The organism is Streptomyces sp. AC602_WCS936, from assembly GCF_019049125.1.
Taxonomy (GTDB): Bacteria; Actinomycetota; Actinomycetes; order Streptomycetales; family Streptomycetaceae; genus Streptomyces.
In genome coordinates this window covers 1-54,458 of the sequence record NZ_JAGMUF010000137.1, presented here as the reverse complement: position 1 = coordinate 54,458, position 54,458 = coordinate 1, and the positions used below count along the sequence as shown (strand labels likewise).

Here is a 54,458-nt window from a genome sequence, read left to right as displayed (position 1 = left end):
CCGGACGGCTCCGACCACGGCATCGGACACCGACCCTGCGGGCAGATTGTCCCATCGGGGCGCGGGGCGGTGTACCGGGTACCGGGTGCCGGCCCTACCGGTCGGCTTCCGCGCGCGGTGCGGGCGGGGCCGCCGCGGACACCGCCGGTCCACCCGCCTCCGCTTCCTCACCGGAGCGTTCGCCGTGCGGCGCGGCCGTCGTCCGCGCCCCGGGGAGCAGCCGGCCGGCGGACCGCAGCCAGCCGGCGAGCACATGGGCCCGTCCCGCGACGATGGGGCCGAGTACGGCGAGGACGAGGACGTATCCGGCGATGAAGGGGGCGAGCCGCCCGTCGAGTCCGGCACCCGCGGCCATGGCTGCCAGGATCAGCGCGAACTCCCCCCGGGCGACCAGGGTGGTGGCGATCTCCGCGGCGGGCTGGGAACCGTAGTCGTACACGCGGGCGACGCACAGCCCGGCGACGACGTTCATGAGGACGGTCAGTGCGGCCGCCGCGGCGACCGGCCCGGCGACGGAGGCGATGTCGCCGGGGTCGATGGCGAGTCCGAAGGCGAAGAAGAAGATGGCGGCGAAGGCGTCGCGCAAGGGGTGCACCAGTTCCCGGATGCGCGGCCCCGACGGGGTGCCGGCGAGGATGAGGCCGACCATGAAGGCGCCGATGGCGTCGGCGACGCCGAGGACTTCGGAGACACCGGCGACGAGCACCGCGGCGCCGAGGAAGCTGATGACGAGCAGTTCGTTGTCGCGGGTCGCGATCAGGCGGCCCACCAGCCGGGTGCCGTAGCGGGCGGCGGCGGCCAGCACCAGCAGGAAGCCGAAGGCCTTGCCCGCCTGGAGGGCCGTGTCCGCGACGCCGTGCGCGCCCGCGATGACCGGTTGCAGGGCTGCCAGGTACAGCGCGAGGAAGATGTCCTCGACCACGATGACGCCCAGGATCAGCCGGGTCTCGGGGCGTCCGATCCGGCCGAGGTCGATGAGGATCTTGGTGACGATCGCGGACGAGGATATGCCGAGCACACCGGCGAGCACCAGCGCCTCGCGCACGCCCCAGCCCAGGACGAACCCGAAGCCGAGCCCGGCACCGACGTTCAGCAGCAGATAGATGCCGCCCGCGGTCAGCAGCCGTTTGCCGCCGCTCTTGAGGTCGTCGAGGTGGAACTCCAGGCCCAGGTAGAAGAGCAGCAGCACCAGTCCGAGCGCGGAGAGCATCTCGAAGTCGTGCGCGTCCTCGACCAGGACGAAACCCGGTGTGTGGGGGCCGAGCAGGATGCCGGCGAGCATGAACAGGGGAATCGTCGGGAGTCCGATCCGGCCGCCGAGGCGGGCGAGGAACGCGGCGGCCAGGAAGGCACCGCCCATGGCGAGCAGGGTGTCAGCGTGTCCCACGGGTCACCGCCTGCGACCGTGCGGGAGTTCGGCAGGGCTTCACTTGACGGGAATGGATGCGGGTTCTCCTTCATCTGGTGACGCGTCGTCTGTCGTACCGCCGGACGTCGTCGGCCGGCACCGTGACACCACTCCCGGGCCGCACGGGGCGCCGGCCGGGCCGCGACGCGTGCGGGCGGGCGCCCGGACCCGGTCCGTGCCCCACGGCCGTACGCACCTATGACCACCGGCCGCGCCGGCACTCGGGGTGCGGACGGCACAACCCGGAACGGACCACGCGGCAACGCCCGCGAACGACGGGCGAGATGGGACTTCCTTCCCCGATGGGGCTTCCTTCCCCCGCACCCCTCCCCGGCCCCCGGACGAAGTCCCCGGGGCGCGGCATCGCTCAACGGTCGCACGCCTGGCCGGCGGGCGGCCATCGGGGACGGCACCCATAACCCACCGTGGCCGACACCCATCGTGGGCGGCGGGACGCACTGCCCTGCGGCGCGGGAGGGCGTGCCGCGGCCGACTCGGGGATCCCGGCCGCGGCACACCCTGCGGCCCCGGCGCGGGAGGACTGCGCGCCCGGGCACGACGTGCGACTGCCCCGGACGGAAACCTCGACACTGCACCAAGCGAGTGATCATCACGACCGTCAACCGCGACGAGGCCCGGAACCCTTTCGACTGACAGCCATCGCCCGGCGGGCTGTCACGTCACCATTCCTTCGGCCGGTTCTCCATGATCGTGGGCGAATCCCCGTCTCTCGTCCGGAAGGTTTGTCCTGCCATGACCTCTCCCGCCACCCGCGTGTCCGGCGTGGAATTGCCGCCCGTCTTCTGCCCTTTCGAGTCCGCCATTCATCCCCGGGTCCGGCAGGTCGAGAAACGGGCCGTGAAATGGATCGGCGACAGCGGAATGTGCGCCTCGGAGCGGGAGCGGGCCTGGGCGGTCGCGACGCACAGCGCCGACTTCTTCGCGCGGTTCGCGCCGGTCGCCGAGGAGGAGCGGCTGCTGGCGGCGGCCCTGTGGGTGTACTGGGGTTTCGCCTTCGACGACGCGCGGTGCGACAGCGGTCCGCTCAGCAGCCGTCCGGCCCAGTTCAACGCGCTGGCCGGCCAGGTGCAGCGGGCCTGCGAGACGGATTCGGCCGTGGGCGCGGACCGGTTCGTCGGCGCCCTGCAGGACATCATGCGCCGCTTCCGCGGTTTCGCCCCGCCCACGCAGGTCAGCAGGTTCGCGCACGCCCACCGCGCCTGGCTGTCGGGGGTGGCCTGGCAGATCGGCAACCAGGCGGCCGGCCGCATGCCGGGCCTGGACGACTTCCTGACGATGCGGCTGCTGTCGTCGGGCGGCGAGCCCACCTTCGCCCTGCTGGAGCTGGCGACCGGGGCGCAGGTTCCGGACCGTGAGCTGCACCGCCCGGCCGTCCGCGCGCTCACCGAGATGGCCATCCTCGTGGCCGCCCTGGACAACGACGGGCACTCCTTGCGCAAGGAGCTCGGCGGCGGGGAGGCCGACCAGAACGTCTACACGGTGCTGATGCAGGAACTGTCCTGCCCGCTCGAGGACGCCGTGCGGGCGGGCACCGGCCTGCGGGACCGCGTCCTGCTGCGCTTCATGGAGCTGCACGACCGGGTCCGGCCGACCGCCGGAGAGGACCTGCGCACGTATCTGGGCGGGCTCATGTACGGCATCCGCGGCAACAACGAGTGGGGGCTGCGGGTGCCGCGGTACATCCGCAGCGGGTACTGGCCGGACGAAATGGACGACACGCTGCTGACCTGGGCCGACGAGCCGTCCGACACCCGCCCGGGACCGGTGGAGGGCGCCCCGGCCATCGCCTGGTGGTGGGACGCGGACCTCTCCTGACGCCCGGACGGGTGCGGTCGGGTCAGCGCGCCGAGGCCAGGTCGAGCGTCCACCAGGGTCCGCCGGAGCCCTTCGCCCGGCCGACGCCGGCATGGGTGTAGCGGCAGGTGAGGAGGATGTCGCGGTGCGGGGCACTGCGCATCCAGACGGTCACGGCGGCCTCGGCGGTGTCCGACCCGGCGGCGACGTTCTCGCCGGCCGAGCCGACCCGGTATCCGGCGGCCCGCATCCGGTCGGCGGGGCTGCTGCCGTCGGTTCCCATGTGGGTCAGCCGACGGGTGCGGGCCATGGCACTGCTGTGCTTCTGCGCGGCCCGGTCGAGCGCCCCGTGCAGCCGCACCGGGGAGCAGCCGGCCTGCTTCCGCTGCCGGTTGACGGCGTCGACCATGCGCTCGTCCGCCGCGCCGGAACCACCCGCCTGCGGTCGGGAGGCGGACGATTCCGAGGCGGGCCGGCCGGGCGCGGGCTGCCACCGGCCCGGCTCGGGCACCGGCCACAGCGGCGCCCGGTAGGGGGTGGGCGGCGTCGGTGGGGGCGGTGGTCCGGCCCAGGCGGGTCCCTGGACGACGTGCAGTGCGGTGAGGACCGCGCAGAGGGCGAGCGCCGGCCGCCGCATCCGGGTCATATTCTTTATCGCCTTTCTTTTTCCAGTCATCTGCTGGTGTATCCGGCAACTTCATTCGAGGGAACACGGCCTTTTACGGCACCATGGCGAGACGGGATTGGCTAGCATTGCAATCGTTCACACCCCCTCTCCATTTTTGATTCCTTTCGGAGGTATTTCATGTCGTTGAAGCTGCGCCGCGCCGCCGTGGTGTCGCTGGCCGCGCTGGCCCTGACGGCGGGCGGGGCCGTGTCGGCCGCCGGTGCCGCCGAGGCGTCGGCTCCGGCCGTCGCCTCGCTCGGCCCCGACGGCGGCGGCCACGGGTCCCGGGGCGGCCACGAGCCGCCGCTGCACTTCGGCCCGTTCGAGATCCCGAAGTTCGGCAGCGTCTCCGGCGGCTTCTCCTGGGGTCTGGCGCGCTAGCCGGGCCGGGCAGCGGCAACACTCGCATGAGGGCCGTCGGTCGACGGCCCTCATCGTCGTTTCAGCGTGGCGGCGCTGGCCACGAGCACCAGCACCACGCACACGAGGATCAGCACCGCGTCGCGGACGAACAGTCCGGTGACGCCCGTGTGCGTGGCGGCCTCGCCCGCGGCCTGCACGGCGTACGTCATCGGCATCGCCCGGGCCACGGCCGCCAGCGCGCCGTGCATCTCGTCGCGCGGCACGAACAGTCCGCAGACCAGGAACTGGGGCAGGACACCGGCCGGCAGGAACTGCACCGCCTGGAACTCGTTGCGGGCGAAGGCGCTCACCAGCAGTCCGAGGGCGAGGCCCAGCAGGGCACCGAGCATCGCGATGACCATCAGCAGATAGGCGGGCCCCTTGATGTCCAGCCCCAGCGGGCCCACCGAGAGCAGCGTGGAGAGCACTGCCTGGAGCAGCGCCAGGAACGCGAACGCGAGGCTGTAGCCGAGGACGATGTCCAGCCGCCGGACCGGCATCGTCAGCAGGCGCTCCGCGGTGCCCGAGGTGCGTTCCCTGAGCGTCGACACGGAGGCCACCAGGTACATCACGATGACCGGGAAGATGCCGAAGACCTGGGGTCCGACGCGTTCGAAGGTCTCCTCGGAGTCGTGGAACATCAGCTTGAGCAGCACCATGAGCATGCAGGGGATGCCCAGCAGCAGGGCGGTGCTGCCGCGGTCGCGGGAGATCTGCTGGAGCACCCGCACCGCGGTCGCGGTGGTGATGCCGGGTGAGAACGGCAGCCGGTCGGTCAGGTGAGTGGCAGTCATGTGAGGGTGTCCGCAGCGAAGAAGGTGCGTTCGGCGTCGGGCGCGCCGGGCTGGTCGAGCAGATGGGGCGACAGGCCGTCGACGGCGTCGTGCTGCCGGGCCGCCCGCGCCTCGGCCGCCGCCGCGGCCCGTACGAGGTGCAGGAACGCCTCCTCCACGTCGGCACAGCCGGTGTGCTTCAGCACGCTGTCCCGGTCGGCGCTGGCGAGGAGCCGGCCGGAGCGCATCAGGAGCAGCCGGTCGCAGCGGTCGGCCTCGTCCATCACATGGCTGGACACCAGGAGTGTGGTGCCCTCCTCGGCCAGCCGCTGGAAGACCCGCCACAACTCCCGGCGCACCATCGGGTCGAGGCCGACGGTGGGCTCGTCCATCACGAGCAGGTCGGGCCGGTTCAGCAGGGCCACCGCGAGGGAGACCCGCGAGTACTGGCCGCCCGACAGCCGGGCGACCGGCTGGTCCGCGTACGCCACCAGGTCCACCTCCTTCACGACGCGGACCACGGCGTCCTCCCGGCGCCAGCCGCGCATGCCGAGGGCGGCGGCGAAGTACCGAAGGTTCTCCAGCACCGTGAGGTCGGCGTACACGGACGGTGCCTGGGTGACGTAGCCGACGCGGGTGCGCAGCGGCCAGGCGCCCGCCGAGTGGCCGAGCACCTGGACGTGGCCGGCGTTCGGCTGCTGTACGCCGACCACGCAGCGCAGGAGGGTGGTCTTGCCGCATCCGCTCGGGCCGAGCAGGCCGACGATGCGGCCGCGGGGAATGGTGAAACTGACGTTGCGCAGCACCGGCCGGGTGCCCCGGGCCACGGTCAGCCCGTAGGCGGCCACGGCCGGGAGGTCGCCCGGGGGCGCTGCGCTGTGCTCGGTGGTCTGCACGGCTCCACTGTGTTTCGTCGGATCGGGGCCGCGGCGGACGGCCACGGCGCGGCCGGGGCGAGGGAACGGAGCGGTCATCGCCAGGACAACGGCCCGTCCGGCCCGAGGTCACGCGCCGGTGACGTCCTCGCTCCGGCCGGTTGGGCTGATTGGGGGGAGGGTGGGCGAGTGCGGGCGTCGGTGTGCGTGTCAGGACTCGCGGCGGGTCATCGACCGGGCGATGTCGTGCAGTTGGCGGTATGCGTCCGCGGTGGGACTCGCCAGTGAGAGGGATCGCAGCGCGGCCGCCGTCTGGCGGCGGGCCTCCTCCTCGGCCGCCTGCCGTCCGCCGGCCTCCTCCACCAGGTGACGCGCCATCTCGACGTCGCCCTCCGTCAGCGGGTGCGGTGCGCGGTACAGCTCGCGCAGCCGCTCGGCCGCGGCCCCCGGGGCGGCCAGGGCCGCGACCACGGGCAGCGACTTCTTGCGTGCGGCCAGGTCCGCGCCGACCGGTTTGCCGCTGCGCGCGGTGCGGCCCCAGATGCCGAGGATGTCGTCCGCGCACTGGAAGGCCACGCCGAGGTGCCGGCCGAAGTCCCGCAGCCCGCCCACCCGGACGCCGTCCGCTCCCGCCAACACCCCGCCGAGGGCGCAGGCGCAGCCGATCAGGGCGCCGGTCTTGCCGGCGGCCATGGTCAGGTAGTCGGCCACCGTCACGTCGTGCGTCTTCTCGAAGGCGACGTCGTGGCTCTGCCCCTCCACCAGCTCCAGCAGGGCGCCCACGAGTTCCTGCACGGCCGCTCCGGCGCGGGCCGGCGGGGCCTGGGCCAGGGAGCGCATCGCGGCGACCAGCAGCGCGTCCCCGGTGAGCACGGCCGCGGGCGTGCCGAACAGGGACCAGGCGGCCGGCCGGTGCCGGCGCAGCGCGTCGCCGTCGATGACGTCGTCGTGCAACAGGGTGAAGTCGTGCACCAGCTCCACCGCCACGGCGCCGGGCACGGCGTCCGACGGGCTGCCGCCGACGGCCACGGCCGACAGCAGGGTGAGCGCCGGGCGCACCACCTTGCCACCGCCGGACGCGGACGTACGGGGCTCGCCGTCGGCCTCGCACCACCCCCGGTGGTATCTGGCCACCAGGCTCTCGGCGGCGGGCAGCGACTCGACCGCGGCCCGCAGGGCCGGCGACAGCACGTCGTCGACCCAGTCCAGCCGGGGGAAGGTACCTGCCGGGGCCGAGTCGGTGATCTGCGACACGAACTACTCCTCGCGATGGGGACGTCAGGGGCGGTGAGCGGGAACCGGCGGCGCCTCGCACCGCGCCGGCCGCACGGCCAGTCAATCGGCTGCCGCACCGTGCGGGCGGAGTTCCGGCGCACCACCCGGGGAAAGATCACCGAAGCAGCCCAGCTCCATGACCATGCACCCAGCCGACAATCACGCCGTCCGCCCCGCCGCGGAGCGCGACGGGGCGGACGGTTTGCGGACGGTCCGTCAGCACGGCGTGGTCGCCATGAGCTTCTCGAAGGAAGCCATGCAGTCCGGGCAGTGACGCGCCCGTTCGCCGTCGGATGCTTCGATACGTTCGCGGAGCTGCTCTCCGCACAGAGTGGCCGCTGCCCTTTTGGCCATCACGTGCCACACCAACGCTCCGCCCGCCTTCTCCGGGCCCACGCACATTTCGTACATGATCGGCCTCCCAGCCTGGACGCCGCTGACACACTCCAGGAGACACCGGATCGGCCGCCACCAGTAGCGAGCGGGGGCCATTCGGGTGACGGCCGCTGCGTCCCTTCGGGGCGGCGACACACCCGGACGGATAGAAACGATCAGCCAACCGGCCCTACCTGGGTGGGTGCGTGACGTGGCGTCGACGCATGCGGCCGGGGGTCGGCTGCTGTGGTCGGATGGCGACACAGACCGAACCGATCGCTCCGGTCCCGGCGGCGCGACGCCGCCACAGGGGGCGGGTGGTCATCTCCTGGCTCACCACGACCGACCACAAGCGCATCGGCCACCTCTACCTCATCACGTCCTTCGCGTTCTTCCTGATCGCGGGAGTGCTGGCGATGCTCGTCCGGGCGGAGCTGGCCCGCCCCGGTCTGCAACTGCTCTCCAACGAGCAGTACAACCAGTCCTTCACGATGCACGGCACGATCATGCTCCTGCTGTTCGCCACCCCGACCTTCGCGGGATTCGCCAACGCGGTCATGCCGTTGCAGATCGGCTCCCCGGACGTGGCGTTCCCCAGGCTGAACATGCTGTCGTACTGGCTGTTCCTCTTCGGTGGCCTGATCGTTCTCGCGAGCTTCCTCACCCCGCAGGGCGCCGCGGACTTCGGCTGGACCGCCTACACACCGCTCAGCGGGCCCCTGCATGCGCCCTACCTCGGCGGGGACCTGTGGATCATGGGGCTGGCGCTGTCCGGTTTCGGCACCATCCTGGGAGCGGTCAACTTCATCACCACCATCATCTGCATGCGCGCTCCCGGGCTGACCGTCTTCCGCATGCCGATCTTCGTGTGGAACGTGCTGCTGACTTCCGTCCTGGTGCTGCTGGCCTTCCCGGTGCTGGCGGCGGCGCTGCTGGTGCTGGAGGCCGACCGGCACTTCGGCGCGCACGTGTTCGACGCCGAGAACGGCGGGGCGATCCTGTGGCAGCACCTGTTCTGGTTCTTCGGCCATCCCGAGGTGTACATCCTCGCGCTGCCGTTCTTCGGGGTGGTCACCGAGATCATCCCCGTCTTCGCCCGCAAGCCGGTCTTCGGTTACATGGGGCTGGTCGGTGCGACGATCGCCATCGCGGGGCTGTCGGCCACCGTCTGGGCGCACCACATGTTCGCCACCGGTGCCGTGCTGCTGCCGTTCTTCTCCTTCCTGACGTATCTCATCGCCGTCCCCACGGGCGTGAAGTTCTTCAACTGGATCGGCACGATGTGGCGGGGGTCGCTGTCCTTCGAGCCGCCGATGCTGTGGGCGGCCGGGTTCCTGGTGACGTTCCTTTTCGGCGGACTGACCGGGGTGATCCTCGGCTCCCCGCCCCTGGACTGGCACGTCACCGACTCCTACTTCGTCGTCGCGCACTTCCACTACGTCCTGTTCGGCACCATCGTGTTCGCGATGTTCGGCGGCTTCAGCTTCTGGTGGCCGAAGATGACGGGCCGCATGCTCGACCACCGGCTGGAGAAGGTGCACTTCTGGACGCTGTTCGTCGGTTTCCACACCACGTTCCTGGTGCAGCACTGGCTCGGGATGGAGGGCATGCCGCGCCGGTACGCGGACTACCTGGCCGCCGACGGCTTCACGGCCCTGAACACCGTCTCCTCCGTCGGCGCCTTCCTGCTGGGGCTGTCGACGCTGCCGTTCCTCTACAACGTCTGGAAGACCGCCAGGTACGGGCGGCCGGTCGAGGTCGACGACCCCTGGGGGTACGGGCGTTCACTGGAGTGGGCCACGTCCTGTCCCCCGCCGCGCCACAACTTCCACGCGCTGCCCCGGGTGCGTTCCGAATCGCCGGCCTTCGACCTGAACCATCCCGAGCTCGTCCGGCTCGACCAGGCCGAGCAGACGGGGCGGCGCGACGCGGTGGAGCCGGGCGAAGGGCACAAGGGCGCCCGCTCGTGACGGGCCGCGTCAGGACGCCCGTACGCCGGTGACGGCGAAGCCGCTGCGCGGGCGGGTCGGGATGCGGCGCAGCGGGATGCGCAGGTCCTGCTCGGGGACCGTGTACTCCAGACGGGCCAGCCGCACCGCCAGCGCCTCCAGCAGACCCACGGTGAGGCGCTCGCCGGGACAGCGGTGACCGGTGGCCGGATCGGCGCCGCCCTGCGGGATCAGTTCGTCGCGCTCGGGGGGCCGGTCGAGGAACCGCTCGGGCCGGAAGGCGTACGGGTCGCCCCACAGCTCCTCGTCGTGGTGCTGGCCGTAGACGTCCAGCAGCAGGATGCCGCCGGCCGGGACGGACTCGCCGTGCCAGGTGAGGTCGGTGACGGTCCGGCCGCCGAGGAACGGGGCGAACGGGTAGAAGCGGCGGACCTCGTGCGCGAACGCCGTGGCGAACGCGCCGTCCCCGGCACGCAGCCGCTCCCGGTGGGCCGGCCAACGGTGCAGTGCGTGCGCGGAGAAGGCCACGAACCAGCTGACGGCGGCCGTGGGCCGCAGCACGTTCAGCAGTTCCACCGCGGCGGTCCGGGCGTCCAGCGGGCCGTCGGGGCCGTCGCGGTGCCGGGCGACCCGTTCGAGCACCGAACCGGCCGGGGCGATGAGAGTCCCGGACCGTACGTCCTCGATCAGCCCAGCCGTCCGGGCCTCCTGCCGGGACCGGGCCCGGCGGGCCCGCAGATGGCGCGGTCCCGGGGTGGCGAAGCCGTCGACCATCGCGATCAGGTCCCGCGCGAGGGGCTCCGCGTCGACGGCTTCGTCGGGGAGCCCGGCCCAGCGGCAGACGCCGCGGGTGAGCACCACGCCCGCCTCGTCGAACAGGACGACGCGGGCGCGCTCGCTCCAGGCGTGCACGGCCTCGTCCCAGGCCTCGGTGACGTGCCCGGTGAGGCCGGCGACCCGGTCGGGGTCCAGCAGCGGCAGGAACAGTTCCTTGCGGGCACGGTGGGCGTCGCCGTCGAGGGTGTGCACCGCGCCCTGCCCGAACAGGGTGTCCAGCACGGGCGCGGGAATGGCGCCGTGACGGTGGACGTGTGCCTCGTCGTAGAAGAAGCGCACGGCGTCCGGGCCGCGCACGGCCAGCGCGGGCTTGCCGAGCAGCCGGGTGCGCACCACGGAGTCGGCGCTTTCGCGCATCCGGTCGGGCAGCCAGGCGTACCCCTCGGTGAGCACGGCCAGGGTGCGGTCCATGAGCGGGCGGCGGTGTGCGTCCATGGCCGGTGGGTGCCCCGGGCCGCGACGGGGACACCTGGCGGTGCGGGCGGTCGGGTGAGGGTCCGCGGTCGGGGTACTCCGTTCTTCCACGGGGCCCCGGTGCCGGGCGGCCCGGGCCCCGGCCTCGGCCCCGTACTCCCGGACAGGATCGGACCACCCTCATGTCCCCGTCCACGCCTCCGTCCCCGGCCCAGACCCCGGACGACTCCCTGCGGATCCACTTCGTCGGCAACGCGACGGTGCTCCTCCGCTACCGCGAGCTGAGCCTGCTCACCGACCCGAACTTCCTCCACCGCGGCGAGCGCGCGCACCTCGGGTACGGGCTGGTGAGCCGCCGCCTGACCGAGCCCGCGCTGGACCCCGGCGAGTTGCCGGAGCTCGACGCCGTGGTGCTGTCGCACCTGCACGGCGACCACTGGGACCGCAGGGCCCGGCGGTCGCTGTCGCGGTCGCTGCCGATCGTCACCACCCCGCACGCCTCCCGCCGATTGCAGGGTGTGCACGGATTCCACCGTGCCGTGGGGCTGCGCACCTGGCAGGAGGAGACCGTGCTGCACGCGGACGCGCGGGTACGCATCACCTCGCTGCCCGGCCGGCACGCCGGGCACCCGGTGCTGCGGCGCCTGCTGCCGCCGGTGATGGGCAGCCTGCTGGAGTTCGGCCCGGCCGCAGGCCCTGCGCGGCACCGGCTCTACGTCTCCGGCGACACCCTGCTCTTCGACGGCCTGGACGAGATCGCCCGGCGCTTCCCGCGCCTGGACCTGGCGGTGCTGCACCTGGGCGGGACGACGCTGCCGGGCGGCTTCGTGGTGACCATGGACGGGCGCCAGGGCGCGGAACTCGCCCGCCGTCTCGACCCGCGCCTGATCCTGCCGGTGCACTACGACGACTACTCCGTCTTCCGCTCACCGCTCGACGCCTTCCTCGCCGAGGCCGACCGCAACGGGCTCGCCGACCGGCTCGTGCACTGCCGGCGCGGTCAGCGGGCCGTCCTGCGCCCGGACGGCGGCCCGCCCGTCGTGACGTGACGGGCGGGCCGCGGCGGCCGCTCGGCGCAGCCTGTCGACGGCCGTGACCGTGGTGGCCCGGAGGCCGGCCAGGTCCGCGCGGAGCAGGGCGGCGAACTCCTCGGCCCGCCGCGTGCCGCACCTGGAGGTCGGCAGCGGGTCCGACTGCCCGGCGTCGACCGGAGGCCGGTGTCGCGGCGGTCGCCGGGACCGCGGCCACGGCGAGGGCGTTCGGCCCGGCATGTCCGCCACGGGCGCCCTCGTCAGCCGGCCGCGTTGTCGGTGCGCATCCGCACCTGCTCCTCCAGGCGCCGCAGGCTGCCTTCCAGAGCCTCGGCCACCGCGGGCTGTCCCGGGTCGTGGTCCTCGTCGAAGAACGACAGGTGTACCGTCACCTCGCTGGCCCCGCTGTCCAGTCCGGCGACCTGCAGCCAGCCGGCGTAGCTGCCTTGCTCGCGGGTGCCCCATTCGAGCCGCATCTGCTCGGGCCGGGCACTCAGCAGCGCGGAGGTGTCCTGGTCGGTGCGGTCCTCGTGCACGGTGACGGCGGGCGGCTCCTCCGGCTCGACGTGCAGGTCCCGGGGCAGCCAGGTGTCGAGCTGCCCGACGTTCGCGGCCTGGTCGAAGACCTGTTCCGGCTGGGCCGGCATGGTGCGGGAACGCTCGTACTCGGTCATGTGGCACCACTCCTCGGCGTTCGGGGGCCTACGACGAGACGCGTGCCCCCTCTGCCCGGACCGAAGCGCTCCGCGAGTGACCGGCCCGGCGGGCGGGGTGGGGTGCGCGGTGCCAGACTGCTGGCAAGGTGCCCCGTCCCGGCGGGTCTGTCGACGAGGGGAGACGAGGTGTCGACGTCAGAGGCGAGCGAGGTGCTCCTGCAGGAGTTCCTCGCCGATCCGGCCCATCTGACTCTGGACCTGGCCACCGCCGTGACCCGTTGCACCAAGGCACTGGACCTGCAACACGCCGTGGTCTACCTCGTCGACCTCCAGCAGCGGCACCTCGTGCCGCAGACCGACGTGGCGCCCCCCATCCCCGTCGACGGCTCACTCGCCGGCTGGGCCTACCGGACGCAGGCGCTGCGCGTGGAGGAGTCCGACACCGGCGGCGTCACGGCGTGGCTGCCCCTGCTCGACGGTGCCGAGCGGCTCGGCGTGCTGGGGGTGCACACGTCCGCGCTCACCACCGCCACGCTGGTGCGGAGCCGGGCGCTGGCCTCGCTGCTGGCCATGATAATCACGTCGAAGAGGGCCTTCGAGGACTCGTTCGTCCGGCACACGCGCACCGAGCCGATGCACCTCACCTCCGAGATGCTCCGGGCCTTCCTGCCGCCCCGCACCATCGGCAACTCGCACGTGGTGTCGACGGCCGTACTGGAGCCCGCGTACGAGCTCGGCGGCGACGCCTTCGACCACTCGCTCACCCAGACGACGCTGCACGTGTCGGTCATCGACGCCATGGGGCACGACCTCGCCTCCGGGCTGACCAGCGCGGTGGCGCTGGCCGCCTGCCGCAACGCCCGGCGCAACGGGGCCGACCTGCCCGCGCTCGTGCGGTGCGTCGACGAGGCGCTGGCGGGGTGGCTGCCGGAGCAGTACTGCACCGCGGTCCTCGCCCAGCTGGAGTTCGAGACGGGGCTGCTGCGGTGGAGCAACTGCGGTCACCCTGCGCCGCTGCTCATCCGCGGTGACCAGTTGATCGTCGACGCCCTGGAGCGGGAGGCCGACCCGCCGATGGGCGCGCCGGCCCAGTTGTCCACCGAGCCGCGCCGGACGCACGAGATGCGGCTGGAGCCCGGCGACCGGGTCCTGCTGTACACCGACGGGATCACCGAGGCGCGCACCCGGGAGGAGAAGCTGTTCGGGCTCGAGCGGTTCGCGGACTACGTCATCCGGGCCACGGCGGGCGGCGAGCTGGCTCCGGAGACCCTGCGGCGGCTGATCCACTCGATCCTGGACTCGCAGTCCGGCGGGCAGCTGCGGGACGACGCGACGATCCTGATGTTCGAATGGCGGCCGCCGGCCCCCTGACGTACCGGCGGCGCGGCGGCCGGGGGTCAGACCGAGTGCCCCCGCGCACGCAGCCAGTCGTGCACGGTGTCCTTGTCGGCCGGGGTGATCCGGACGGGACCTTCGACGTAGGGGCCCTCGTCCTCGGTGAACCCGGTGTCCGTGATCCTCGCCGTGACCCACGTGGCCAGGTCCTGGGCGGCCCGTTCGGACAGAGCGCCCCGTTCCCAGCCCGCGCGAGCCGCACGGGCCGCGGCACGGTCGTGGCGTTCGGTCTCCTCGAGCCACGCCGCCACCAGCCGTTCCACGGTCCGCCGGTCGTCGGACCCAGACCGCCGCTGCGTCTGCTTGTCGTTCATGCCGCCCGGGTGCCCCCGATCGCCCCGCCGCCACCGCCGGGGCGACGGCCGTCGTGTCGGCGGTAGCGCGCAGGGTACCCGCCAAGCCAGAGGACGACCGGTCCGCGACAGGCAGCAGCCCGGAGAGGGGACAGCGATGACGCAGCCCGCCGACGACCACGCTCTCGACCAGCGCGCCGGCGTTTCCGAGCTCCGTCCGACGGTGGGGGATCCCGGACCCGTCCCCCCGCACGACGCCCGCCACGAAGACCTCCCGCTCGACCGCAATCAGGCGATCCTCCAGGCGGCCAAGCAGGTGGGCGCGTACCTGAAGCGCAACGAGCACCCGTTCGCGCTGGCCGGCAGCGTCGCCGTCTACGCTCACGGCGGCACCCAGAACCTCCAGCACGACGTCGACTTCTGCATCCGTCCCGACGACGCGACGGCCGTGGCCGAGACCCTGCGGGAGGCCGGTCTGGCCGTGTACACGCCGCCCGAGGACTGGCTGCTGAAGGCGACGTGTCTGGGCCAGCAGGTCGACCTCATCTTCGAGCTGGCCCACGAGCCCGTGACGACGGAGCTGCTGTCCCGGGCCGAAGACCTGTCGGTCGACTCGGTGCTCATGCCGGTGCTGGCACCGACCGACCTGCTGCGCGGTCTGCTGGCGGCCTTCTCCGAGCACCACTGCGACTTCGGTGCGGTGCTGCCGATCGCCCGTACCCTGCGGGAGAAGATCGACTGGGACGAGTTGCGCCGCGACTGCGGCGACGCCCCGATGCCTGCCGCGTTCTTCTTCATCCTCGAACGGCTGGAGATCATCTCCCCGGCCGGTTCCCCGGCCGCCCCCGCGGCCACCGCCCCGAAGGAGGAACAGCGATGAGCGACCCCGTCGGACACCAGGGCCCCGCGGCGAGCGGCCCCGCCTCCGCGGGCGAACCCGCCCGGAACGCCGGGAGTACCGAGAACGTCGAGTACCGCGTGGCCCACCTGCACGACCGGCTCGCCGCCGAGGAACTCGGTGAACTCGGCGTACGGGCCGAGATCCGGGCGGGGGCGATCGCGCTCACCGGCACGGTGCCCTCGGCGCAGTGCCGCGAGAGCGTGCTGCGGATCGCCCGCGAGGAGCTGGCAGGACTCACCGTGCACACCGACATCGTGGTGGCGGAGACCACCCGTCCCGACCATGCGGAGGAGCTGTGATGATCCGCGTCGCCGCCGTCGGAGACATCCACATGGGCCCCGACAGCGAGGGGCTGCTGCGGCCCGCCTTCGAGACCCTGCCCGACTGTGCCGACCTGCTGCTGCTCGCCGGGGACCTCACCCGGCACGGCACCCCCGAGGAGGCCCGGGTGGTGGCGCGGGAGGTGCGCGGCCTGCCGGTGCCGGTGGTGGCCGTCCTCGGCAACCACGACCACCACGACGAACAGCCCGAGAAGGTCACCGACATCCTCCGGGAGGCCGGAGTGACGGTCCTGGAGGGCGAGGGGACCGTCGTGGAGTGCGCCGGGGGCCGGGTGGGGATCGCCGGGGCCAAGGGGTTCGGCGGCGGGTTCGTCGGGCGCAGCGCCGGTGAGTTCGGTGAGCCGGTGATGAAGGAGTTCGTGCGCACCACCCGCCGCTCGGCGGACAGTCTGCACGCCGCGCTGGAGGAACTGGACGAGGAGGGCTGCGCGGCCCGGGTGGCGCTGACCCACTTCTCGCCCGTCGCCGACACGCTCGCCGGGGAGCCGCCGGAGATCCATCCCTTCCTCGGCAGCTATCTGCTGGCCGAGGCGATCGACACGGCCGGCGCCGACCTGGCCGTCCACGGCCACGCCCACCTGGGCACCGAGCACGGGATGACGGCGGGCGGCGTACGGGTGCGCAACGTGGCCCAGCCGGTCATCCGCCGGGCCTTCAACGTCTACCAGCTGGGCTCGGCCTGACCACGTGCCCCGCCCCCGTCACCGCCGTCCTCGTCAGGGCCGTTCCGGGTCCCGCGTCGTACGCCCGAGACAGGTGACGTCGGCGGGGTCGAGTCCGGCCGCCTCGATCACGTGGAAGCCCAGGCGGTCGTAGAAGGCCCTGGCGGGTGTGTTGGCCGTGGCCATGACCAAGTGGACGGCCGGGACTCCGCGTTCGCGCAGCGCCCGCCAGAACGTCCGCATCAGCGCCCGGCCGTGGCCGCGGCCCTGCCACTCGGGCAGCAGGTCGATGTGCAGGTGGGCCGGGTAGGCGGCGAGTTCGGGGACGATCATCCGCTCCGGGTCGTGCAGCAGCCCGGCCATCACCTCGTCCGGTGTGCCGGGCGGGCCCGCGGGCGCCGGGTAGCGGTCCGCGACGCGCGGCAGCCACTTGGCGCGGAACTCCTCGGCGAAGCGCGGGGTGTCCGCCGTGCCGAGGATGTAGCCGACCGCCCGGCCGGTCCCGTCGTCCAGCACGAAGGCCAGGTCAGGGTCCAGGTGGACGTAGGGGGCGGCGAAGATGGCGGGCAGGACGGCGGGGTCGGCGTACACGGGCCGGCTGTCCCGGCCGTTGTGCGCGGTGCGGATGCAGATGTCGTCGAGGGCCGGGGCGTCGGCGGGACGGTACGGGCGTACGGCGGCAGTCGGGTTCACCACGGCATCCTCTCCCTCTGGGAGCGCTCCCACAAGTAGTTCGCTTCGATCCGGGGCGCCCGGGTACCCGGCGGCCGGCAGTGTGGCGGACGTTGGCGGGAGGCCGGCGATGGAGGATGCGACGGACCGGATCGCGCAACCGTGGGGCGGCAGGACGCCGTACCGGCGGGGCGAGACCTGGCCGGCCCGGGTGGACACGTTCCTCGCGGAGGGGATGGAGCCGGGGGCGGTCGAGCGCTGGGTGCAGTCGGCGTCGATCCTGCACTCGGACGGCGACGCCATGGACATCGCGGTGGCCGACGGCCGGATGGTGGGCGTGCGGGGCCGCGACGTGGACCGGGTCAACCGGGGGCGCCTCGGTCCGAAGGACCTGTTCGGTTGGCAGGCGAACGCCTCCCGGGACCGGCTCACCCGGCCACTGGTACGGCGCGACGGACGGCTGGTGGAGACGGACTGGGACACCGCGATGGACCTGGTGGCCGCCCGCTCGCGCGAGCTGCTCGACGAGCGTGGGCCGGGGTCGATCGGCTTCTACACCTCGGGCCAGCTGTTCCTGGAGGAGTACTACACCCTCACGGTCCTCGCCCGGGCCGGCATCGGCACCAACCACCTGGACGGCAACACCCGCCTGTGCACGTCGACGGCGGCGGAGGCGCTGAAGGAGACCTTCGGCTGCGACGGACAGCCCGGCAGCTACGACGACTTCGACCACGCCGACGTGATCGCGCTGTACGGCCACAACATCGCCGAGACCCAGCCCGTGCAGTGGATGCGGCTGCTGGACCGGCTGGAGGGGGCCGACCCGCCGCGCCTGCTGTGCGTCGACCCACGGCCCACGAGGGTCGCCCGGCACGCCACCGTGCACCTCGCGCCCCGCGGCGGCACCAACGTCGCGCTGCTCAACGCCCTGCTGCACGAGACGATCCGGCACGACCGCGTCGACCGGGACTTCGTCGCCGCGCACACCGTCGGCTTCGAGGAGCTGGCCGAGCGGGTCGCCGACTGCACGCCCAAGTGGGCGGCGGACATCTGCGACGTGCCGGCCGCCCGGATCGAGGAGGCGGCCGAACTCGTCGGCACCACCGACGCGTTGGTCTCCACCGTCCTCCAGGGCGTCTACCAGTCCCACCAGGCCACCGCGGCCGCGGTCCAGATCAACAACCTGCACCTGATCCGCGGCATGCTGGGCCGGCCGGGCGCCGGTCTGCTGCAGATGAACGGCCAGCCCACCGCGCAGAACACCCGCGAGTGCGGAGCCAACGGCGACCTGCCGGGCTTCCGCAACTGGCAGAACGACTCCCACGTCGCCGACCTGGCGAAGGTGTGGAACGTCGAGCCGGAGAAGATCCCCCACTACGCGCCGCCCACGCACGCGATGCAGATGTACCGGTACGCCGAGCAGGGCTCGATCCGGATGCTGTGGATCAGCGGCACCAACCCGGCGGTGTCCCTGCCCGAACTCTCCCGCATCCGCTCGATCCTGACGCAGAAACGCCTGTTCACCGTCGTACAGGATCTGTTCCTGACGGAGACGGCGCAGCTGGCCGACGTGGTGCTGCCCGCCGCCACCTGGGGCGAGAAGACCGGCGCCCTGACCAACGCCGACCGCACGGTGCACCTGTCCGAGAAGGCCGTCGAACCGCCCGGTGAGGCCAAACCGGACCTCGACATCTTCCTGGACTACGCCCGGCGGATGGACTTCCGGGACAAGGACGGCGGCCCGCTCATCACCTGGGACGACCCCGAGTCGGCGTTCGAGGCGTGGAAGCGGTGCAGCGCGGGCCGCCCCTGCGACTACACCGGCCTCACGTACGCCAAGCTCCGCGACACCAGCGGCATCCAGTGGCCCTGCGACGAGGACGCGCCCGAGGGCACCGCCCGGCTCTACACCGACGGCATCAGCTGGGCCCACCCGGACCTGTGCGAGAGCTACGGCAAGGACCTGGAGACCGGGGCGTCGCAGGAGGTCGTCGAGTACCGCTCCCTCAACCCGGACGGCAAGGCGATGCTGAAGGCCGCCGCCTACTGGCCGCCGCACGAGGAGCCGGACGAGGAGTACCCGTTCCAGCTCACCACGGGCCGGACGGTCTACCACTTCCACACCCGTACGAAGACCGGACGCGCACCCCAGCTCCGCGACGCCGCCCCGGACGTGTGGGTGGAGATCTCCACCGAGGACGCCGACCGGCTCGGCCTCGCCGAGGGGGACCTGGTCGAGGTCGCCAGCAGGCGGGGCGCGCTGCGCGGCCGGCTGCGGCTGACCGGCATCCGTCCCGGACTGCTCTTCGTGCCGTTCCACTACGGCTACTGGGACACCGCGAACGGATCGGGGCCGGGCCCGGACACCCCCGGACGGGCGGCGAACGAGACGACGATCACCGACTGGGACCCGGCCTCCAAGCAACCGCTGTTCAAGACGTCCACGGCGGCGCTCACGCTCGTCGAGCGCGGCGACGGCACCCCCTCCCCGGCGCCGACCACCACCGCGTCGGCACCCGCCACCGCCGGTGCCGCCCGCCCCACCGAGGGCGGCGAGGCCGCGCACACGACACAGGTCCCGACCCGGTTCCCGCACGGCCGCGAGGAGGGCGCCCAGTGAACGGCATCACCCTGACCCTGCGCACGCTGCACCGCGGCGAGCGGCACCTGGCGCACGACCTGGTGACGGTGGCCGAGCGGCACCGCACCGAGCACGAGGTGCACCACGTCGCCACCGACCTCGCCAACTGGTCCCGCGAGCACGTCCGGCGCCTGTCCGAGGTCGCCGCGCACCACGACGTGAAGCTCGGCGACCCGCCGGACACCTCCCCGGACGGCCTGTTCGCGACGCTGCGCAAGAAGGCCTCGGAGGCGGTGGTGAACCGGCCGGAGCCCGGCCTGCTGCTCCTGCGCGACCTGCGCGAGCTGCATGTGGCCGCCGCGGAGAACTCGCTGCACTGGGAGATGCTCGCGCAGGCCGCGCAGGCCTCCAGGAACAGCGAACTGCTGGGGCTCGCCTCCGCCTGCCACCCCCAGACACTGCGCCAGATGCGCTGGACCAACACCATGATCAAGAACCTGTCGCCGCAGATCCTGAACAGTCTGTGACCTGCACGGACACCAGGTCCCACACCACCGGCGAGCGTCCGCGCCACACCGCCTGCCGAATGGCGCCCACCGGCCCGGTCACCCGATGATCCCAGTAGTCGTCACACCCCTGTCACTGCTCCGGTAACCCCTTTGGAGAGCGAGAGAGCGTCATGAGTCTTCTGCGTATCGCCGGCCGTCCGATGCTCGCCTCGATGTTCGTCGCGGGCGGTCTGCAGTCCCTGCGGCGGCCCGAGGACGTGGCACCGGCCGCCGAGCCGATCGTGCGGCCGCTGACCGACCGCGTGTCGGTGTTGCCGGACCGCACCGAACAACTCGTACGGCTCAACGGCGCCGTCCAGGTCGTCGGCGGGGTCATGCTCGGGCTCGGCCGCTGTCCGCGCCTGGCCGCACTGGCCCTGGCGGCGACGCTGGTCCCCACCACTCTGGCGGCACACCGCTACTGGGACGCGGACGACCCGTCCGACCGCGCCCAGCAGCGCATCCACTTCCTGAAGAACCTGTCCATGATGGGCGGGCTGCTGATCGCGGCCGACGACACCGGCAGCGCCCCCTCGCTGGTGTGGCGCGGCCGGCACGCCGCCCAGGACCTGCGCCACGACGCCCGTCTGGTGCGGCGTTCGGTCCGTGCCGCGGCCCGTCCCGCGACGGCGGCGGGCGGTCTCAGGGCGAAGCTGGGCGCCTGCGCCGGACGTTAGCCCGCCGAACGAGGGGGGACTCGACGCCCGTGGCGGGTCGGACCCGGCACGCCACGAGCCGGCTGGAGGTGAAACATGGGACACGGTGGAAACGTCATCGACGAGCTGACGACCGATCACCGTGAGGTCGAGGAGCTCTTCGGCAAGATCGAGGCGCTGCCGTCCGGTCACAAGGACCGCAAGCTGTACGCGGATCAGGCGACGATCGAGCTGATCCGGCATTCGGTGGCGGAGGAGGCCTACCTCTACCCCGCCGTCCGTGAGCACGTGGCGAACGGGAACGCCCTCGCGGACAAGGAACTCGAGGACCACGCGGGCGCCGAGCAGATCATGAAGGACCTGGAGGGCTGCGCGTCGGACGACGCGGAGTTCGACCGGTTGATCGGCATGCTGATGAGCGAGATCCGCGAGCACGTCGCCGACGAGGAGGGCAACCTCTTCCCCCGGCTTCGCGAGGCGTGCCCCCCGGATGCCCTGAACGAGCTGGGCGACAAGGTCCGGCAGGCCAAGAAGACGGCGCCGACCCGACCGCACCCGTCCGCCCCGGACAAGCCGCCGATGAACAAGCTGCTGGCGCCCGGCGCGGGAATGGTCGACCGGGTGCGGGACGCGATGTCGGGCCGGGGCAAGTCCGGCTGAACCGTCACCATCACCACGAGGGGCCCGTCGCCGTGGCGACGGGCCCCTCGTACACGCGGTCAGTGACCCAGCAGCGCCCGCACGGAGACGACCGGCGTACCGACGGCGGCGGCCAGCCGGGCAGGCCCCTGGGACCCGGTGACGAGCGCGTCGGCGGCACGCAGCACACCCGCGAACGTCCGCGGATCGGTACGTCCACCCAGGTCGACGCCCGTCTCACCGGCGACCCGGTGGGTCAGTGCGGTCTCCTCCGGCCCGCCGGTGACGACGACGCGGTGCCCGGCGTCGGCGAGCCGGGCGACCGCCGCCGCACCGCGTCCGGCCTCCCAGGCACGGCCGGGGTCCCCCGCCCCCGGGTGGACGACGACGTACGGGCCGTTCCCGGTGAGACCGGCGGTGTCCGGCGCCGGCCGCACGCGGAGTCCGCCGTCGTCGCCGCGCCGCAGCCCGAACCCCATCGACGCGGCCGCGTCGAGCGCCGCCTCCTCCTCGGAGAGACCGGTCGGCCCCTCAATGGCACCGATCCGCCGGACGCACGCCGAGCGCAGGACCCCCGTCGCATGCGAGGACCCCCGCGGCCCGGGAGCGAGGACGAGCGCGACGTCGTACGCCTCCGCACGCAGCCGGCTCACCAGGCCGTCGGTGCCGTCGCCGCCCGGCTGGTCCCACACCACGACGTCGTCGACGTGCGGCAGCAGCCGGGCGGCGGGCGCACCACGGGCCCCGCACAACATGGTCAGGCGGGTGGCCCGGGTGGCGACCGCGCGGACCGCCGGGCCGGCCAGGAGGACATCACCGAGTCCGCCGGGACGGGCTACGAGGGCCTTCACGCCCACCACTCCCCCGCGCGCTCGGCCGGCGCCGCCGGGACCGGATCGGGCCGCTCCGCGAGGGAGGCGACGGTGCGTTCCAGGCCCTCCTGCCAGGTCACGCTCGGCAACCAGCCGAAGATCTCGCGGGCGAAGCCGGTGACCGGCCGGGACTCGTCCGGCGCCGTCCCCTCGACGAACACCAGCGGCGAGCCGGATCCGGTCAGTTCGATCACCCGTCGGGCGATCTCCACCACCGTGGGCTCCTCGTCGCCACCGATGTCCACGGGCCGTACCGACCGCCCGGCCGCGACCAGCAGCACACCGTCGACCATGTCGTCGACGTAGCACAGCGGCCGGGTCCGGCTGCCGTCCCCGGTGACGGTGACGGGCCGGCCGGCCAGGGCCTGCGCGATGAAGGCACCGGGCGTGTCCCCGTCGTCCGTCCGCATGCCGGGCCCGTAGCCGGTGAAGAGGCGGACGATCCCGGCGTTCGAGCCGTGGGCGGCCGCGTGCGCGGCGACCAGGGCCTCGGAGAACCGGACGGCCTCGGCACGGGCGGTGTGCGGACCGACCGGGTCGGCACCGTCACCGGCGGACACCGGGGGTGAGGAGGCCAGCAGGAACCGGGCTCCGTCCCGCTCCGCGACGCCCAGCGCGGCCCGGGTCCCGAGGCTGCCGGTGTCGAGGACCTCCACGGACCGCTCGGACCAGGACGCCGGGGAGACCCCCGGCCCCGCCAGGTGCAGAACGAGGTCGTAGGGGCCGGTGAGCAGCTCGGCGCACCCCTCCCGCGAGACGTCACGCTCCAGAAAGCGGAAGCCGGGACGGCCCGCGAGGTGGGCCACCTTCTCGGCCCGCCCGGTGGAGAGGTTGTCGAGGCAGTCGACTTCGACCCCCGAATCGAGCAGGCGGGTGCACAGATGGGACCCGAGGAACCCCGCACCGCCGGTGACCAGGGCCCGGTGCCAGGGCGGCCGGGCCTCCTCCCGCGGGCTGAACGCCGCCGTCGGCATCATGAGGACGACCTTCCTTCCTCCGCGAAGCGCTGACGAGCGCGCCCCGGGTGCCCCACCGAGTAGCTTTCATGCTCTGACGCCTGCCGCGGCCCCTCCCGTACGGCCCGGCCCCTGTGGCCACCGTCACGCCACCGCACCCACCCGGCCGGCAGACGGCGACCCTGTGATCAAGCCCACTCACCCCACCAAGTACCTTCCGGCCAACCGGACTTCGTTCCGCGCCACCCGGTCGCGGAAGGCGCGCCGGCGAGGACTGTCCGGTCCCTTCTGCCACGATGGTCGGCGCCGTATCCGGCTCAGTGGAGTGGCCGCGCAGCGCAGCCGGGCTTCTCACTCCCGTCCCGTACCCCTTCCGGGTCCCCCGGCCGTCTTCGAGTGGCGCACTGTGTCTTCTTCCCCTGCCCCTGCCCCCGCCCCGTCCAGTTCGCCGTGGCGGTCTCTGAGATACCGCAGCATGCGCTGGTGGTCGGTGGCGAACTTCGTCTCGAACGCCGGTACGTGGATGCAGCTCACGGTGCAGAACCTGCTGGTCCTCCAGATCACCGGGTCGGCCGCCGCGACGGGTCTGTCCATGTCCGTCCAGGCTGCGCCGGCACTGCTGATCAGCGTGTTCGGCGGCGCTGCCGTCGACCGCTGGCCGCGGAAGCTGACCGCCGCGGTCAGCCAGGCGCTGCTCGGCGCCATCGCGTTCGTGACGGCGCTCATGGTGGCGCTCGACCGGCTGGACGTGACCACCCTGATGGTGCTGGCCGCCGTCACCGGTGTCATCGCCACCGTCGACGGTCCGGCCTGCTCGCTGCTGGGCAACGACCTGGTCCCGGCCGAGGACGTGCCCTCCGCGATCGGCGTGGGCGCGCTGGTCCACCAGGCGGGCCGCCTCACCGGTGCCGCGCTCGCCGGTGTGACCGTCGGTTTCCTGGGCACGGCCGCCGCCTACGCCGCCAACGGCTTGTCGTTCCTGTTCGTCGCCTCGGTCATACCCTTCCTGCGACCGGCCCGGGGCGCGGTCAAGCACGTGGCGACCACGCGCCGCGACACCATGAGCGTGCGCGAGGGACTGTCCTTCTTCGTCCGCCGTCCCCGCCTGCTGGGACTGGCCGGGGTCACGGGGGTCAGCGCGGTCTTCGGGCGCAACTACCAGCTGACGCTGGCGGTGCTCGTCACCGGGCCCCTGGCGGGCGGCGCGGGATCGTTCGGCACGGTCTCCACGGTGCTGGCGGCCGGTGGCATCGTCGGCGCGGTCCTGGGCGCCCGGCTGCGGCGGCCCTCCGTGCGGGTGGTGGGCGCGCTGGCCGCGGCGGGCGGACTGCTGCAAGTGGTGGCGGGTCTGTCGCCGTCGCTGGCCGTCCTCCTGGTGATGGTGCTGCCCATGGCCGTCGTGGAGTCCGTCTCCGACACCGCCGGCACGGCGGTCCTCCAGACCGACCCGCCCGCGCACATGCGGGGCCGGGTGCTCGGGGTGTGGGGCAGCATCGGCACGGTGTGGAGCCTCGGCGGCCCACCGGCTCTGGGCCTGCTGATGGAACTGGCCGGCGCGCGCGGGGCCCTCATCGCGGGCGGCCTCATCATCGCGGGCACGATCGGGGCGGGGCATGTGCTGCACGCCCGCAGGCCGGCGGGGGCGGTGCCCTTGCGGGGCGGCGACACGGAGGCGCCGGCGCGGGCGGCGCTGGGGACGGCGGCGTGACCCTGCGGGGCTTGGGCGGAGGTCTTTCGTGCCCGGCGTTCCCCTTGGCACCCGGCGTGGGCGTGCAGGGTGGGTGCGCTGCGCGGCGCTGACGGGGTGCCCGGCGTGGCTGCGGCCGTGGGGGTGGGTCGCGCGGCCCGGCGCTGCGGGGTGCCGCTGCGCCCACCCGTGCCGCCCCTGGGGGTACCTCCCAGGCCGTTCAGGCACTGGGGGAGGCACGACTGCCCGCAGCTACGGCGGGTCAGCCGCGTACGGCGGGAAGGGGACGTGTCGGGGGGTGTCCGCCCGCAGCGGTTGGCGCGTCCGCGCCGTTCAGTCCCGTAGCCGACCCATTTCGCGCCGTTCCGAGGACGGACACCCCCGGCGCGGCCCCGACCCACCCACAACGGAACCGCGCTACCCGCACCCCCACCGACCAGCCACAGGCCGCCGCAGGCACCGGTCAGGCGACGAGCGCCTGGCCCGGATCCAGCCGTGCGTCGAGTTCGGCGCGGTGCAGTTCGGCCACGGGTGCGACGAGGTCGGGATGGCGCAGCAACGCCGCCGCCCGCCAATCGCGGTCGTCGGGAGTCAGCAGGCGGCGGAACTCGACCGGCGTACCGCCCTCGGTCAGCGCGGCCACCGCGCGGGCGGCGAGTCCGGGGTCGGTGAGCAGACAGGCCGCCCAGCTCACGACGACCTCGTCCACCCAGGTCCGCCAGGCCTCCTCCTCCGCGTCCACGCCCCCCGTGCCGTCCGCGCCGGTGATCCAGTCGAGGCGGGCGGAACCTCCCGGACCCGACACGCCCATCAGCCCGACGTCCATCGGCGTCGGGTAGCGAAGCCGGGCGGCCACCGTCACCGCCTGCCGTGCCTGCACCTCGGACAGGGCGCAGGCCAGCGCCCCACCCGTCGCCGGGTAGGCGTGGGTGAGCCACTGGGCGGTCGCCGCGATGACGGGAGAGAGGTCTGCGTGCACTGCCGGGCCGTCCGAACTGCTCGTCGAGGGAAACAGGGGGTCCGCGAAAACCGTAGCCCGCGACCCGCCGCACGGAACATGGCCCGGCTCTCGTCGACCGCGTGGCCTCGGCCACACCCCGACTCCGCACAGACGGGTCAGCAGCCGCTCACTGGGTCGCCATGACGATGCAGCGCCGCAGCTCCTCGACCGCCTCGCGGGAGCCCTCGACGACCACTCCTCCGTCCCCTCCCCGGTTCCACAGCCGCCGCAGCACGGCCTCCGGCGAACCGCTCAGCGTCACGTCGGCCCTCCCGCCCCCGTCCCCGCCCCCGTCCGTCACGGTGAACTCCCCCGGACCGGTCCTCACCCGCCACGCCGCGTCACCGGCGCGCACCAGGACCGTGTGCCCGGGCGAACCGGCGAGGATGTCGGTGAAGTACTCGCCCCACTCGGCGACGGCGTACGCGGCGAAGACCTTCAGCAGTTCGTCGATCCCGTCCACGGCGAGGTCCGCCGGGACGGGTGCGACGGGCTGTCCGGTGGCGAGTTCGGCGTCGACGCGGTGGATGACGGTCTCCTGGGCCATCCGCCGCATCCAGAAGCCGACGCTCTGGTCGGGCCCGTACCAGGCGGCGGCCGCGTCCCCGGGAGCGCGGGTGGCGAACTCGGCGCGCAGCGCGGTGTACCCCCGGTCGAGCAGCACCGTCGGCTCCTCGTCGGCGAACTCCTTCGGGGGCCACGGCTCGGGCTCGACACCCTCCCGCATGGCCACGGTCTTGTGCAGGTAGACCTCGCCGACGTGGCGGGTCAGGTCGGCGACGCTCCAGCCGGGACAGGTAGGCACCGGTGCGTCGGCGCCGGTTTCGACGACCGCCCGCAGCCGGTCGTAGTCGGCCGCGAGGCAGTCGAGAAGGCGAGTGAACTCCATGCCGGGATGCATGCCGCAGAGCCAAGCACAGGCTCAGGACCGAAGCACGGTCTTTTCCACCCCGCCCCCGCTCACCAGGCCACGCTGGGAATCGCGGGCCGGCGAACCGCCTCGGCGGCGTCCCGCAGGTGCAGTGCGACGGTGATCAGCGCGCGCAGGGCCGAGGGCCGCAGGCTCTGGGCACTCTCGGCCGCCAGCACCAGCAGACAGCCCGCGGCCTGCTCGACGACGGGGACCGAGAAGGCGAAGTCGTCGCCGTCGGCCCCCCGGAAGGCACGCCAGGGGGTCGCGGCCCCGTCGATGGCCTTGTGGACGGCCTGCTCGAGGTGATGGGCGGCCTGTTCGCACACCGGGGCGGGGAGGGTGATGGTGCGATGGAACGCTGAACTGGTCATAGTCCCACTGCTCCCCCGCACCCGGGGCGTTCGATCGGCGCACCGGGCGTTTTTCACCGGGTCGGCCGCAGCGGGTCCTAGTCTGGTGGCCGTGCGCCCCGTCACCTCGCCCTCGGCCGCCGCCGCCCGGCTCACCGGCCGGCCGGTGACCGGTGAACGCCCGTTGTCCGGTTCGCTCACCGAGGTCACCCTCGACGACGGGCGCACGGTGATGGTCAAGCGCGGCGACGGCACGGGAGCGGCGCGGGCCGAGGCGGCGGGGCTGCGCTGGCTGGCCGACGCCGGGACGGTGCGTATCCCGGTGGTGCACGGTGACGACGAGCGGTGGCTGGTCACCGACCGCGTGGCGCAGGGCCGGGCGACTGCCGGGGCGGCGGACCGGTTCGGCCGGGACCTGGCCGCCCTGCACGCCGCCGGGGCGCCCGCGTTCGGCGCCGCGCCGCCCGGCGGAACCGAGGAGGCGTACATCGGGCTCGCCCCGATGCGCAACGCCACGGGAAGCGACTGGCCGCGCTGGTACGCCGAGCACCGGGTGCTGCCGTATCTGCGTACCGCGGTCGACGCCGGCACCCTCGGTCCGGCCGAGGCCGCCGACGTCGAGCGGGTCTGCGAGCGGCTGCCCGGGCTGGCGGGGCCGCCTGAGCCGCCCGCCAGGCTGCACGGTGACCTGTGGAACGGGAACGTGCTGTGGGGCGCCGACGGACAGGTGCACCTGATCGACCCGGCGGCGCACGGCGGGCACCGGGAGACCGACCTCGCGATGCTGCGCCTCTTCGGCTGCCCGCACCTGGAGCGGATCCTGGCCGCCTACGAGGAGTCGGCCCCGCTCGCGGACGGCTGGGCCGACCGCGTCGGCGTGCACCAGCTCTTCCCGCTGCTGGTGCACGCCGTACTGTTCGGCCGGGGCTACGCCGAGCAGGCCCTGACGGCGGCCCGGGCGGCGCTGCGCTCCGCCGGGTGAGCGTCAGCGCGTGACGACGTGCCGCTCGTTCGGGACGCAGTGGGTCATGGTCAGGCCCTCGACGTCGCGCGGCGGGTTCTTGCCGAGGTTGGCCAGCCGTTCGCGGTCCTCGTCGGTGAGGTCCTGGCTCGCCAGCGGTTCCAGGTGCTTCACGTCCTGCGGGCTGATGCCGATCCCCTCGCCGACCCGCAGGCCGAGGTCGTTCTCGACCAGCAGGAAGTGCCACACCATGCGTTCCTGCACCGGCCGGTCGCACTGGGAGAGCAGGTTGACGAAGTTCGCCACGAGGTCGTCGCGCTCCCACTCCTCCAGCAGCAGGTACCGCTGCCCGGCCTGCATGTAGTCGTTGGTGCGGGGGATGCGCTTGCGGGTGAGCCGCCCCTGGATCTCCGGGCCCTGCTCGTCGTGCGTGGGGTACTCGCCCTCGCGCAGGCCGCCGGTGATGGACGGCTCGTAGTTGACGATCGGGTTCTCCCCGCCGCCGTCCTGGTGGTAGGCCATCAGTCCGTCGCGCTGGTTGGTGCGCACGTCGGCGTTCTTGGCCTGGTTGACGGGCAGCTGGAGGTAGTTCGGGCCGACCCGGTAGCGCTGGGTGTCGCTGTACGAGAAGGTGCGGCCGACCAGCATCTTGTCGTCGGAGAAGTCCAGGCCGTCGACGATGACGCCGGTGCCGAAGGAGATCTGCTCGTTCTCGGCGAAGTAGTTGTCCGGCATCCGGTCGAGCACCATCCGGCCGACCGGCTTGGCCGGGAACTCCTGCTCCGGCCAGGTCTTGGTGTCGTCGAGCGGGTCGAAGTCGAGCTCCGGGTGGTCGTGGTCGTCCATCATCTGGACGAGCAGCTCCCACTCGGGGTACTCACCGCGCGTGACCGCGTCGTAGAGGTCCTTGGTGGCGTGGCCGAGGTTCTCGGCCTGGACGTTGGCGGCGTCCTCCTCGGTCATGCTGCGGACGCCCTGCTTGGGCATCCAGTGGAACTTGACGAGCTTGGTCTCACCGGCCGCGTTGACCCACTTGTAGGTGTTGACGCCGAAGCCCTGCTGGTGGCGGTAGTCCGCCGGGATGCCGCGCGGGCTGAACAGGTTGACCAGCATGTGCATGCACTCGGGCGTCTGTGACATGAAGTCGAAGATGCGCCGGGGCTGCTGCTCGAAGGTCACCGGGTCCGGTTTGAGGGCGTGGATGACGTCCGGGAACTTGATCGCGTCGCGGATGAAGAAGACGGCGAGGTTGTTGCCGACGAGGTCCCAGTTGCCGTCCTCGGTGTAGAACTTCACCGCGAAGCCCCGGGGGTCGCGGGCGGTCTCGGCCGAGTCGCGTCCGCCGATGACGGTGGAGAACCGGACGGCGAGGTCGGTGCGCTTGCCCCGCTCCTGGAAGAGCTTGGCCCGGGTGTAGCGGTCGATGGGCTCGTCGCCCCAGGCTCCGTACGCCTCGAAGTAGCCGTACGCGGTCACGCCGCGGGCGTGCACGACGCGCTCGGGGATGCGCTCGCGGTCGAAGTGGCTGATCTTCTCCAGGAACTGGTAGTTCTCCAGCGTGGCGGGGCCGCGGGCGCCGACCGTGCGCTGGTTCTGGTTGTCGTAGACGGGGTGCCCCTGGCGGTTGGTGAGCACCTTGCGGTCGTCGCCGGGGGCCGGTCCCTGGCTCGATACGTCCGTCATGTTCGTGGGCTCCTTCGACTCGTGGCCGCCGTCGGACGCGGCCCTGAGCTGCGAGGCGGCCGTCGGCCGCGTACATGGGTGGTGCGGGTACCCCACGGTGAGGCGCCCGTCACATACCGATGTGCACACATTTGCCGCGTCTCACACCAAGGACCCGGCCACCCGGCTCACGGGTGCGTCCGGGTCCTGGTGGGACGGGCGTGACGGGTCAGCCGCCGTTCAGACGGGCGCGCAGCAGCCCCTTGCCCAGTTCGGCGCCCTTGCGACTGTCCGCCTGCGCCTTGCGGAACAGCTCCGCGACTTCGGTGTCCTTGTTGCGCTCGGCGTCCTGGATGTACGTCTCCAGGCGCAGCGCGTTGCTGAGGCACGACTCGACGTACCAGATCAGGTTGTAGTCCTTGTCCTGCGTGCCGGTCACGCCGCCGGTCTCCGTGCCGCTGGTCATGCGGTCCTCCTCTTGAGGCTCCTTGAGGTTCTCGTTCCGAAGCGCGGCCCGGGTACCCGTGGTGCCGCAGGGCACACGGCTCCTCGGACACCGCTGGGCCCAGGCCGGTTGATGTCCCATTGGGTCACATGTCCCACTGGGACATTTCCGGGTGTACGCTCGAAGGCATGACGGCAACGAAGCCCTCTCCCGACTCCGGCGACCGGCGGCAGCGCAAGGCGCTGCGGACCCGCGACGCGCTGGCCACCGCCGCCTGCGACCTGATCCTGGAACGCGGGTCGGCGGCCACCACGGTGGAGGCCATCGCCGAGCGCGCGGACGTCACGCGCCGCACGTTCAGCCGGTACTTCGCCGGCAAGGAGGACGCCGCCCTCGACTTCGTCCGCCGGGACGGCGACCGCATCAACGCGTTGCTGCGGTCCCGCCCCGCCGGCGAGCCGCCCCTGCTCGCCTACCGCAGGGCCGTGCGCGACTGGCTGACCGACCGGGACGACCCGGCCTGGCACGTGCGTCCCCGGATGCGGAGGCTGCTGGCCCTGGCCGACAGCGAGCCCGGCCTGTTCGCCGCCTACCAGCGCATCCGGGTCGACGCCCAGGAGGAGTCGATCCGGATCGTCGCCGGCCGGCTCGGCACCGACGACGCCCAGGACGTGCGCCCGGCAGCCGTCGTCGACGCCGCCGCCGGAGTCCTGATCGCCGCCATGCGCCTGTGGGCGCGCGACGACGGGCGGGACTCGGGAGCCGCAGACCTCGCCGCCCTCGTGGAGCGGGCCTACGACGCCCTGACCTCGGAGGCCGCGGCCGCGACCCCCGACAGCACCCCGGAAGAATGAGACACGCACCATGAGCATCACCCCCGCCACCCCCACCGCCGGCCGGCCCGCCGAGTTCACCGGACGGACCGCCCTGGTCACCGGCGCCGCCTCCGGCATCGGCCTGGCCACCGCACGCCGCCTCGGCACCGCCGGCGCGAAGGTCGTCGTCGCCGACTACAACGCCGAGGGCGCCGAGAAGGCCGCCGCCGAGCTGCGGGCCGAGGGCGTCGAGGCCGCCGCCGTCGAGCTGGACGTGACCGTCCCCGAGTCCGTCGAGTCCGCCGTGAAGTTCGCCGTCGACACGTTCGGCACCCTGGACCTCGCCGTGAACAACGCCGGGATCGGCGGCCCCAGCGCCCCGACCGGCGAGTACGACGTGGACGCGTACCAGCGCGTCGTGCGCACCAACCTCGACGGCGTCTTCTACTCGATGCGCTACGAACTGCCCGCCATGGAGGCGGCCGGCCAGGGCGGCGCCATCGTCAACGTCGCCTCCATCCTCGGCTCGGTCGGCTTCGCCGGCTCCCCCGCCTACGTCGCCGCCAAGCACGGCGTGGTCGGGCTGACCAAGGCCGCCGCGGCCGAGTACGCGGCCAAGGGCATCCGGGTGAACGCGGTCGGTCCGGGCTTCATCGACACTCCGCTGCTGAAGACCATGGACGAGGCCGCCTACAACGGCCTGGTCGCCCTGCATCCGGCCGGTCGGCTCGGGCGCTCCGAGGAGGTCGCCGAGCTGATCGCCTTCCTGCTGTCGGACCGGGCGTCCTTCGTGGCCGGCAGCTACCACCTGGTCGACGGCGCCTACACCGCCGTCTGAGACCCGACCCACCAACCGGGGGGAAGAACGAAGGAGTTCGACCATGAAGGCACTGCAGTACCGCACCATCGGGGCGCCGCCCGAGGTGGTGACGGTCCCCGACCCGGAGCCCGGCCCCGGCCAGGTGCTGCTGAAGGTCACCGCCGCCGGCGTGTGCCACTCCGACATCGCGGTGATGGGCTGGCCCGCGGAGGGCTTCCCGTACGAGCTGCCGCTGACCCTCGGCCACGAGGGAGTCGGCACGGTGGCCGCGCTCGGCGCCGGGGTGAGCGGGCTGGACGAGGGCGACGCGGTCGCCGTCTACGGCCCCTGGGGCTGCGGCACCTGCGCCAAGTGCGCCGAGGGCAAGGAGAACTACTGCCTGCGCGCCGGCGAGCTGGGCATCCACCCGCCGGGGCTCGGGCGCCCGGGGTCGATGGCCGAGTACCTGCTCGTCGACGACCCCCGGCACCTGGTCCCGCTGGACGGGCTGGATCCGGTCGCGGCGGTGCCGCTGACGGACGCGGGGCTGACGCCGTACCACGCCGTCAAGCGCTCGCTGCCCAAGCTGGTCCCCGGGTCGACCGCGGTGGTCATCGGGGCCGGGGGTCTCGGCCACGTCGCGATCCAGCTGCTGCGCGCGCTGACCTCCGCCCGGGTCGTCGCCCTCGACGTCAGCGAGGACAAGCTGCGCCTGGCCCGTGAGGTGGGCGCCCACGAGACGATGCTGTCGGACGCGAAGGCGGCGGACGCGGTGCGGGAGCTGACCGGCGGCCTCGGCGCCGAGGCCGTGTTCGACTTCGTCGGTGTGGCACCGACGGTGAAGACGGCGGGCGCCGTCGCGGCCGTCGAGGGCGATGTCACCCTGGTCGGCATCGGCGGCGGGTCGATCCCCGTCGGCTTCGGCCTGCTGCCCTTCGAGGTGTCGGTCAACGCCCCCTACTGGGGCAGCCGCAGCGAGCTGATCGAGGTGCTGGACCTGGCCCGCTCCGGAGCCGTTTCGGTGCACACCGAGACGTACTCCCTGGACGACGCGCCGCTCGCGTACGAGCGGCTCCACGAGGGCAAGGTCAACGGCCGCGCGGTGATCCTGCCTCACGGCTGACCCCCCGCTCGGCGGGGCCGGGGGCCGCGGGGACGCGACCGGTCCCCCGTTCCGGTCGGACCCCCGCGGCCCCTCGAACCTACGTGGACGGCTCGGCCGATGTGAATCGTGCCGATGCCCGCTGCCGGACCATCCGGACTCACCTGTGCACAGATGAGTCCGGATGGTCCGTTTTCGTGCCGTGCAGTGCGGGCTGGTCGAGGTCCCCTGCCGCCAGGTGGGCGAGCACGACCTCGTACAGGTCGCTGCCGGCGGCGAGCAGCTGGCGTTCCAGGACCGGCTCGGCGCTGCGGACGTGCTCGCGCACCGTCTGCGCGTGCACACCGAGCGTCTGGGCGGCCCGCTCGGCGTTGCCGCCCGCCGCGATCCAGGTGCGCAGTGTGCGCCGCAGGTCCCGGGCGTCGGACTCCAGGCGGTCCAGCAGGTCCCCGGCCCAGGCGCGCAGCGCGGGTCCGGCGAGCAGGTCGGTGAGACGGGTGGGGCCGGGCCGTCCCGCGCCGCCGTCGGCGGCGTACTGGTCGAGACCGGTCTGTGCGTTGACGGCGAGGTGGACGGTCGCGCGGACCGCCAGGTCGGCGAAGTCCGTGCGCAGCAGCCCCTCGACCCGGTCCATCCGCGCGCGGACCGTGTTGCGGCTGACGCCGAGGATCTTCGCGGTGTTGACGGCGGTGAACTCCAGGCCGAGCCGGGTGGTGGCGAGCAGTTCGGCGCGGGTGTGGTGCGGGAGCGCGTCGAGGGGGCGCAGCAGGTGGGCCGTCCAGCCGTACAGGGCCGCCGGGTCCATGAGGCGTTCCGGACGCGTGCGCTCGGCGTACACGGCCGCCTGCTGCGGCCGGTAGCGGGCGACGGCCAGGGCGCTGACGGCCTGCCCGTACGCCGTGGCGGTGCGGGCGAGGCTCTGCCGTGCGCTGCCGCCGAGGAAGACGCCGGGGAGGCGGCCGACGAGCGAGCGCAGCTCCTGCCCGGCCGTGTCGCGGGGCGCCAGGACGATCACGTGGCCGTCCATCGCCGGGCACCGCACGACCAGCGCCCGGTCCCCGGTCGCCGACAGGCACTCCTCGGCGAGACGGTCGCGCTCCCCCGCCCCGCACTCCACGACGTACACGCACGCCGTGTCGGTGTCGAGGAGCCCCGGCCAGAGTCCGGCGGCCACGCGGCGGGCGGAGACGGTGTCCTCCACCATCAGCAGCTGCAGGATGGCCAGGCGCAGGTCGGAGGTGGCGCGGCGCAGCCGGTGTCCGGCGGCGGTCGACTCGTGTCCGGCCAGGAGCAGTTCCAGCACCTGGGCGGTGTGGGTGACGATGTCGGAGGCACGGCGGTCGAAGGGGGTCTCGCGGGTCACCGCGAGGACGGCGGCCGGCGCCGGGTGGACCCGTTCCACGCGGACGAGCCGCAGATGGCGGCCGCGGTCCTCCAGGGCGGCGGTGGCGATCCGGCCCGAGGTGATGTCGGCGACCAGCGACTCGTCCGGTGCGGTGCGGGTGCCGGCCAGCAGGCGGCCGGTGCCGTCCTGCAGCGACACGGCCGCGTGAGCGGCCGAGGCGAGCCAGGTCACCACCTTGTGCACGTCGCGTCCGGCGGGCCGCAGGTGGTCGAGCAGTTCCCCCGCCCAGTCGGCGTGTGCCCCGGCTCCCGCTTCCCGCTGCCGCGTACCTTCCTCTCGGCCCGCCACGTCGGCCTTCTCCTCTTCGCTTGCCTCGACCCCGGCCCAGATGCGGACGGTACCGCACGACCCGGGCGCGGGCGGCCTCCGTGCCGTCGACCGGGCCTGGCGGTCCGCGCTCGCCGGCGGGCATAAGCTCGGTGAATGGCGAAGTACTTCGACGTGCACCCCGACAACCCCCAGCCGCGCAGCATCGCCCAGGTCGCCGACAGCGTCCGGTCCGGCGCGCTGATCGCGTACCCCACCGACTCCTGCTACGCGCTCGGCTGCCGGCTGGGCAGCCGTGACGGCACCGAACGCATCCGGTCGATCCGGCAACTGGACAACCGGCACCACTTCACGCTGGTCTGCCAGGACTTCGCGCAGCTCGGCCAGTTCGTGCAGATCGACAACGACGTGTTCCGGGCGATCAAGGCGTCCACGCCCGGCAGCTACACCTTCATCCTGCCCGCGACGCGGGAGGTGCCGCGGATGCTCCAGCACCCGAAGAAGAAGACGGTGGGCGTGCGCATCCCCGACCACGTCGTCACCCAGTCCCTGCTCGCCGAGCTGGGTGAGCCGCTGCTGTCCAGCACCCTGCTGCTGCCCGGCGAGGACGAGCCGATGACGCAGGGCTGGGAGATCAAGGACCGGCTCGACCATGTCCTGGACGCGGTGATCGACTCGGGCGACTGCGGCACCGAGCCGACCACGGTCGTCGACTTCTCCGGCGGTGAGGCGGAGATCGTGCGGCGGGGCGCGGGTGACACGGCCCGGTTCGAGTAGCGGGCCGTCCCGCGCAGGGGGCGGCGCCGCTGCGGGGTTCGGCGTGCCAGGATGACCATGATCCGCGGGTGTGACCGGCGGGTCGCCCGCGAGCATCCGACAGAGAGGCAGGCCCGCCGTGACCTCCGTACAGGGAACCGCCGTCGACATCCGCACCGAGGACGGCACCGCCGACGCCTACGTGACGCACCCCGCCGACGGCGGACCGCGCCCCGCCGTCCTGCTCTACATGGACGCCTTCGGTCTGCGCCCGCGGCTGCGGGAGATGGCCGACCGGCTGGCGGGCGCCGGGTACACCGTCCTGGTGCCGAACGTCTTCTACCGGAACGGGCGGGCCCCGGTCGCGGAGCTGCCGGAGTTCATCGACCCGGCGGCGCGGCCGGATCTGTTCCGGCTCCTCGGACCGGCCTTCGAGGCGCTCACGCCCGAGCGGGCGATGCGGGACGCCGGCGCCTACCTGCGGTGGCTGGAGCGGTGCCCGGCGGCGGCGGACGGCCCGGTCGCGCTGACCGGCTACTGCATGGGTGCCGGACTGGCCCTGCGCACGGCCGGCACCTATCCGGACCGGGTCGCCGCGGCGGCCGGTTTCCACGGCGCCAACCTGGCCGCCGAGGCGCCGGACAGCCCGCACCTGGTGTCCGGCCGGATCACCGCCGAGCTGTACTTCGGCCACGCCGACCGGGACCCGGGCCTGCCCGCCGAGCAGCAGCGGCGCCTGACGGCGGCCCTGGCCGAGGCCGGCGTCCGGCACCGCTGCGAGGTGTACGAGGGCGCGCCCCACGGCTACACGCAGGCCGACACCGCGGCGTACGACCCGGAGGCGACCGAGCGGCACTGGGCGGCGCTGCTCGACCTGCTCAAGCGCGCGTTCTGACCCGGGAGCTCGCCTCCCTCCGCCCGCCCTGCCGCTTGCGGTCCTCGGGCACGGGCCCGGCCCCGGCGGCCATGGCGGCGTGCACGTCGTGCCGCCGCGGGGGCACGCCCGCGACGTGCGCGGCCCCAGCGAGTCCCGCGATGCCGACGACCTCACCGGTGTCGGCCCGCGGGGTCACCAGCGGCCGGGCTCGCTGCCGACGACGGCCTCGGAGGGAGAGCCGTCGACCCCGGCCGGTACGTCCCCGGCGAGCATCACGCGGTGCATGGTCCGCGGGTGGTCGAGGTGCGCGTTGTCGCTCGGGGCGAGGTGGATGGTGGCCCGGTTGTCCCAGAAGGCGACACTGCCCGGCTCCCAGCGGAAGCGGACGGTGTACTCGGGCCGGGAGGCCTGCTCCAGCAGCAGTTCCAGGACCGCCGCGCTCTCGGGGCGGGTCAGGCCGGCGATCTGCTCGACGTAGTAGCCGTTGACGAACAGCACCCGCTCCCCCGTCTCCGGGTGGACGCGGACCAGCGGGTGCAGGGTCGCCGTCTGGTGGTCCAGCAGGTGCCGGACGTAGGCGTCGTCGCCGGGCCTCGGCTGGTAGCCGACGCCGAGGCGGTGCTCGGCGCGCAGTCGGTCGGCGAAGGCGCGCATCGGCGCGGAGAGTCCGGCGTAGGCGGCGGCGAGATTCGACCAGGTGGTGTCGCCGCCGTAGGGCGGGACCGTCTCGGCGCGCAGGATCGTGAAGGCCGGCGGGTCGACGCGGGCGCCGTGGTCGCAGTGCCAGCCGCGCAGCAGGGTGTGGCGCCGGCGCCGCAGCCACTCGTCGTGCTCCATGCCGAAGCGTCCGCCCAGCTCCAGCCGGTCGGCGGTGGTCTCGATCTCCGGGTGGCCGGCCGGCGACGCCTTGCCGCGCCGGGGCAGCACCACGGGCTCGCCGAAGCGCCGCGCGAACGCGACGTGTCCGGCGTGGTCGAGGCGCTGGCCGCGGAAGAACACCACCTTCCAGCGCAGCACCGCCGCCCGGACCGCCGCGACCTGCGCCGCGTCGAGGCCGCCCGCCAGGTCGACGCCGTGGATCTCGGCGCCGATGTGCCCGGCGGCCGGTGCCACCTCGATGCCGGCCGCGTCCGCCGCCGTACGTGCCGCCGCTGCCCTGTCCGTCGTCATGCGCACTCCCGTGGTCGGTCTCGGTCGTCCGTTCGGCTCCGGGAGAGATCGTGGCAGACGGATGGGCGGCGCCCGCCCCGTACCGTCCGGTTGATCACCGCCGACCGGGTGGGCGAGGCTGGACGGGCAGCACACCGCCGCGCACATTCGAGGGAAGGTCCCACGGTGATCAGCATCCCGACGCACACGCTCAACGACGGCACCGCGCTCCCGGCGCTGGGGCTCGGCACCTGGCCGATGACGGACGACGAGGCCCGGCGGGCGGTCCGCGAGGCTCTGGAGACGGGCTACCGCCTGATCGACACGGCGACCAACTACCGCAACGAGACGGGCGTCGGCCGCGGTGTGGCCGACAGCGGCGTCCCCCGAGAGGAGATCGTGGTGACGACCAAGCTGCCCGGCCGCCAGCACGGCTACGAGGAGACCCTCGCCTCTTTCGAGGAGTCTCGCGCCCGGCTCGGCCTGGAGTACGTCGACCTGTACCTGATCCACTGGCCGCTGCCCCGGGTCGACAAGTACGCCGACTCCTGGAAGGCCATGGTGAAGCTGCGCGACGACGGCCTGGTGCGCTCGATCGGCGTCTCCAACTTCACCGCCGGGCACATCGAGCGGTTGGAGAAGGAGACCGGCGTGCTGCCTTCCGTCAACCAGATCGAGCTGCACCCGCTCTTCCCGCAGCAGGAGCTGCGCGCCTTCCACGAGCGCAAGGGCATCCGCACCGAGAGCTGGAGCCCGCTGGGCCGCGGCAGCGACCTGCTGGACGATCCGGCCGTCGCCGCGGTCGCCGGCGCGCACGGCGTGACGCCGGCCCAGGCAATCCTGCGCTGGCACACGCAGCTCGGCGCGGTCCCCATCCCCAAGTCCGCCGACCCCGCCCGGCAGCGGGCGAACCTGGACGTCTTCGGTTTCGCACTGGACGACGCGCAGATGCGCACGGTCTCGGACCGGGCGCACCGCCGGATCGGCGGCGACCCGGAGGTGCACGAGGAGTTCTGACCGGGGTACCCGGCTCCGGTCGGCGTACGTCTTCCGGGAAGGAGCCGCAGGTGGGCGAGGGCGACGGGCTGCGGGACTACCGCGGCAGGCGTGACTTCGGCCGGACCGGCGAACCGGCGGGACGCGGGACGTCCGCGCGGGGCGGCGAGCCCCGGTTCGTCGTGCAGATCCACGACGCGAGCACCCTGCACTTCGACTTCCGGCTCCAGGTCGCGGACGTGCTCAGGTCCTGGTCCGTGCCGAAGGGTCCGTCGGCGGACCCGGGCGACAAGCGGCTGGCCGTGCCCACGGAGGACCATCCGCTGGAGTACGAGGAGTTCGAGGGCGTGATCCCCGCGGGCGAGTACGGGGGCGGCACGGTCATCGTCTGGGACCACGGCACCTACGAGCCGCTGAGCCACGACCGCCGGGGGCGGCGGGTCGACTTCGGCGAGTCGCTGGCGCACGGCCACGCCAGGTTCCGGCTGCACGGCGCGAAGCTGCGCGGCGAGTACGCGCTCACCCGGTTCCGCGGCGGGCGGGACGGCGACGCGGAGGAGGCGTGGCTGCTCGTGCGGACGGCCACCGGCGGGGCGTCGCGCGGGTCGGGCACCCCGGACCCTCGGCGGGCGCGGTCGGCGCGGACCGGCCGGACGCTCGCCCGGGTCGCCGCGGAGGACGGCGAGAAGTAGCGGGTGGTGCCGTCGTCCCGCCCCGGGGCGGTGGTTCACGCGTGCGTCGTTTCACCCGGCGGGCAGCGCCTGCTCGGCCCAGATCGTCTTGCCGGTGGTGGTCTGCCGGCTTCCCCAGCGCTGGGTGAGCTGGGCGACCAGGAGCAGGCCCCGGCCGCCCTCGTCGTAGGCGTGGGCCCGGCGCAGGTGCGGTGAGGTGGAGCTGCCGTCGGAGACCTCGCAGATGAGGGCGCCGTCGCGGATGAGGCGGAGCTGGATGGGCGGTTCGCCGTAGCGGATGGCGTTGGTGACGAGTTCGCTGACGACCAGTTCCATGACGAACGCCGTCTCGTCCAGTCCCCACGCCGACAGCTGTTCGGTGGCGGACCGCCGGACGGCCGCGACGTGCGCGGGGTCCGGGCGGATGTCCCAGGTGCGGATCTGGCCGGCTCCCAGCGCCCGGGTGCGGGCCAGCAGCAGCGCCACGTCGTCGCTCGGCTCCTCGGGCAGCACGGCCTTGAGCACGGTGTCGCAGAGGGCGTCGAGCGAGGCGGCGGGCGCGGTCAGCGCGCGGCACAGTTCCGCGGTGGCGTGGTCGACGTCGCGGTCGCGGTCCTCGACCAGGCCGTCGGTGTAGAGGGCGACGACGGTGCCCTCGGGGAGTTCCACCTCGGCCGCCTCGAACGGGAGCCCGCCCACGCCGAGCGGCGGCCCCGCGGTCATCGCCAGGAACCGGGTGGTGCCGTCGGGCAGGACGAGGGCCGGTGCGGGGTGGCCGGCGGCGGCCGCGGTGAGGCGGCGGGAGACCGGGTCGTAGACGGCGTACAGGCAGGTGGCGCCCAGTTCGGCGACCTCGTTGCCGGTGTCGACGGCCACGAGGTGGGTGACGAGGTCGTCGAGGTGGGTGAGGAGTTCGTCGGGTGGCAGGTCGACGTCGGCCAGGGTGCGGACGGCCGTGCAGAGGCGGCCCATCGTCGCCGTGGAGGGGATGCCGTGGCCGACGACGTCGCCGACGACGAGGGCGACGCGGCTGCCGGACAGCGGGATCACGTCGAACCAGTCGCCCCCGATGCCGGCCGCGGAGGCGGAGGGAAGGTAGCGGTGGGCCACCTCGACGGCCGCCGGCCCGGGCAGGCCCTTGGGCAGCAGACTGTGCTGGAGGACCAGGGCGGTGGCACGCTCGCGGGCGAACCGGCGGGCGTTGTCGACGCAGACCGCCGCCCGGCTGGCGAGCTCCTCGGCGAGAACGACGTCGTCGTCGACGTACGGCTCCTGGGGCGCGACGCGGACGGCCACCGCCACTCCGAGGGTGGTGCCGCGGGCCAGCAGCGGCACGGCCAGGGTGGAGCGGACGCGTTCCCGGTAGGCGCGGTTGTGCGGAGCCTCGTCGTTGCGGACCCGCATCCACCGGTCGAAGTCCGGGTCACCCGGTCCGGACAGCACCACCCGCCCCAGGGCCAGCGCGCGGGCGGGTGCGGAGTACGGCGGGTAGACGTCCGTCTCGCCCAGGTGCACGGACGCCCGGGGGACCCCGTCGGTGGCTGCGCCGTGCGCGACACGGCGCAGTGTGACGCCTTCGGTTGCCGCGGTGGAGGGCTCTTCCGTGCCGAGGACCCAGTCGAGCAGGTCGACGCTCGCGAAGTCGGCGAAGCGGGGGACGAGGAAGCCGATGAGCTCCTCGGCGGTGCGTACGACGTCCAGGGTGGTGCCGATGCCGGCGGCGGCCTCGTTCAGCAGGGCCAGCCGCTGGCGCGCCCGGTGCTGGAGGGTGCTCTCGAAGCCCGCCACGGCCACGGCGGCCACCTCGTCGGACGCGTCGCGGACCGGCCACATCTCGATGGTCCAGGCATGCTCGCCGAGCCGGGAGGAGGCCGGGGTGAAGGTCTCGTAGCGTACGGGCCGGCCGTTCTCGGTGACCTGAGTCAGATGGCGCAGGAACGCGGCGCCGTCGGCGTCGATCTCCTCCATGACGTCCGAGATCGGCCGTCCGATCAGGTCCTCGGAGCGCAGGCCGAGCATGCGGCGCGCCGTGTCGTTGGCCTGGAGGTAGCGCTGCTGGACGTCGTGCACGGACATCGACAGGGACGCCTGCCGGAAGGTCTCCCCGGTCAGTCGGAGCGACGGGCGCTCGGAAGGGCCCGCGGTCAGCGCGTACCCCTGCGGTGTGCCGGCCGTCCCGAGCAGTGGCGAGGCGCGGACGTGCGCGGTCACGGTCGAGCCGTCGCGATGACGGAGCAGGACGGTGGCGGACAGGTCGGACAGCGCCTCGGGCGGCACGTCCCGGGCGAGCAGCTCCCGCGCGTCCCGTCCCACCACCTCTTCGGCCGAGCGGCCGGTCAGCCGTCGGGCGCCCTCGCTCCAGCCCGTCACCGTGCCGCGGGTGTCCAGGGTCGCCACGGCGGAGGCATGCTCCATGATGTCCAGGATTGACCCGTTACGGCAGGGTTTCAACCGCAACGGGCACGGTTGCCTACGCTCGGTGCTCGCGCAGTGCCGCGAGGGCGCGGTCGGCGTGCGTGTTCATCCGCAGCTCGCTGCGGACGACCTCGAGGACGGTGCGGTCCCGGCCGACGACGAAGGTGACCCGCTTGGTGGGGGCCACGCTGAAGCCCCGTCTGACCCCGAACAGCTCGCGGACCTCGCCGTCGGCGTCGGACAGCAGCGGCATGCCGAGGGTGTGGCGTCCGGCGAACTCCTGCTGCCGTTCGACGGGGTCGCCGCTGACGCCGACGGGGCGGGCGCCCGCCGCGGCGAACTCGGCGGCGAGGTCACGGAAGTGACAGGCCTCCGCGGTGCAGCCGGGGGTCAGGGCGGCGGGGTAGAAGAACAGCACGACCGGACCGTCGGCGAGCAGTTCGGACAGACGACGCGGGGTTCCGGTCTCGTCCGGCAGTGTGAAGTCGGCGACCGTGTCGCCGACGCCCGGCGCCCGGCTCATGACCGGCCCTCGGTGCCCTTGGCGACGCTGCGGGCCCACAGGACGAGCGGCAGCTGCACGGGCAGCCGGCCGTAGGCGGCTGCCTTCTGCGGCGTCGGACGGTGCCGCCAGTCCACGGCCATCTTGACGTTGGCGGGGAAGACGCCGACGAAGAAGGCCGCCGTGGTCAGCGCGGCGGCCTTGCGGGTGCGGGGCAGGGCGATGCCCGCGGCCAGCGCCAGTTCGGCGGCGCCGCTGGCGTACGTCCAGGCGCGGGGCGTGCCGGGCAGTCCGCGCGGCACGATGGCGTCGAAGGTGCGGGGGCGGGCGAAGTGGGCGACGCCGGCGGTGGCCAGCAGGCCGGCCAGCAGCAGGGGTGAGCGGTGGGAGCGGGACACGGTTCCTCCTCAGGGGGCAGGCGCGCGATATTACTCGACGGTAGGAACGGGTCGTGCGCGACCACAGTCGCCCGCGGTCACCGCGCGCCCGTCACACCCCGCCCCGGGGAGTGACGGGCGCCAGCCACATGCCCACGATCGCGTCGACGAGCCCGTCCGCCGCCGACTGCCAGCTGGCGCGCGGAGTGGGCCGCCCCTCGGCGAGGGCGCGCTCCCGTTCGGCCGCGGTGTGCACGATGAGGTGGCGGGCCATGTCGCCCCGCTCGGCACGGACCTCGTCAGGGAGCGCGGGCATGCACCGGTTGCGTCCCGCGACGATCTCGCGCAGCGACGCGGAGGCGCGGGACTCGTCGACCATGATCTGCCGCAGCGCCGGGTCGGTCATCACCTGGGCGCAGAACCTGGCGTACCAGGTGGGGCTGGAGAGCGCCGCCAGGTGGTCGAACTGCGGCCGCACCAGGCAGTCCACCCAGTCGCGCAGGTCCGCCGAGTCGCCGAGGGCGGCGAGCTGCCGGGCCCGCAGCTCCTCCACCCGCTCCGAGTGCCGCTGGGCGATGGCCCGGACGAGGTCGGACTTCGTGCCGAAGTGGTAGCCGACCGCGGCGTTGTTGCCCTGTCCCGCGGCCTCGCTGACCTGGCGGTTGGAGACCGCGTAGACCCCGTGCTCGGCGAACAGCCGCTCGGCGGTGGCCAGGATCAGCTGGCGGGTCGCGCCGGCCTGCTCCGTCCGTACCGTCCTGCCCGCCATGCCCACCACCGCGCCGGGACTCTCCTCACCGCCCGCGACGGCCGGTCCCTCGAGTCGTCGCAGGTCCGCCGCCGTGCGGCGCGTCCTCACGGGAGCTTACGCAACGCCGGCCCAGTACCGCCGCACAGGCCCCGGCGAGCGTCTCCACTCCTCACCCCGTAAGATACTTCAAGCGACTGACTTAAACGCGACTGACTTAAACCTTCGCTCCTCGGTTCCGAAGCTTCCGAAGTTCTCCCCGAAAGGCTGCTCCATGCCCGCTTCCCCCACCGTCCCGCGGCCCAATGCCGTGGTGGCGGTACTGGCCCTGGCCGGGATCGTCGTCTCACTGATGCAGACCCTCGTCATCCCGATCGTGCCGGAGCTGCCGAAGCTCCTGGACGCACCGGCCTCGGACGCGGCCTGGGCGGTGACCGCCACGCTGCTCGCCGCGGCGGTGGCCACTCCGGTCGTCGGCAGGCTCGGCGACATGGTCGGCAAGCGGCGGATGCTGCTGCTCAGCCTGGTGCTGCTGATCGCCGGCTCGGCGGTGTGCGGCCTGAGCGACACCCTGGTGCCGATGGTCGCCGGCCGCGCCCTGCAGGGCCTGTCCGCCGCGGTGATCCCGCTCGGCATCAGCATCATGCGCGACGAGCTGCCCGCCGAGCGGCTGGCCGGCGCCACCGCCCTGATGAGCGCCTCGCTCGGGGTCGGCGGCGCGCTCGGCCTGCCCGCCGCCGCGCTGATCGCGGACAACCTCGACTGGCACATGCTGTTCTGGCTCTCCGGCGCGCTCGGCGCCGTCGCCCTGGTGCTGGTGCTGGCGCTGGTGCCCGAGTCGGCGGTGCGCACCGGCGGCCGCTTCGACGTGCCCGGCGGCATCGGCATGGCGGCCGGCCTGGTCTGTCTGCTGCTGGCGATCTCCAAGGGCGCCGACTGGGGCTGGACCAGTGGCACCACCCTCGGCCTGTTCGCGGCGGCCGTGGTGATCCTGCTGGTGTGGGGCCGGTGGGAGCTGCGCGCCACGCAGCCGCTGGTGGACCTGCGTACCACCGCCCGCCGCCAGGTGCTGTTCACCAACCTGGCGTCCATTGCCATCGGTTTCTCGATGTTCGCCATGTCCCTCGTGCTTCCGCAGCTCCTTCAGTTGCCCGAGGCCACCGGTTACGGCCTCGGCCGGTCCCTGCTGACCGCCGGTCTGGTGATGGCGCCTTCCGGTCTGGTGATGATGGCGTTCGCCCCGGTCTCCGCCAAGGTCTCGAAGGCCAAGGGTCCGAAGGTGACCCTGATGACGGGCGCCCTGATCGTCGCGGCGGGCTACGGTCTGAACATCGTGCTGATGGCCGAGGTGTGGCAGCTGGTGCTGGCCTCCTGTGTCATCAGCGCGGGCATCGGTTTCACCTACGGCGCGATGCCGGCCCTGATCATGGGTGCGGTACCGGCGAGCGAGACGGCCGCCGCGAACAGCCTCAACACCCTCATGCGCTCCCTCGGCACGTCCCTCGCCAGCGCGCTCGCGGGTGTGGTCCTGGCCGAGATGACCATCAGTCTCGGCGGCTTCCCCCTGCCGTCCGAGAACGCCTTCAAGGTGGTCATGGGCATCGGGGCCGGCGCGGCCCTGCTCGCCTTCCTGCTCGCGTCCTTCATCCCGCGGCACCGGCCCGGTGCCGGGAGCGCGGCCCAGCCGGCGCCTGCCGCCGGGACCGGTGCGAAGGCCGCCTCCGTCCACTGACGGCGCCGGCGCCGGTCCCGCCGTCGGGACCGGCGCCGTTCAGGCGAACCTGGCGGGCAACGCGCGTGACGACACCCGGGCGCGTCGAGAACTGACCCGTGGAGCTGCCGCTGATCCCTCCGATGCTCGCCACCTCCGGCACCCTGCCGCCCGCCGCGCAGGACGCCCGCTGGGCCTACGAGACCAAGCAGGACGGCCAGCGGGTGATCGTCTACCTGCCCGGCGACGGCAGCGTGCTGCTGCGGGCCCGCTCCGGCCAGGACATCACGGCCGCCTATCCGGAACTGGCGCCGCTCGCCACCGCGCTCGGCGCCACACCCGCCGTACTGGACGGGGAAGTACTGGCCCTGGACGAACAGGGCCGCGCCGACTTCCAGTTGCTGCAGTCCCGCATGGGCCTGGCCCACGCCCCCGGCCGGGCCGCGCACCGGGCGGCGAAGGCCCCCGTCCACCTGGTGCTCTTCGACGCCCTGCACCTGGCGGGCGGGTCCCTGCTCGGCCTCCCCTACACCCGCCGCCGCGAACGGCTCACGGACCTCGGCCTCGGCGGCCCTTCCTGGTCGACCCCGGCCGCACTCGTCGGCCACGGCGAGCAGGCCCTGCGGGCCACCCGGGAGCACGGCCTGGAGGGCCTGGTGTGCAAACGGCTGGACTCGGTGTACGAGCCGGGGGTCCGCTCGCGTGCCTGGATCAAGATCCGGAACATGCGCAGCGAGGACGTCGTGGTCGGCGGCTGGCTGCCCGGCAAGGGGCGGCTCACGGGTCTCCCGGGCGCCGTCCTGGTGGGCCAGCGCACCGCGGGCCGACTGCGTTACGTCGGCGGGGTCGGCACCGGCTGGAGCGCGGCCGAGCGCACCGAACTGGCGGCGCTGCTGCGGGCCGCCGCGACGGACGTGTGCCCCTTCGACCCCGTGCCGCCGGCGCCCGGGGCGCACTGGGTCGTGCCCCGGCTGGTCGGCGAGGTCCGCTACAGCACCCGCACCCGCGAGGGCATGCTGCGCCAGCCCTCCTGGCTCAGGCTCCGCCCGGACCTGGCCCCCGAGGAATCGGCCGCCGACCTTCCCGACGACATGGTGTGACGCGCGATCAAGTGTTGGGCCGGGCTTCACCACGGGGACGCCCGTGCGCCCTTGGCACGGAAGTGAAAAGGCGGGACTCTGAACTCCCCTTCCCCTCACAGCCGTTGGGCTGCGCCCGGATTCTGAGGAGGACGCGATGCCGTCGCGTGCCGCCGCCCCCGCCCGCCGCAGGAGATGGCTCACCGCCCCGCTCGGTGCCCTCGCCCTCGTCGTCGCCTTCCCCGCCACCGCCTTCGCCGCCCCGCCCCCGGGACTGCCCGGCAACGCCGACAGCCTGGAGCGGACGTACCAGCCCGCCTACGACTACGACACCGACGGCTGCTACCCCACACCGGCCATCGGCGCCGACGGGACGGTCAACGGCGGGCTCAAGCCGACCGGTGCTCTCAACGGGAACTGCCGGGACGCCGTGGACCTGGAGAACACCAACGGCTACTCGCGCGCCAAGTGCGACGGCGAGTGGTGCGCCTACATGTACGGCCTCTACTTCGAGAAGGACCAGGCGCTGCCCGGCACCGGCCTGGGCGGCCACCGGCACGACTGGGAGCACGTCGTGGTGTGGGTGCGGGACGGCACCGCCGAGTACGTCTCCACGTCCAGCCACGGCTCGTTCGACGTGCACGCGCGGTCGGCGGTCCGCTTCGACGGCACCCATCCGAAGATCGTCTACCACAAGGACGGCATCAGCACCCACTGCTTCCGCCTGGCGACCTCCGGCGACGAGCCGCCGGAGAATCACGAGGGCACGTGGCGGTACCCGACGCTGGTCGGCTGGAACGGCTATCCCGCCGGGGTGCGCGAGAAGCTGACCTCGTACGACTTCGGCAGCGCCAACTTCGGTCTGAAGGACGGCAGCTTCGCCTCCCACCTGGCAGCCGCCAAGCCCGCCGGCATCCCCTTCGACCCGAACGGCTGAAGCGGCCGGATTCCCCGAGGCCGATCGAGCGACGGACGAGAAGGGATCGACCCCGGGAGCACTATCGTGTCCGCATGGCAGTCCCCGAACTGATCCGCATCGTCTCCCGCGACTCCCCCATGGCCCTGGCTCAGGTCGAGCGTGTGCGGGCCGAGTTGGCGGCTCTGCACCCCGGCGTGCGCACCGAGGTCGTACCGGTGAAGACCACCGGCGACAAGTGGCTCGGCGACCTGTCGCAGGTGGAGGGCAAGGGCGCGTTCACCAAGGAGGTCGACGCCGCGCTGCTGTCGGGCGAAGCGGATCTCGCGGTGCACTGCGTGAAGGACGTGCCCGCCGACCGGCCGCTGCCGGCGGGCACGGTGTTCGCCGCGTTCCTGGAACGGGACGACATCCGGGACGCCCTGATCCACCCGGGCGGGCTCACCCTGGACGAGCTGCCGGACGGTACCCGGATCGGCACCTCTTCGGTGCGCCGCGTCGCCCAGCTGGCCGCCACCCACCCGCACCTCACGTGCGTGCCGTTCCGCGGCAACGCCAACCGGCGGCTGGCCAAGCTCGCGGCCGGTGAGGCGGACGCGCTGCTGCTCGCGGTCTCCGGCCTCGAGCGCATCGGCCGCCGGGACGTGATCAGCGAGGTCCTCTCCCCCGAGACGATGATGCCGCCGATCGGCGCGGGCGTCCTCGCCCTGCAGTGCCGGGAGGGCGACGGCGACCTGATCGACGCGGTGAGCGGCCTCGGTCACCCGGACACGTATCGGGAGGCGACGGCGGAGCGCATGTTCCTCCACGTCCTCCAGGGGCACTGCAACAGCCCGATCGCCGGGTTCGCCCGGGTGGACCGCAGCGGGGAACTCTCCCTGCGGGCCTGCGTGTTCACCCCCGACGGCAAGACCCGGCTGAACGCCCACGAGTGGGCCGGCCGGCTCGATCCGGCGACGCTGGGCACCTCGGTGGCCGTGGCGCTGCTGCGGCAGGGCGCCCGCGAGATCATCGACGGCATCGCGCACTGAGCGCCGCGCGCCCGGGGACAGGGGGCGGAGATCAGACGGCGGGGATCAGGCGGTGCCCTCCTCCGCCTGGCCGCGCAGGAAGGCGCTCACCTGGTGCGCCAGCCCGTCCTCGCGCACCGCACCGGGCAGCGCTCCGCACTCCCCGTCGGGCAGTCCCAGTCCGCCGGTCCACAGCCGGCGGTCGGCCCACTCCTCGTCCACCCGCAACTGCACCTGGACGTCGATCTGGCCGAGGCTCGCCTCGGGCCCGGCCGCGTAGAGCACGGCGGTGGCCCGGCGCAGGGGGTAGACGTCGAAGCCCTCGATGAACTGGGAGTTGCGCCAGTCGAGGAAGGCGCTCTCCCCGTCGGGGCCGATCCGCACGTCGACCTGACCGTCCTCCAGGTGGATGCCGACCTGCCGGCCACCCCGGTTCTCCACGGTCACCCGGACGCGGAAGTACGTCAGCCCCTCGGCGGCGTCGTCGCGTCCACGCGGCGGCTCGGCCGGCTCGAGACGGTGGACGCGGACCCGCAGCCCGGCGTGCCCGTCGTACTCCTGCCAGTCCCCGACCACGTTCGGCTCGTACACGGTGCCCCTCTCGACCTCTCGACGCTGCTTCCTATCTGTGCGCTCAGTGCACTGTCAAATGAGCGGAATGCGCTGTGGCCAGGGGATTCGCCCCTTTTGATCGATGATCAAGCGCTGCCCAGCAACGATCCGCCGACGCCGGTACGGGGCGACCACCGGCGGCGTGCCGCACATCACGTCCGGCGGCGCCGGCGTCCCGGTCACCGGTCCGCAGCCGTTCGGGTGGCAGCCCGGGACTTTCGCGCTCAGTATCCATATATATGAGGACTTGCCAGCACCCCTGCTGAGGGAGGTGCGCCTGATGCACAGCGCCGGCAGAACCAAGCCCCACCCCCACGACGACGCCCCCGACACGGCGGCGGCGTTCGACCGGCTCGCCGGGCTCCCCGAGGGCCCCGAGCGCCAGGCACTGCGGGACGAACTGATCCGGGTCTGGCTGCCCATGTCGGAGCGGATCGCGGTCCGCTTCCGGGGCCGCGGCGAGAACCTGGAGGATCTCTACCAGGTGGCGGCCCTGGGCCTGGTCAAGGCCGTCGACCACTACGACCCGGAACGCGGCCACGCCTTCGAGGCGTACGCCGTGCCGACCGTGACCGGCGAGATCAAGCGGCACTTCCGCGACCACATGTGGACCCTGCACGTGCCGCGCCGCATCCAGGACCTGCGCAATCGGGTCCGCAGATCCGCGAAGGAGCTGGCGCAGACCACTCCGGGACGCGCCCCCACGGTCGAGGAGATCGCCGAGCACGCGCAGTTGACCACGGTCGAGGTGCGTACCGGCATGGAGGCCCTGGAGTGCTTCTCGGCGCTCTCCCTGGAGGCGGAGATGCCCGGCACCGACGGGTACGCCCTCGGGGACGCGCTCGGCGCCCCCGACCCGGCCTTCGACGCGGTGGTGGACCGGGTGGCGGTCAGACCGTGCCTGGAGGCGCTGCCCGAGCGCGAGCGCACCATTCTCTACCTGCGGTTCTTCGGCGGGATGACGCAGAGCCGCATCGCGCAGCAGCTCGGCATCTCCCAGATGCACGTCTCCCGGCTGCTCAGCGGCTGCTTCGACCGGATCCGGGAGGAGATCCTCGCGGAGGCCCGCTGACCGTCAGCCGGTCTGCGGCGGGGAGCCGGGGATCTGGGTCGGGGCGTGCCGGTCCAGGGCGTCTTCGAGAGCGGCCCGGATCTCCGGCGGCATCACTCCGGTGCGCCCCCAGATGAGTATCATTTCCGCCACGTTCCGCAGTTTGATGTTCGTATGCTGGGAAACTTCCTTCAGTACGATCCACCCCTGGTCCGGGGTGACGCGGCCGAGGACCACGATCATCCCGATCGCCTGGTCGACGACGGCGTGCGAGACGACCGCCTCCTTCAGCTGCCTGACCTGTTCCTGCAGCTGAAATATCTGGTCCGAGCCCATGTCCGCGGGCATGGTCACCTCCGGGTCCGGCGGGTCAGCGCCGCCTGTGCCGAGCGGTACGGCTCCGACGCGTTCATCGTCGCCACATGTGCCGACCCGCGCCACCGGGCCGTCCGGGGCCGCTCCACCACCGTTTCGGCGCCGCGCCCGGGGTACTCGGCAGGCGCCCGCCGCACTCCCGGCCGGACACTGGTGTGGAGCCGGTGGCTGCCGGTGGACGAGACCAGGACGCGACTGCCATGAAACAAGACATGCCCTTCCCCGCCGGCGGGGAGAGCCTCCTGTCCACGCACTCCGTGTACGGGGCTCCCTGCTGGGTGAGCCTGACCAGCCGTGATCTGAAGGTCACCGAGGAGTTCTACTCCGCCGTGCTGGGCTGGCAGTGGCGGCCCGCCAAGCTGGGCGAACCGTTCCGCATCGCGCTGGCCGACGGGGTGCCCGTCGCCGGGATCGCCGCGGTCGCCGGGATGTGGCAGATGGCGGTGGCGTGGACGCCGTACTTCGCCGTGCGCAGCGCGGACGAGGCGGTGTCGCGGGCGGCCGAGCGCGGCGGCACGGCCGCGGTCGGGCCGATCTCCCTGCCGCCCGGGCGGGCGGCCCTGCTGGCCGACCGGGACGGCGCGACCTTCGGCATCTGGGAGGGCGAGCTGTTCTCCGACTGGGAGACCTGGCGCGCCTCGCGTCCGGCCTTCATCCGGCTGCACACCCGCGACGCCTTCGACGCCGCCATGTTCTACGGCGGGGTCTTCGACTGGGCGGAGCCCGGCGGCTGCTGCGAGGTCGAGTACGAGGGCGACGAGGTGGTCCTGCGCAGCCAGGGGGACGTGGTGGCGCGCATCGAGTCGGGCGCCCTGGAGGCGGCGCCCGATCCGGCCATCCGGCCGCACTGGCAGGTGCACTTCGCGGTCGAGGACGTCGCGGCCTGCGCCCGCACCTCGGAACGGCACGGGGGCAGCGTCCTGTCGCTGGGCGACGACGAGGCCGTGCTGCGGGACACCGACGGCGCGCAGTTCACGGTGACCGCGCGCCGCTTCGGCGGCTGACCTCACGGGCTGCTCACCCGCCGCTGCGGGACGGCCGGGAGAGCAGCACCAGGCTGCGCTGCTCGACGTGGACCAGGGTGCCCGCCTTGTGTTCCGCCTCGTCGGGGACGCCCTCCGGGTCGGCGGTGTCGATCAGGGTCGTCCAGCGCTCGCCGTAGGCGGCGTCGGGCAGCCGGAAGCCGCCGGGCTCCCAGTGGCTGTTGAGCAGCAGGATGAATGAGTCGTCGGTCACGGGCCGGCCTCGCGAGTCCGGCTCGGCGATGGCGTCGCCGTTGAGGAAGACGCCGACGGTGTGCGCGTCGCCGCGCCGCCAGTCGTCGTCGGTCATCTCCCGCGCGTCCGGCCGCAGCCACACGAGGTCGGGCAGCGGCTGGTCCGCGTGGGTGACGGTCTCGCCGCGGAAGTAGCGGCGGCGGCGCAGCACGGGGTGGTCGGCGCGCAGCGCGATGAGGCGCCGGACGAAGTCCAGCAGCGCGCGCTGCTCGTCGTCCAGCCGCCAGTCGATCCAGGAGATCTCGTTGTCCTGGCAGTAGGCGTTGTTGTTGCCGCGCTGGGTGCGGCCGAGTTCGTCGCCGTGGCAGAGCATCGGGATGCCCTGCGAGAGCAGCAGGGTGGCGAGGAGGTTGCGCTGCTGGCGGCCGCGCAGTTCCCGGACGGCCGGGTTCTTCGTCTCGCCCTCCGCGCCGCAGTTCCAGGACCGGTTGTGGCTCTCGCCGTCCCGGTTGCCCTCGCCGTTGGCCTCGTTGTGCTTGTCGTTGTACGAGACGAGGTCGCGCAGGGTGAACCCGTCGTGCGCGGTGACGAAGTTGACGCTGGCCCGGGGGCGGCGCCGGCTGTGCTGGTAGAGGTCGGAGGAGCCGGTCAGCCGGGAGGCGAACTCGCCGAGGGTGTGGTCCTCGCCGCGCCAGAAGTCCCGCACCGCGTCCCGGTACATGCCGTTCCACTCCGACCACAGCTGCGGGAAGTTGCCGACCTGGTAGCCGCCCTCGCCGACGTCCCAGGGCTCGGCGATCAGCTTGACGCGGCTGATGACCGGGTCCTGCTGGATGAGGTCGAAGAACGCGGAGAGCCGGTCCACCTCGTGGAACTGCCGGGCGAGTGTGGCCGCGAGGTCGAAGCGGAAGCCGTCGACGTGCATCTCGGTGACCCAGTAGCGCAGCGAGTCCATGATCAGCTGGAGGACGTAGGGGTGCCGCATCAGCAGGCTGTTGCCGGTGCCGGTGGTGTCGTAGTAGTGCTGCCAGTCGCCGTCCACCAGGCGGTAGTAGGAGGCGTTGTCGATGCCCCGGAAGGAGAGGGTGGGGCCCTTCTCGTTGCCCTCGGCGGTGTGGTTGTAGACCACGTCGAGGATCACTTCGAGGCCGGCCTCGTGCAGGGTCTTCACCATGGACTTGAACTCGGTGACCTGCTGGCCGCGGGTGCCGAGAGCGGCGTAGCCGTTGTGCGGCGCGAAGAAGCCGATGGTGTTGTAGCCCCAGTAGTTGGACAGGCCCCGGTCCTGGAGGTGGCCGTCGTGCACGAACTGGTGCACCGGCATCAGCTCCACGGCGGTCACGCCGAGGGAGGTGAGGTGGTCCACGACCGCGGGGTGCGCCAGCCCCGCGTAGGTGCCGCGCAACTCCTCGGGCACGTCGGGGTGGGTACGGCTGAGGCCGCGCACATGGGCCTCGTAGATCACGGTCTCGGAGTACGGGCGCCGGGGCGGGCGGTCGTCGCCCCAGTCGAAGAAGGGGTCGGTGACCACGCCGAGCATGGTGTGCCCGGCGCTGTCGCCCGGATCGGCCCTGCCCCTGGCCCGCTCGTAGAGGGAGGCGTCGTTGTCCGCCATCCCGTCCACCGCGCGGGTGTACGGGTCGAGGAGCAGCTTCCTCGGGTTGCAGCGGTCGCCCACGGCCGGGGCCCACGGACCGTGGACCCGGTAGCCGTAGCGCTGCCCCGGGCCGACGCCGGGCAGGTAGCAGTGCCAGACGAAGCCGTCGACGTCGGGCAGCGGGATCGTGGAGTGGGTGCCGTCGTCGTCGACGAGGACGAGGTCGACGCGTTCGGCGACCTCGCTGAACAGGGCGAAGTTGGTGCCCTGCCCGTCGTACACGGCCCCCAGGGGACAGGGGAGCCCGCTCCACACGGGCGCCCCCTTCCAGTTCGGCCGGGAGCGGGTCACCGGGCCTCCTCCAGAACGCCGTTCACGATGTCGGCGGGACGGCCCAGCCGGGCCATCGGCATGATCTCTCGCGGCACTTCCAGCCCCTCCTGGGTGATCGGTTCCGGCGCCGTCGCGACCAGCGGCACGCGCTCGCCGGCCCGCGCCCGCTGCGAGAACCAGATGACCTTGGCCCCCGTGTCCGCCGCGCAGCAGCCCCAGCCGTCGCTGGTCGCGGCGAGGTGCTGCAGGCAGGTGCGCAGGTCCTGGTCGGGACGGAGCGCGTGGTCGTTGCCCCCCACGGCCGTGATGAGGTGCTGGCGGTTCCACCACATCTCGATCGACGTGTTCTTGTCGCTCGCGTGCTCGTCGATCGCCCGGAGCAGCATCTCGGCTCCGGTGCAGACGGGTTCGACGAGGTTCTCCAGGTCCCAGAACCGGAGGTGAGCGGCCAGGATTCGCCTGACCTGTCCGACCCGTTCCGGGCTCACTTCCACGTCGAGGTGGTAGTAGCAGGGCACTGCGGTCTTCATCGTCGTGGCTCCTCACCGCGAAGGCTCCCGCTCCTCCTCGTCCCTTGGGGGACGGGCTCCCCGAACACGAAGCGTGAGCGCTGATCGCTTCTGAGTCACTCCAGAGTGGGAGCCGTAGCCCATTCGTGCAACACGAGAAAGCGGTTGAAGATCCAACAAGACGGCGAGTCACCGTGCGTGCACCATGTGTGAAGAACTCGATCGTCCGTACCGGACCGTCCGGAAGGTGACCGGCCATGCTGCTCCCTGCCAAGTCAGAGGTCGCCCGGCAGCTACGGCTCTACCGCGCCTGGGAACGCTCGATGCTGGCGTCCCCCGCGGACGTGGGCATCCGGGCCACCTTCGAGGACTCCGGCTACACCCTGTGCGTGCTGATGGGAAAGCGGTGCGCACGCGAGGCCGCGGAGGCGGCCGAGCGGTACCTGCGGACGAGCCTGGTCACCTGTTCGCCGGAGCAGCCGGACCTGCTCTCCCCGTCGGGGCGGAAGACGCCCTCCGGCGCGGCTTGACCCAATCGGCCGGGCCGGCGCCCGGCCCCGAGCACGGCGGAGGTGAGAACGGATGAGCACGACCGTGGAAATCGGGCGTATCCCGGTACGGGACGTCCACCCGGTGGTGGATCACGGCAGGCGCCCGGCGAAGGCGGTGGCAGGAGAGACGTTCGAGGTCACCGCGTCCGTGTTCCGCGAGGGGCACGACGCGGTGGCCGCCAACGTCGTACTGAAGGACCCCGAGGGCCGGCCGGGTCCGTGGACCCCGATGCGGGAGGTGGCCCCGGGCAGTGACCGCTGGGGCGCCGAGGTCACCCCCGGCGCCCCGGGCAACTGGACCTACCGGGTGGAGGCCTGGAGCGACCCCGTCGCCACCTGGCGGCGACACGCCCGGATCAAGGTGCCGGCGGGCATCGACACCGGGCTGGTCCTGGAGGAGGGTGCCGAGCTGTACCGGCGGGCCGCCGCCGGGGTACCGAAGGACGCGGGGCGTGCCGTGGTGCGGGCCGCGGCCGAGGCGCTGCTCGACGACACGCTCCCGGTGGCCACCCGGTTGGCGGCGGCGTTGACGCCGGAGGTGGACGCGGTGCTGGCCCGGCACCCGCTGCGGGAACTGGTCACCACCTCCGACCCGCTGCCCCTGCTC

56 protein-coding genes are annotated in these 54,458 nt (G+C 73.2%); 30 read left to right on the top strand and 26 right to left on the bottom strand.

The genetic code is table 11. The features are described 5' to 3' along the window. Positions 1-94: 94 nt before the first annotated feature. Positions 95-1,387, bottom strand: coding sequence for a cation:proton antiporter (locus KUM03_RS36460; protein WP_217254848.1), 1,293 nt, complete (start codon positions 1,385-1,387; stop codon positions 95-97). Between the two features lie 774 nt (positions 1,388-2,161). Between KUM03_RS36460 and KUM03_RS36455 the strand changes: the two genes are divergently transcribed. Next, complete coding sequence (locus KUM03_RS36455) at positions 2,162-3,244, top strand: hypothetical protein (RefSeq protein ID WP_217254847.1); 1,083 nt, start codon at positions 2,162-2,164, stop codon at positions 3,242-3,244. Positions 3,245-3,266: 22 nt separating this feature from the next. On the opposite strand, the gene KUM03_RS36450 is transcribed toward KUM03_RS36455, so the two are convergent. After that, a complete protein-coding gene (locus KUM03_RS36450) occupies positions 3,267-3,860 on the bottom strand; it encodes a CAP domain-containing protein (protein ID WP_217254846.1) in 594 nt (197 codons plus the stop codon). A gap of 168 nt (positions 3,861-4,028) precedes the next feature. On the opposite strand from KUM03_RS36450, the gene KUM03_RS36445 reads away from it, so the two are divergent. Beyond that, positions 4,029-4,271, top strand: coding sequence for a hypothetical protein (locus tag KUM03_RS36445; protein WP_073730253.1), 243 nt, complete (start codon positions 4,029-4,031; stop codon positions 4,269-4,271). Positions 4,272-4,321: 50 nt separating this feature from the next. Here the strand turns inward: KUM03_RS36445 and KUM03_RS36440 are convergent, their stop codons facing one another. From KUM03_RS36440 to KUM03_RS36430, 3 genes are all read right to left on the bottom strand, one after another. Beyond that, positions 4,322-5,086 carry an ABC transporter permease gene (locus KUM03_RS36440; RefSeq protein ID WP_217254845.1) on the bottom strand — a complete coding sequence of 255 codons (765 nt, stop codon included), beginning with the start codon at positions 5,084-5,086 and terminating at the stop codon, positions 4,322-4,324. After that, positions 5,083-5,913, bottom strand: coding sequence for an ABC transporter ATP-binding protein (locus KUM03_RS36435; RefSeq protein WP_217255171.1), 831 nt, complete (start codon positions 5,911-5,913; stop codon positions 5,083-5,085). Before KUM03_RS36435 ends, KUM03_RS36440 begins: the two co-directional genes overlap by 4 nt. Positions 5,914-6,150: 237 nt before the next feature. Beyond that, complete coding sequence (locus KUM03_RS36430; RefSeq protein ID WP_217254844.1) at positions 6,151-7,194, bottom strand: polyprenyl synthetase family protein; 1,044 nt, start codon at positions 7,192-7,194, stop codon at positions 6,151-6,153. A gap of 157 nt (positions 7,195-7,351) precedes the next feature. On the opposite strand from KUM03_RS36430, the gene KUM03_RS36425 reads away from it, so the two are divergent. Together KUM03_RS36425 and ctaD are read left to right on the top strand one after the other, a co-directional pair. Beyond that, on the top strand, positions 7,352-7,489 hold the full coding sequence (locus KUM03_RS36425; protein ID WP_217254842.1) for a hypothetical protein: 138 nt from the start codon (positions 7,352-7,354) through the stop codon (positions 7,487-7,489). Between the two features lie 355 nt (positions 7,490-7,844). Beyond that, positions 7,845-9,560 (top strand): cytochrome c oxidase subunit I, encoded by a 1,716-nt coding sequence (ctaD, locus tag KUM03_RS36420; RefSeq protein ID WP_217254840.1) that lies wholly within the window; start codon positions 7,845-7,847, stop codon positions 9,558-9,560. 9 nt (positions 9,561-9,569) lie between these two features. Here the strand turns inward: ctaD and KUM03_RS36415 are convergent, their stop codons facing one another. Further along, complete coding sequence (locus KUM03_RS36415) at positions 9,570-10,811, bottom strand: cytochrome P450 (protein ID WP_217254839.1); 1,242 nt, start codon at positions 10,809-10,811, stop codon at positions 9,570-9,572. Between the two features lie 161 nt (positions 10,812-10,972). On the opposite strand from KUM03_RS36415, the gene KUM03_RS36410 reads away from it, so the two are divergent. After that, a complete protein-coding gene (locus tag KUM03_RS36410; RefSeq protein WP_217254838.1) occupies positions 10,973-11,839 on the top strand; it encodes an MBL fold metallo-hydrolase in 867 nt (288 codons plus the stop codon). A gap of 242 nt (positions 11,840-12,081) precedes the next feature. Here the strand turns inward: KUM03_RS36410 and KUM03_RS36405 are convergent, their stop codons facing one another. Then, on the bottom strand, positions 12,082-12,495 hold the full coding sequence (locus KUM03_RS36405; RefSeq protein WP_217254837.1) for an SRPBCC family protein: 414 nt from the start codon (positions 12,493-12,495) through the stop codon (positions 12,082-12,084). Positions 12,496-12,663: 168 nt separating this feature from the next. Here KUM03_RS36405 and KUM03_RS36400 point away from each other — a divergent pair, with 168 nt between their 5' ends. Next, complete coding sequence (locus KUM03_RS36400) at positions 12,664-13,848, top strand: PP2C family protein-serine/threonine phosphatase (RefSeq protein ID WP_217254836.1); 1,185 nt, start codon at positions 12,664-12,666, stop codon at positions 13,846-13,848. A 26-nt stretch (positions 13,849-13,874) separates the two neighbouring features. Here the strand turns inward: KUM03_RS36400 and KUM03_RS36395 are convergent, their stop codons facing one another. Next, positions 13,875-14,186 (bottom strand): hypothetical protein, encoded by a 312-nt coding sequence (locus KUM03_RS36395; RefSeq protein ID WP_217254834.1) that lies wholly within the window; start codon positions 14,184-14,186, stop codon positions 13,875-13,877. A 136-nt stretch (positions 14,187-14,322) separates the two neighbouring features. Between KUM03_RS36395 and KUM03_RS36390 the strand changes: the two genes are divergently transcribed. The 3 genes from KUM03_RS36390 to KUM03_RS36380 are packed head-to-tail and all read left to right on the top strand — an operon-like array spanning position 14,323 to position 16,090. After that, the gene (locus tag KUM03_RS36390) at positions 14,323-15,045 is read left to right on the top strand and encodes a nucleotidyltransferase domain-containing protein (RefSeq protein ID WP_217254833.1); all 723 of its coding nucleotides are present in this window, start codon (positions 14,323-14,325) and stop codon (positions 15,043-15,045) included. Beyond that, complete coding sequence (locus tag KUM03_RS36385) at positions 15,042-15,365, top strand: BON domain-containing protein (RefSeq protein WP_254400414.1); 324 nt, start codon at positions 15,042-15,044, stop codon at positions 15,363-15,365. Before KUM03_RS36390 ends, KUM03_RS36385 begins: the two co-directional genes overlap by 4 nt. Further along, complete coding sequence (locus tag KUM03_RS36380; protein WP_217254832.1) at positions 15,365-16,090, top strand: metallophosphoesterase; 726 nt, start codon at positions 15,365-15,367, stop codon at positions 16,088-16,090. The genes KUM03_RS36385 and KUM03_RS36380 overlap by 1 nt, the downstream gene beginning before the upstream one ends. A 33-nt stretch (positions 16,091-16,123) precedes the next feature. On the opposite strand, the gene KUM03_RS36375 is transcribed toward KUM03_RS36380, so the two are convergent. Then, positions 16,124-16,762: an N-acetyltransferase gene (locus KUM03_RS36375; RefSeq protein ID WP_217255170.1), complete on the bottom strand. Its 639-nt coding sequence runs from the start codon at positions 16,760-16,762 to the stop codon at positions 16,124-16,126. 109 nt (positions 16,763-16,871) lie between these two features. On the opposite strand from KUM03_RS36375, the gene KUM03_RS36370 reads away from it, so the two are divergent. From KUM03_RS36370 to KUM03_RS36355, 4 genes are all read left to right on the top strand, one after another. Beyond that, on the top strand, positions 16,872-19,361 hold the full coding sequence (locus KUM03_RS36370; RefSeq protein WP_217254831.1) for a molybdopterin oxidoreductase family protein: 2,490 nt from the start codon (positions 16,872-16,874) through the stop codon (positions 19,359-19,361). Beyond that, on the top strand, positions 19,358-19,849 hold the full coding sequence (locus tag KUM03_RS36365) for a hypothetical protein (RefSeq protein ID WP_217254830.1): 492 nt from the start codon (positions 19,358-19,360) through the stop codon (positions 19,847-19,849). The genes KUM03_RS36370 and KUM03_RS36365 overlap by 4 nt, the downstream gene beginning before the upstream one ends. Positions 19,850-20,001: 152 nt before the next feature. After that, positions 20,002-20,547, top strand: a complete 546-nt coding sequence (locus tag KUM03_RS36360) for a DoxX family protein (RefSeq protein ID WP_217254829.1) — start codon at positions 20,002-20,004, stop codon at positions 20,545-20,547. A gap of 75 nt (positions 20,548-20,622) precedes the next feature. Then, positions 20,623-21,186 carry a hemerythrin domain-containing protein gene (locus tag KUM03_RS36355; protein WP_073730267.1) on the top strand — a complete coding sequence of 188 codons (564 nt, stop codon included), beginning with the start codon at positions 20,623-20,625 and terminating at the stop codon, positions 21,184-21,186. 59 nt (positions 21,187-21,245) lie between these two features. On the opposite strand, the gene KUM03_RS39135 is transcribed toward KUM03_RS36355, so the two are convergent. Both KUM03_RS39135 and KUM03_RS36345 read right to left on the bottom strand, forming a co-directional pair. Then, complete coding sequence (locus KUM03_RS39135; RefSeq protein WP_217254828.1) at positions 21,246-22,016, bottom strand: glycosyltransferase family 9 protein; 771 nt, start codon at positions 22,014-22,016, stop codon at positions 21,246-21,248. After that, complete coding sequence (locus tag KUM03_RS36345; protein WP_217254827.1) at positions 22,013-23,014, bottom strand: NAD-dependent epimerase/dehydratase family protein; 1,002 nt, start codon at positions 23,012-23,014, stop codon at positions 22,013-22,015. The genes KUM03_RS39135 and KUM03_RS36345 overlap by 4 nt, the downstream gene beginning before the upstream one ends. 454 nt (positions 23,015-23,468) lie before the next feature. On the opposite strand from KUM03_RS36345, the gene KUM03_RS36340 reads away from it, so the two are divergent. Then, positions 23,469-24,701 carry an MFS transporter gene (locus tag KUM03_RS36340; protein ID WP_217254826.1) on the top strand — a complete coding sequence of 411 codons (1,233 nt, stop codon included), beginning with the start codon at positions 23,469-23,471 and terminating at the stop codon, positions 24,699-24,701. A gap of 442 nt (positions 24,702-25,143) precedes the next feature. On the opposite strand, the gene KUM03_RS36335 is transcribed toward KUM03_RS36340, so the two are convergent. The 3 genes from KUM03_RS36335 to KUM03_RS36325 form a co-directional block, all read right to left on the bottom strand. Beyond that, positions 25,144-25,659 (bottom strand): hypothetical protein, encoded by a 516-nt coding sequence (locus KUM03_RS36335; RefSeq protein ID WP_217254825.1) that lies wholly within the window; start codon positions 25,657-25,659, stop codon positions 25,144-25,146. A gap of 148 nt (positions 25,660-25,807) precedes the next feature. Continuing rightward, on the bottom strand, positions 25,808-26,569 hold the full coding sequence (locus tag KUM03_RS36330) for a maleylpyruvate isomerase family mycothiol-dependent enzyme (RefSeq protein WP_217254824.1): 762 nt from the start codon (positions 26,567-26,569) through the stop codon (positions 25,808-25,810). Between the two features lie 71 nt (positions 26,570-26,640). Then, the gene (locus tag KUM03_RS36325) at positions 26,641-26,964 is read right to left on the bottom strand and encodes a hypothetical protein (protein WP_043376270.1); all 324 of its coding nucleotides are present in this window, start codon (positions 26,962-26,964) and stop codon (positions 26,641-26,643) included. A gap of 91 nt (positions 26,965-27,055) precedes the next feature. Between KUM03_RS36325 and KUM03_RS36320 the strand changes: the two genes are divergently transcribed. After that, the gene (locus KUM03_RS36320) at positions 27,056-27,925 is read left to right on the top strand and encodes a fructosamine kinase family protein (protein WP_308406478.1); all 870 of its coding nucleotides are present in this window, start codon (positions 27,056-27,058) and stop codon (positions 27,923-27,925) included. A 3-nt stretch (positions 27,926-27,928) separates the two neighbouring features. Here the strand turns inward: KUM03_RS36320 and KUM03_RS36315 are convergent, their stop codons facing one another. Both KUM03_RS36315 and KUM03_RS36310 read right to left on the bottom strand, forming a co-directional pair. Beyond that, positions 27,929-29,587, bottom strand: a complete 1,659-nt coding sequence (locus KUM03_RS36315) for a catalase (protein ID WP_217254822.1) — start codon at positions 29,585-29,587, stop codon at positions 27,929-27,931. 208 nt (positions 29,588-29,795) lie between these two features. After that, entirely contained in the window at positions 29,796-30,032 is a 237-nt protein-coding gene (locus KUM03_RS36310) for a hypothetical protein (RefSeq protein WP_217254821.1), read from the bottom strand. Positions 30,033-30,199: 167 nt separating this feature from the next. Between KUM03_RS36310 and KUM03_RS36305 the strand changes: the two genes are divergently transcribed. Genes KUM03_RS36305 through KUM03_RS36295 form a run of 3 tightly spaced genes read left to right on the top strand, consistent with a single transcriptional unit; the run spans position 30,200 to position 32,748 of the window. Continuing rightward, positions 30,200-30,865: a TetR family transcriptional regulator gene (locus tag KUM03_RS36305; RefSeq protein ID WP_217254820.1), complete on the top strand. Its 666-nt coding sequence runs from the start codon at positions 30,200-30,202 to the stop codon at positions 30,863-30,865. Between the two features lie 10 nt (positions 30,866-30,875). Then, entirely contained in the window at positions 30,876-31,664 is a 789-nt protein-coding gene (locus KUM03_RS36300; protein ID WP_217254819.1) for an SDR family NAD(P)-dependent oxidoreductase, read from the top strand. A gap of 43 nt (positions 31,665-31,707) precedes the next feature. After that, positions 31,708-32,748, top strand: a complete 1,041-nt coding sequence (locus KUM03_RS36295) for an NAD(P)-dependent alcohol dehydrogenase (protein ID WP_217254818.1) — start codon at positions 31,708-31,710, stop codon at positions 32,746-32,748. 139 nt (positions 32,749-32,887) lie between these two features. On the opposite strand, the gene KUM03_RS36290 is transcribed toward KUM03_RS36295, so the two are convergent. Further along, entirely contained in the window at positions 32,888-34,420 is a 1,533-nt protein-coding gene (locus KUM03_RS36290; RefSeq protein ID WP_217254817.1) for a helix-turn-helix domain-containing protein, read from the bottom strand. 135 nt (positions 34,421-34,555) lie between these two features. On the opposite strand from KUM03_RS36290, the gene KUM03_RS36285 reads away from it, so the two are divergent. Then, positions 34,556-35,176: an L-threonylcarbamoyladenylate synthase gene (locus KUM03_RS36285; RefSeq protein WP_073730278.1), complete on the top strand. Its 621-nt coding sequence runs from the start codon at positions 34,556-34,558 to the stop codon at positions 35,174-35,176. Positions 35,177-35,294: 118 nt separating this feature from the next. Beyond that, positions 35,295-36,050 (top strand): dienelactone hydrolase family protein, encoded by a 756-nt coding sequence (locus KUM03_RS36280; protein WP_217254816.1) that lies wholly within the window; start codon positions 35,295-35,297, stop codon positions 36,048-36,050. 174 nt (positions 36,051-36,224) lie between these two features. On the opposite strand, the gene KUM03_RS36275 is transcribed toward KUM03_RS36280, so the two are convergent. Next, the gene (locus KUM03_RS36275; protein ID WP_217254815.1) at positions 36,225-37,202 is read right to left on the bottom strand and encodes a TauD/TfdA family dioxygenase; all 978 of its coding nucleotides are present in this window, start codon (positions 37,200-37,202) and stop codon (positions 36,225-36,227) included. A 165-nt stretch (positions 37,203-37,367) separates the two neighbouring features. Here KUM03_RS36275 and KUM03_RS36270 point away from each other — a divergent pair, with 165 nt between their 5' ends. Both KUM03_RS36270 and KUM03_RS36265 read left to right on the top strand, forming a co-directional pair. Continuing rightward, positions 37,368-38,198, top strand: coding sequence for an aldo/keto reductase (locus tag KUM03_RS36270; protein WP_217254814.1), 831 nt, complete (start codon positions 37,368-37,370; stop codon positions 38,196-38,198). A gap of 50 nt (positions 38,199-38,248) precedes the next feature. Further along, positions 38,249-38,869, top strand: a complete 621-nt coding sequence (locus tag KUM03_RS36265) for a DNA polymerase ligase N-terminal domain-containing protein (protein ID WP_217254813.1) — start codon at positions 38,249-38,251, stop codon at positions 38,867-38,869. 51 nt (positions 38,870-38,920) lie between these two features. Here KUM03_RS36265 and KUM03_RS36260 read toward each other — a convergent pair whose 3' ends face one another. From KUM03_RS36260 to KUM03_RS36245, 4 genes are all read right to left on the bottom strand, one after another. Beyond that, a complete protein-coding gene (locus KUM03_RS36260) occupies positions 38,921-41,263 on the bottom strand; it encodes a SpoIIE family protein phosphatase (RefSeq protein ID WP_217254812.1) in 2,343 nt (780 codons plus the stop codon). Between the two features lie 55 nt (positions 41,264-41,318). Then, on the bottom strand, positions 41,319-41,786 hold the full coding sequence (locus KUM03_RS36255) for a peroxiredoxin (RefSeq protein WP_217254810.1): 468 nt from the start codon (positions 41,784-41,786) through the stop codon (positions 41,319-41,321). After that, positions 41,783-42,163 carry a DoxX family protein gene (locus KUM03_RS36250; protein WP_217254809.1) on the bottom strand — a complete coding sequence of 127 codons (381 nt, stop codon included), beginning with the start codon at positions 42,161-42,163 and terminating at the stop codon, positions 41,783-41,785. The genes KUM03_RS36255 and KUM03_RS36250 overlap by 4 nt, the downstream gene beginning before the upstream one ends. A gap of 91 nt (positions 42,164-42,254) precedes the next feature. Then, on the bottom strand, positions 42,255-42,911 hold the full coding sequence (locus KUM03_RS36245; RefSeq protein ID WP_217255169.1) for a TetR/AcrR family transcriptional regulator: 657 nt from the start codon (positions 42,909-42,911) through the stop codon (positions 42,255-42,257). 253 nt (positions 42,912-43,164) lie between these two features. Here KUM03_RS36245 and KUM03_RS36240 point away from each other — a divergent pair, with 253 nt between their 5' ends. The 4 genes from KUM03_RS36240 to hemC all read left to right on the top strand — a co-directional run bounded on the left by KUM03_RS36240 (position 43,165) and on the right by hemC (position 47,627). Further along, a complete protein-coding gene (locus KUM03_RS36240) occupies positions 43,165-44,622 on the top strand; it encodes an MFS transporter (protein WP_217254808.1) in 1,458 nt (485 codons plus the stop codon). 98 nt (positions 44,623-44,720) lie between these two features. Further along, entirely contained in the window at positions 44,721-45,701 is a 981-nt protein-coding gene (gene ligD / locus KUM03_RS36235) for a non-homologous end-joining DNA ligase (RefSeq protein WP_217254807.1), read from the top strand. 136 nt (positions 45,702-45,837) lie between these two features. Next, the gene (locus KUM03_RS36230; RefSeq protein ID WP_217254806.1) at positions 45,838-46,617 is read left to right on the top strand and encodes an NPP1 family protein; all 780 of its coding nucleotides are present in this window, start codon (positions 45,838-45,840) and stop codon (positions 46,615-46,617) included. 74 nt (positions 46,618-46,691) lie between these two features. Beyond that, positions 46,692-47,627: a hydroxymethylbilane synthase gene (hemC, locus tag KUM03_RS36225; protein WP_217254805.1), complete on the top strand. Its 936-nt coding sequence runs from the start codon at positions 46,692-46,694 to the stop codon at positions 47,625-47,627. Between the two features lie 45 nt (positions 47,628-47,672). Here hemC and KUM03_RS36220 read toward each other — a convergent pair whose 3' ends face one another. Further along, positions 47,673-48,197: a hypothetical protein gene (locus KUM03_RS36220; protein WP_217254803.1), complete on the bottom strand. Its 525-nt coding sequence runs from the start codon at positions 48,195-48,197 to the stop codon at positions 47,673-47,675. 301 nt (positions 48,198-48,498) lie between these two features. Here KUM03_RS36220 and KUM03_RS36215 point away from each other — a divergent pair, with 301 nt between their 5' ends. Next, on the top strand, positions 48,499-49,290 hold the full coding sequence (locus KUM03_RS36215) for a SigB/SigF/SigG family RNA polymerase sigma factor (protein WP_073730291.1): 792 nt from the start codon (positions 48,499-48,501) through the stop codon (positions 49,288-49,290). Between the two features lie 3 nt (positions 49,291-49,293). Here the strand turns inward: KUM03_RS36215 and KUM03_RS36210 are convergent, their stop codons facing one another. Continuing rightward, entirely contained in the window at positions 49,294-49,617 is a 324-nt protein-coding gene (locus KUM03_RS36210) for an ANTAR domain-containing protein (RefSeq protein WP_217254801.1), read from the bottom strand. A gap of 227 nt (positions 49,618-49,844) precedes the next feature. Between KUM03_RS36210 and KUM03_RS36205 the strand changes: the two genes are divergently transcribed. Next, the gene (locus KUM03_RS36205) at positions 49,845-50,648 is read left to right on the top strand and encodes a VOC family protein (protein WP_217254800.1); all 804 of its coding nucleotides are present in this window, start codon (positions 49,845-49,847) and stop codon (positions 50,646-50,648) included. Positions 50,649-50,661: 13 nt separating this feature from the next. Here KUM03_RS36205 and glgX read toward each other — a convergent pair whose 3' ends face one another. After that, on the bottom strand, positions 50,662-52,809 hold the full coding sequence (gene glgX / locus KUM03_RS36200) for a glycogen debranching protein GlgX (RefSeq protein ID WP_217254799.1): 2,148 nt from the start codon (positions 52,807-52,809) through the stop codon (positions 50,662-50,664). Further along, complete coding sequence (locus KUM03_RS36195; RefSeq protein ID WP_073730295.1) at positions 52,806-53,321, bottom strand: pep a2; 516 nt, start codon at positions 53,319-53,321, stop codon at positions 52,806-52,808. The genes glgX and KUM03_RS36195 overlap by 4 nt, the downstream gene beginning before the upstream one ends. A 236-nt stretch (positions 53,322-53,557) precedes the next feature. On the opposite strand from KUM03_RS36195, the gene KUM03_RS36190 reads away from it, so the two are divergent. Both KUM03_RS36190 and KUM03_RS36185 read left to right on the top strand, forming a co-directional pair. Then, complete coding sequence (locus tag KUM03_RS36190; protein ID WP_217254798.1) at positions 53,558-53,830, top strand: DUF5133 domain-containing protein; 273 nt, start codon at positions 53,558-53,560, stop codon at positions 53,828-53,830. 52 nt (positions 53,831-53,882) lie between these two features. Continuing rightward, positions 53,883-54,458: maltotransferase domain-containing protein (locus KUM03_RS36185; RefSeq protein WP_217254797.1), on the top strand; the 576-nt coding region annotated here is incomplete at its 3' end.

Excerpts from the sequence above, each read along its gene's own strand:
- hemC (WP_217254805.1), top strand. The coding sequence starts at position 46,692 with ATGGCAGTCCCCGAACTGATCCGCATCGTCTCCCGCGACTCCCCCATG.
- KUM03_RS36315 (WP_217254822.1), bottom strand. The coding sequence starts at position 29,587 with ATGACGGACGTATCGAGCCAGGGACCGGCCCCCGGCGACGACCGCAAG.
- KUM03_RS36245 (WP_217255169.1), bottom strand. The coding sequence starts at position 42,911 with ATGGCGGGCAGGACGGTACGGACGGAGCAGGCCGGCGCGACCCGCCAG.
- KUM03_RS36240 (WP_217254808.1), top strand. The coding sequence starts at position 43,165 with ATGCCCGCTTCCCCCACCGTCCCGCGGCCCAATGCCGTGGTGGCGGTA.
- KUM03_RS36330 (WP_217254824.1), bottom strand. The coding sequence starts at position 26,569 with ATGGAGTTCACTCGCCTTCTCGACTGCCTCGCGGCCGACTACGACCGG.
- KUM03_RS36455 (WP_217254847.1), top strand. The coding sequence starts at position 2,162 with ATGACCTCTCCCGCCACCCGCGTGTCCGGCGTGGAATTGCCGCCCGTC.
- KUM03_RS36305 (WP_217254820.1), top strand. The coding sequence starts at position 30,200 with ATGACGGCAACGAAGCCCTCTCCCGACTCCGGCGACCGGCGGCAGCGC.
- KUM03_RS36260 (WP_217254812.1), bottom strand. The coding sequence starts at position 41,263 with ATGGAGCATGCCTCCGCCGTGGCGACCCTGGACACCCGCGGCACGGTG.
- KUM03_RS36255 (WP_217254810.1), bottom strand. The coding sequence starts at position 41,786 with ATGAGCCGGGCGCCGGGCGTCGGCGACACGGTCGCCGACTTCACACTG.
- KUM03_RS36415 (WP_217254839.1), bottom strand. The coding sequence starts at position 10,811 with ATGGACGCACACCGCCGCCCGCTCATGGACCGCACCCTGGCCGTGCTC.
- KUM03_RS36410 (WP_217254838.1), top strand. The coding sequence starts at position 10,973 with ATGTCCCCGTCCACGCCTCCGTCCCCGGCCCAGACCCCGGACGACTCC.
- KUM03_RS36325 (WP_043376270.1), bottom strand. The coding sequence starts at position 26,964 with ATGACCAGTTCAGCGTTCCATCGCACCATCACCCTCCCCGCCCCGGTG.
- KUM03_RS36215 (WP_073730291.1), top strand. The coding sequence starts at position 48,499 with ATGCACAGCGCCGGCAGAACCAAGCCCCACCCCCACGACGACGCCCCC.
- KUM03_RS36450 (WP_217254846.1), bottom strand. The coding sequence starts at position 3,860 with ATGCGGCGGCCGGCGCTCGCCCTCTGCGCGGTCCTCACCGCACTGCAC.
- KUM03_RS36360 (WP_217254829.1), top strand. The coding sequence starts at position 20,002 with ATGAGTCTTCTGCGTATCGCCGGCCGTCCGATGCTCGCCTCGATGTTC.
- KUM03_RS36300 (WP_217254819.1), top strand. The coding sequence starts at position 30,876 with ATGAGCATCACCCCCGCCACCCCCACCGCCGGCCGGCCCGCCGAGTTC.
- KUM03_RS36310 (WP_217254821.1), bottom strand. The coding sequence starts at position 30,032 with ATGACCAGCGGCACGGAGACCGGCGGCGTGACCGGCACGCAGGACAAG.
- KUM03_RS36190 (WP_217254798.1), top strand. The coding sequence starts at position 53,558 with ATGCTGCTCCCTGCCAAGTCAGAGGTCGCCCGGCAGCTACGGCTCTAC.
- KUM03_RS36385 (WP_254400414.1), top strand. The coding sequence starts at position 15,042 with ATGAGCGACCCCGTCGGACACCAGGGCCCCGCGGCGAGCGGCCCCGCC.
- KUM03_RS36230 (WP_217254806.1), top strand. The coding sequence starts at position 45,838 with ATGCCGTCGCGTGCCGCCGCCCCCGCCCGCCGCAGGAGATGGCTCACC.
- KUM03_RS36370 (WP_217254831.1), top strand. The coding sequence starts at position 16,872 with ATGGAGGATGCGACGGACCGGATCGCGCAACCGTGGGGCGGCAGGACG.
- KUM03_RS36195 (WP_073730295.1), bottom strand. The coding sequence starts at position 53,321 with ATGAAGACCGCAGTGCCCTGCTACTACCACCTCGACGTGGAAGTGAGC.
- KUM03_RS36425 (WP_217254842.1), top strand. The coding sequence starts at position 7,352 with ATGACCATGCACCCAGCCGACAATCACGCCGTCCGCCCCGCCGCGGAG.
- KUM03_RS36395 (WP_217254834.1), bottom strand. The coding sequence starts at position 14,186 with ATGAACGACAAGCAGACGCAGCGGCGGTCTGGGTCCGACGACCGGCGG.
- KUM03_RS36345 (WP_217254827.1), bottom strand. The coding sequence starts at position 23,014 with ATGATGCCGACGGCGGCGTTCAGCCCGCGGGAGGAGGCCCGGCCGCCC.
- KUM03_RS36380 (WP_217254832.1), top strand. The coding sequence starts at position 15,365 with ATGATCCGCGTCGCCGCCGTCGGAGACATCCACATGGGCCCCGACAGC.
- KUM03_RS36210 (WP_217254801.1), bottom strand. The coding sequence starts at position 49,617 with ATGCCCGCGGACATGGGCTCGGACCAGATATTTCAGCTGCAGGAACAG.
- KUM03_RS36405 (WP_217254837.1), bottom strand. The coding sequence starts at position 12,495 with ATGACCGAGTACGAGCGTTCCCGCACCATGCCGGCCCAGCCGGAACAG.
- ctaD (WP_217254840.1), top strand. The coding sequence starts at position 7,845 with ATGGCGACACAGACCGAACCGATCGCTCCGGTCCCGGCGGCGCGACGC.
- KUM03_RS36390 (WP_217254833.1), top strand. The coding sequence starts at position 14,323 with ATGACGCAGCCCGCCGACGACCACGCTCTCGACCAGCGCGCCGGCGTT.
- KUM03_RS36355 (WP_073730267.1), top strand. The coding sequence starts at position 20,623 with ATGGGACACGGTGGAAACGTCATCGACGAGCTGACGACCGATCACCGT.
- KUM03_RS36340 (WP_217254826.1), top strand. The coding sequence starts at position 23,469 with ATGCGCTGGTGGTCGGTGGCGAACTTCGTCTCGAACGCCGGTACGTGG.
- KUM03_RS36445 (WP_073730253.1), top strand. The coding sequence starts at position 4,029 with ATGTCGTTGAAGCTGCGCCGCGCCGCCGTGGTGTCGCTGGCCGCGCTG.
- KUM03_RS36205 (WP_217254800.1), top strand. The coding sequence starts at position 49,845 with ATGAAACAAGACATGCCCTTCCCCGCCGGCGGGGAGAGCCTCCTGTCC.
- KUM03_RS36295 (WP_217254818.1), top strand. The coding sequence starts at position 31,708 with ATGAAGGCACTGCAGTACCGCACCATCGGGGCGCCGCCCGAGGTGGTG.
- KUM03_RS36275 (WP_217254815.1), bottom strand. The coding sequence starts at position 37,202 with ATGACGACGGACAGGGCAGCGGCGGCACGTACGGCGGCGGACGCGGCC.
- KUM03_RS36285 (WP_073730278.1), top strand. The coding sequence starts at position 34,556 with ATGGCGAAGTACTTCGACGTGCACCCCGACAACCCCCAGCCGCGCAGC.
- KUM03_RS36440 (WP_217254845.1), bottom strand. The coding sequence starts at position 5,086 with ATGACTGCCACTCACCTGACCGACCGGCTGCCGTTCTCACCCGGCATC.